Below are 57,671 nucleotides of genomic sequence, written 5' to 3'. Positions count from 1 at the left end.
TACTTTTTCACCGATATAGGAATAATTTTAACTATTTATATATTAATTTATAAAAAATAATTTATACCTTCGTTTTCACCAAAAAATATTTTATATGAAAAATTTAAAATTCTGCTTTTTAGCAGGAGCTGTTGCTGTATTATCACTTACAGCTTGTAACGATGACAAAATGGAAGACAATGTCTTACCAAATTCCCAAACTGAAAACGCTAAAATTGAACAGCCTGGAGACTTGCAAAAGAGTTGCTCTTATGTAGATCAATACTGGAGTTCAACAGCAGTGCTTTTAACAGGTTTGCAAACATCAGCTGACACTAACTTTATGAATGGTCAGATGACTAAGATTGCAAGCATGTGGGGAAGAAGTAATCCTACATTACGATTTGTAAATGATCCTTCCAATTTCAATTCTACTTACAATGCTATTTCCTATTCTAACGGAAAAATCTATTATGGTTATGCCATCTATGCTGACGCAAAAAATAAGGGCGGAGATATTGTAAATGCGATGATTCTTGCACACGAATACGGACATCAGTTACAGTATGCTTTTAATTTACCTTCTGTAAATGAATCTACAGCCAGACCAAACGAATTGGAAGCTGATGGTTTTGCCGGATATTATTTAAGAAGACCAAACGGGTATAATAAAACCCAATTCTCTGAAATTGCTTCTGCTTATGAGTTTGCACAAAGCATTGGAGATTATCAAACATCAAGCGCTAATCACCACGGAACTCCTCCGCAAAGAAGATCTGCTGTTCGTCTAGGTTTCTTATTAGGACAATACAGCCTTTCTGCAGCTGATTTTGATTACAACTTCTTCTATTACTATCAGGGAGTTTTAAATGGCACTTACAAAATGGGTAAAAATTCCAGAAATCCTGAAATTGATGCTTATATGAGTCAGTATATGGATGAATTAAGAAAAATTCAATCTGGAGAAATTTCTGCTGAAGAGTTCAAAAAACTGTAAACATTCATTTTTCACATATTTAGAAAAGGAGGTAAAGAATTGCTTTACCTCTTTTTTTATTATCAATAATTACCAAACTTTATTTATTTTTGAGGTTTATCACATATCATAATGAATAGAGATCTTTACATTGATTTTGCAAAAGGATTAGCAACGCTATCCATTATATTTATTCATACTGCTTTCTGGTCTGGTCAATTTTACATTTCTGCAGAAACCAGAGTGTTTTCATTGGTATTTGATGTAGCTCTCTTCTATGCTCTTAGTGGAATTACTTCCGGAGCTAATATTGAAAAAACACTTTATAGATTGCTGAAACTTCAGATAACCTATATGATCTTTGTAACATTTCTGTTTTTCTTAGATTACTTTTTTAAGGTTTTTGGATTGACCTTCTTCTCTATGGAATGGTTGCAAAATTTTTATTCGACATTTGGTTCCAAATATGCAACAACAAGTATCTCAGCAGTACCTCAATGGCAGAATCTAGGCAACTGGTATCTTCATCAGTATACCAATGCCGATACGTTCCCTGTAGTGATGGGAAGCTTTTGGTACCTTAAGGTATATTTTATATTAACTGTTTTTGGAGTTTTAATTTTAAGGTTTTTTCCGAAACATGTTCATTGGTTTATTGGAATATGCATCGCTTTAACCCTAATATTTAATTGCTTTCCGTGGCTTTATCCAACTGGGCAGGTCGGTTATGTTGCTTTTTATCTTGGTGTATTTCTTATTGCCAACAGAATGAAGGGTAAGAAAATCTCCCTCAAAATGATTCCGGTACTTTATGTAATGGTTGCAGCACTCCTATTATGGATGTTCTGGTATTATGGAAATGAAATATTTTATAAGATCAATAAAAATAAATTTCCTCCGCAAGCACCTTATATTATATGGACACTGTTCTCTTTAGTGACTTTATTTGTTTTTTACAACCGTTTAAAAATTACAAAAGAGAATTTCATTACTTACATTGGGAAGAATGCCATATTCTTCTATTTTGCACAAGGTATAAGCTCCTCTCTTGTTTATTTTCTTGTGGTTTATCTAAAGGAAAAAATGGTATGGTGGATCTTAATGATTTTAATCTATATCATAAATATTATATTAGCCACAATAATAGCAAAAGCTTTAAAGAAAGTAGACCATTTAGGTTGGGATGTTTTAGAATTTCTTCGAAGAAAGACGGCATCTTAAATAACTGAAATAAACAATATTTATTATTGTAATTTACTTTAAATTTACAGAAATTTTAAAACATGTTTAAGTTGAAACTTCCTACTGATCCAAGGTGGGCAAATATCGCAGAGGGAAACATAGAAGAAATTTTGACCGATCATGCTTGGTGCGAACAAAAAGCAGCAACCAACGCGATTGGATTGATCACCATGCTTCCTGAATATCCTGAAATTGTAACAGAACTTCTGGCTATCGCTCAGGAAGAACTTGACCATTTCAATCAGGTTCATGAGATTATTAAAAACAGAGGATATAAATTCGGAAGGGCACGAAAGGATGATTATGTCAATGAATTGATGAAATTTATTATCCAGGGAAGCAGAGAAGATCTTATTGTTGACAAAATGCTGTTCGCAGCAATGATTGAAGCGAGAAGTTGTGAGAGATTTAAAGTCTTGACAGAAAATATCAAAGATGAAGAGCTTAAAACGTTCTATAAAGAATTGATGATCTCTGAAGCTAATCATTATACGACCTTCATTGGTTTTGCAAGGCAATTGGGTAATCCCGAAAAAGTAAACAGTCGCTGGGAAGAGTGGCTTGAATATGAAGCCAGTATTATTAAGTCCTACGGAAATAAGGAAAGCATACACGGCTAAACCAATTATCATATACAAAAGTTGAAAAAACTAACATTCGAAAATATTGCTAATTTTTTCCTGAAGAATTTTTTTCAGGGATTGGTTATTATTGGACCTATCGGACTTACCATTTTTGTAATTTGGTATATTGTCACATCCATCGACAATATCATCCCATCTGTTGCAAAGGAAATTCCTGGGTTAGTCTTTGTATCTACCATTTTAATTACTGCTCTTTTAGGTTATTTAGGAAATAAATTCGTTGTGGGAAGATTCTTTTTTGACACGATGGACAGTTTGCTAGAAAAAACTCCTGGAGTAAAGCATATATATACACCCACAAAAGACGTCATGTCTTCCTTTGTAGGTGATAAAAAAAAATTTAATGATCCTGTATGGGTAAAAACCAATGAGAATCCTGAAATCTGGAGAATTGGGTTTTTAACTCAGAAGGAAATGGCTGATGTAGATAAACATAATTATGTAGCAGTTTATCTTCCTCATTCTTATGCTATTTCCGGATGGGTAATTGTTACCGAAGAAAAAAACATCAAACCTGTAGTGGGCATGTCTGCTGCTTCAGCAATGAAATTTGCTGTAAGTGGAGGAGTCGCTGGTTTCCACTCTGATGAAAATATATTTAAGGCACCTGAGTAGCATTCCACTACTTCTTTAAATATACTTGATGAATTGAAATTATTTTCAAACAAATTTTCTTTAAAAAACAATCAAATAAATACTTAACTCATGAATTTACCGTACGCGGAGCCTTTCCGCATTAAAATGGTTGAGGAGATCCGTCAATCAACAAGAGAAGAAAGAGAACAATGGCTTAAAGAAGCCAATTACAATTTATTTAACTTAAAATCTTCACAGGTCTTTATTGATCTATTAACTGATTCAGGAACCGGAGCGATGTCTGACAGACAATGGGGAGCATTGATGACAGGAGATGAAAGCTATGCCGGATCCCGTTCATTTGAAGAACTTCATAACACTGTAAAAAGCATTACGGGTTTCCAATATCTTTTACCAACTCACCAGGGAAGAGCCGCTGAAAACGTTTTGTTTTCCGTTCTTGTAAAAGATGGTGATGTCATTCCCGGAAATTCTCACTTCGATACGACCAAAGGTCACATTGAATTCCGTAAAGCTCATGCTATTGATTGCACGATTGATGAAGCTTTTGATATAAATGATCTGCACCCATTCAAGGGGAACATCAATCTTGAAAAACTGGAGGAAGTTTATAAAAGCCATCCTAAAGAAAAGATCCCTTTCTGTTTAATCACTATTACTTGTAATTCGTCAGGAGGTCAACCTGTTTCTTTAGAAAATATGAAGGCGGTAAAAGAGCTTTCCAACCAATATGGAATTCCTGTTTTCTTTGATTCAGCGAGATTTGCAGAAAATGCTTATTTCATTAAAAAAAGAGAAAAAGGTCAGGAAAACAGAAGTATTAAAGAAATCTGTAAGGAAATTTTCTCTTATGGAGATGGAATGACAATGAGCTCTAAAAAAGATGGATTGGTAAACATTGGAGGTTTCATCGCTTTAAACAGTGAAGAGATTTTCAGAAAGGCTTCCAGCTTTACTATTATTTATGAAGGGTTCATTACTTACGGAGGCATGGCAGGAAGAGATATGGCAGCATTGGCAGTAGGACTCAATGAAGCAACAGAATTTGCATATCTGGAGAGCAGAATTTCACAGGTTGAATATCTTGGAAACAAATTGATAGAATATGGAATTCCAGTTCAAAAGCCAATTGGTGGACATGCTGTTTTTATAGATTCTTTAAATTTCCTTCCTAAAGTTGCCCGTGAAGAGTATCCAGCGCAGACTCTAGGTCTTGAAATCTATAAAGAGGCAGGAATCAGAACTGTGGAAATTGGTACTTTATTAGCCGATAGAGATCCCGAGACAAGACAGAACCGTTATCCAAAACTAGAACTTGTTCGTCTGGCTATCCCTAGAAGAACCTACACCAATAACCATATGGAATATATCGCTGCAGCGATTAAGAACGTTTATGAAAGACGTGAAGAAATTGCTAAAGGATATAAAATTACATGGGAACCAGATCTTTTACGACACTTTACTGTACAGTTAGAAGAAGCATAAAATTAAAACCGGGATTTAGCTCCCGGTTTTTTATTTGATAATAACCAGCACATCGAATAATTAAAAATATTCGTCACAATTCAACATCTTATATATTTAGTATTGACATTTTTATATTTTAACTGATTTTTTGATTTTAATTAATTTTTTTCATTTAATTATGCTTAACATTTATTTTTCATAATACTTTTCAAACAATAGTGATTTTTTTTGTTGATTTAAAATCAAAAATCAATACTTTTGATCAAATTACCAATCACCGAAACTTGATATATATGAAAATTAAATACCTGAGTGCCTTATTTCTTGGCACGACTGCAGCTTTATATTCGCAGCAAACCAATGATACCATTTCAAAGGAAGCTAAAATTGAAGAAGTAGCGATTACCGGAAGCCGAAATAAAAAAAGAACTGTCATCGACACTCCTGTTCCTATTGACGTCATTGATATTAAGCAAGTAAGTCAATCCACAGGACAAATAGAGGTCAATCAACTTTTACAGTTTGCAGCTCCTTCTTTTAATTCAAATAAACAATCAGGCTCCGATGGTGCGGATGCAGTAGATCCCGCTACCTTAAGAGGGCTGGGACCAGACCAAACTTTACTTTTATTAAACGGCAAAAGATACCATCAGTCTTCTCTTATCAACCTTTTCGGTACTAAAGGAAGGGGAAATACGGGATACGATATGAATACAATTCCAATCGGGGCAATCAAAAGAATAGAGGTTCTTCGTGACGGAGCATCTGCCCAATATGGTTCTGATGCTATTGCTGGGGTTATCAATGTCATTTTAAATGACCGGGATAAAGGATTTGAAGGAAATGTTTTTTCCGGAATGAATTTATTTAAAAGCCCTGGCAACAATGATGTTGTTTCCGATCACAAAATAGATGGGCTTACATTCGATTTCAATGGTAATCTTGGAACAAAAATAGGTAATAAAGGAGGTTTTGGAAATTTCACAGCCGAATTCGTGAATAAAGAATACGCAATCAGAAATGCAAATCCTGCCATTTATGATGCTCCAAGACAAAGATTTGGAGACGCCAAATCACAGAATGTTTATTTCTTTGGTAATATACAACTTCCCTTATCAGATAATCTCACGTTCTATTCACGTCAAGGATTCTCCAATAGAAATACCCACGCTTATGCATGGACGAGAAAAGCTGATGACGATAAAAATATTCCGGAAATCTATCCAAACGGATTTAACCCCATTGAAAATACTAAAATAACAGATTTCACTTTTGATAATGGATTAAAGTTCAAAGTTCTGGATTGGGATGTTGATTTTTATAATGCTTTTGGAAGCAACCGATTCACCTACCAGATCGATAATACATTAAATGCAACTTTAGGAGTAAAATCCCCAACTAGTTTTAACGCAGGAGGACATTCTTTACTGCAAAACACAACTGGATTTAATGCCACAAAACAATTCAATGTTTTAGAAGGACTTAATATTGCTTTCGGTTCCGAATTCAGATATGAGAGATTTGAAATTATAAAGGGTGAAGAAGCATCTTATGCTGCATATGATATCAATGGAAATATTGTAACTAATGACACTCCTCAAAACTTATTGGTCCCAGTTCCCGGATCAGATCCAGTCCGATATAGACCAGGTGGCTCACAGGGATTTCCAGGATATTCGGTGAATTTAAATAAAAACAGAAATAATTTCGCTGCCTATGTGGATACTGAACTTGATATCACTAAAAAATGGATGGTTAGCGTTGCGGGGAGATTTGAAAATTACAACGATTTTGGAAGTACAATCAATGGAAAATTTGCGACAAGATATGCTATAACTCCTCAATTCGCTCTTCGAGGTTCTGTTTCTACAGGATTCAGAGCGCCTTCTTTAGCTCAAAAATACTTTGATTTACAATTCACCAATTTCCAAGGTAATAAACTGGTTACTATTCAGTTGGCACCCAACGACAGTGATTTAGCAGTAAGGACTGGAATCCCTCAGTTGAAGCAGGAAACCTCAGTAAATGGAAGTGTTGGATTTACCTTCAATACAGGAAAATTCACCGCAACAATTGATGGATACTACATTAATGTTAAAAATAGAATTGTATTGACAGGTAATTTTTCCAGAACCGATTTACCACCAGATGTTCAGGTAGATTATCCTTATATTGATCAGGCACAATTCTTCTCTAATGCCATAGATACAAGAACAAAAGGAGTAGACGTTATATTGAGTTATAACGAAACAATTGGAAATGGAAGGCTTTCTGCAACTTTAGCAGGAAACTATAATGATATGGAAATTACTTCTGTCAATGTTTCAGAAAAGCTGAAAGGAAAAGAAGATATTTATCTTAGTGCTCGTGAACGCGCGTTTATTTTAGCCTCAGCTCCTAAAACAAAAGTCAACTTGAGCTTAAATTATAAAATCTCAAAATTCAATGCCAATTTACAATTGGTGAGATTCCATAAACTGACCCTAATTGGATACAATGGGCCAGATGATTTTCAAACCTATAATGCAAAAATCACGACCGACTTATCTTTTGGATATGATTTTTCAAAAAATATTAGCTTAACAATTGGTAGTAAAAATCTATTTAACAGGTATCCTACACTTCAAAGAGAAGCCGTTTCGGCTGGAAATACTGAATCCGGGGGGATTTTTGATCCAGTACAAATGGGCTTTGCAGGAAGACAGGTTTTTGCCAGATTTAACTTCAGGTTTTAAGCGTAAAAAGGCTCCGAATATATCCGGAGCCTTTTTTACTTATTTTTTAGAAATTTTATATAGTTTCCCGCTATCAGTCACCGCATAAATATTACCATCCATTCCATCTAAAACATCCCGGAATCTTTCCTTCTGATCGGCCAAAAGTCGCTCTTCTCCAACTACTTTATTATCTTTCATCACGATTCGATTAATATGCTCACCACTTAAACAACCGATGAATAAATTCCCTTTCCATTCATCTATATTCCCGGTATAGAAAGTAACCCCGCTTGGAGAAATTACCGGATCCCAATAATACACAGGCTGTTCCGTTCCTTCTCTTTGGGTTATTCCTTCTCCTACTTTTGCACCAGAATATTCAATACCATACGTAACATCACCCCATCCATAATTTTTACCGGGTTGAATAAAATTAATTTCATCTCCTCCCCTTGGTCCCATCTCCACATCCCAAAGGTTACCTTTTGGATCAATAGCCAATCCCTGAGGGTTTCTTACACCATAAGCATAAATTTCAGGTTTAAATCCTGCTTTTCCAATAAATGGATTCCCGGGAGCAGGCTTACCATCTTTTGTTATTTTGAGTATTTTTCCTAAATAATTATCTGTTTTCTGAGCATACACTCTCGTTTCTTTATCTGACCTTTCTCCCGTACTTACGAATAAATTTCCATCTTTATCAAAAGCCAATCGGCTACCATAATGTTTATCTCCATTATAAGAAGGCTCTGCACGAAAAATAACCTTTACTTCATCTATTGTTTTTAAATCTTGTGAAAGCTTACCCTTTGCAACAGAAGTTAAATTCCCTTTTCCAAATGGTTCAGAAAAACTAAAATAGATTATATTATTAGTTTTAAAATCAGGATCAAGAGCAACATCCAACATTCCGCCCTGACCTTTTGAATCAACTTTTGGAAAGCCTGAAATTTTAGAAATTTGTTTTCCATCGGAAGAAACAACACTCATATAGCCTGATTTTTCGGTAATTAAAAATCTACCATCTGGTAAATTAATAATACCCCAAGGCCTATCGAAGTCTTTACTCAATACTTCTACTTTATAAGGAGTTGAAGTTTTTACTGCTTTAATTCTGGTTTGCCCTACAAATGCTGGTTTGTAATTAGAATTTGGTTTTTCAGTTTCTACTCCGCCATCACTGCTGACTCTTTGAGCACTTGCGTTATTTTTTTTACATGAGGTCAAAACTAAAAAAAGACTTAAAACTGGTACATAAAACTTATTGAATTTCATAGGATTGTGATTAGTGGTTGAAAAAAATAATGGAAAAATAGTGCCACAAAAATTTGTTAGATTAAATTTTTATTCTACATTTGTAGAACAAAGTATCAAAACGTAGAATATGAAAGAAATAAAACTAACAGATTCTGAAAAAGATCTTATGGAAATTCTTTGGGATAAAAAGAAGGTTTTCATGAAAGACATCCTGGATCTTTACCCAGACCCTAAACCAGCAGCAACAACTGTTGCCACACTTCTCAAAAGAATGCAGAATAAAGATCTGGTGGGCTATACATTATATGGAAATTCTCGCGAATACTATCCAAAGGTAGCTAAAGGAGAATATTTCAAGGAAGAAATGACTTCCATGATTGACCGTTTTTTCAACAGCTCGGTTACGCAATTTGCTTCATTTTTTACATCAAATACCAAATTGACTCAGAAGCAGTTGATAGAACTTCGCGAAATAATTGATCAACAAATAAAAGAATAAAAATGCTCTACATTTTTCTTAAAATAATTTTGTGCTCTTCATTACTTATTGTAGTCTATCATTTGTTATTGGAAAAAGAAAAGATGTATCGTTTCAACAGGTTTTTCTTACTTTTTTCATTAGCCTTTTCATATACAATCCCTTTTATATCAATTACAACAGAAAGACCTGCTTCGTCAATAGATTCACAATTAAGATTTGAAGAAACCACACAACAGATATTAACCATTCCTGCAAAACAGGAAACATTTGACTGGACAACTATTCTTTTGATCATCTATGCAATTATCACTTTATTGCTTTTAGTAAAAGCTATATTATCGATTGCAAAGATCCTGAATATCAAAGGAAAAACACTCTATCATGATCACTGTAAAATCGTGGTAACCCCAAATAATTTTTCACCATTTACTTTCTGGAAAACAATTTATCTGGGTGAAAATTATATAATCAATGGCCAAATAGATCCCAGAATATTTCTTCATGAGAAAAGCCATTTGGATCAAAAACACAGTTGGGATCTATTCCTGATTGAGTTTTTCAAAGTAATTACCTGGTTTAACCCTGCCCTTTATTTTTATAAAAGAGCAATGATCACCAATCATGAATTCCTTGCTGATGAGAATGTTTTGGAAAGCAACATTGATATTAAAGACTACCAGCATCTAATCCTTAATGAAATAGTCGATTCTCAAAAACTTGAATTCACCCACTCATTTAATTTTACAAATACCAAAAAACGATTTATTATGATGAATACTAAAAAATCCAAATTTATTGGACTAAAAAAGGCCGTAAGTATCCCAATATTAGTAACAGCATTCGGACTGTTTGTACAAAAAACTTATGCTAATAACCACAACCCGATTTCAGATATTTCAAAAGAATATACAAAAGCTTCTTCGGTTTTATTAAAAGAAATAGTTCATCAAGCTAAAAATACAGATAATAAGATAACAGCTTTTGATACAATTCGTCCAACGAAAAAAGCAGTCTCAAAGAAAGGGAAAATAAATAAAAATCTTGCACCTCCTCCGCCTTCTCCCCCTCGTGTAGAAAAAAATGTACCTAAGAAAGCAAACATGAGTGGAGATCATGACATTCCGCCACCTCCACCCCCAGCAAACAATTCTTTTGTTCAGGCAGAATTCCCAAAGGGAATTAATGAATTCCGAAACAAAGTAGCAAAAAATTTTAATGGCAGTGTATTTAAAGGAGATGAAGGCCGGCTTCAATCCAATGTATACATTTCAATAAATGCAGAAGGCACAGTAGAGAAAGTAGTAGCAGACGGAAATAACAAAGTTTTTAATGACGAGAGTGTAAGAGCCACCAAGGTCTCCACAGAAAATATCAATTGGAAACCTGCATTGGCAGATGGAAAACCTGCAGCGACGGTTTTTAAGCTTCCACTAGCCATGATATTTGAAGGTAAGAAAAAATGATAATAATTACGAGAGTCCTGAAAAGGACTCTTTTTTTTTATAAATTTGATGTATGAACTTCAATCTTCACTCAGAGTATAAACCAACCGGAGATCAACCTCAAGCCATTGAAAAGCTTACCGAAGGAATTGAAATCGGTGAGAAATATCAGACTTTATTAGGGGTTACAGGATCCGGAAAAACATTTACAATTGCAAACGTTGTCAATAATGTTCAGAAACCTACTTTAGTTTTAGCACATAATAAAACTTTAGCAGCACAGCTTTTTATGGAATTCAAAGAGTTTTTTCCAGATAATGCTGTTGAGTATTTTGTAAGTTATTACGATTATTATCAACCCGAAGCCTATATTGCTACTACAGGAACTTACATTGAAAAAGACCTAAGTATCAATGAAGAAGTAGAAAAATTACGTCTTTCGGCCACTGCAAGTTTACTATCTGGAAGAAGGGATGTATTAATTGTAGCTTCTGTTTCATGCATCTATGGTATTGGAAACCCAACTGAATTTCACAAATCGCTCATTTCTATTGGAATTGGAGAAAAAGTAACGAGAACAGCACTTCTCCATTCTTTAGTAAGTGCACTTTATGCAAGAACACTGAATGAGTTTCAAAGAGGAACGTTTCGGGTGAAAGGAGATGTCATTGATGTCTTTCCAGCTTATGCTGATGATGCGATAAGAATTCAGTTTTTTGGCGATGAGATTGAAAAAATTCAAAGTTTTGATCCGGTTACCGGAAATGTAACTTCGAGTTTTGAACAGATACAGATTTATCCTGCTAACCTCTTTGTTACCTCAAAAGAAACACTAAATGGGGCAATCAGAGATATCCAGGATGATATGGTAAAACAAGTGGATTTCTTCAGTTCGGTTGATAAGCCCCTTGAAGCTAAAAGACTACAGGAAAGAACGGAGCTCGATCTTGAAATGATTAAAGAGTTAGGATATTGTTCCGGAATCGAAAATTACTCAAGATATCTTGATGGAAGATTACCAGGCACAAGGCCTTTCTGTCTTATTGATTATTTCCCTAAGGACTTTCTTATGGTTATTGATGAAAGCCACGTAACCGTTCCTCAGGTCCATGCAATGTATGGCGGTGACAGAAGCCGAAAAGAAGCATTGGTGGAATATGGCTTCAGACTACCTGCTGCGATGGACAACAGACCATTAAAATTTGACGAGTTTGAGACCATGCAGAACCAGGTTATTTATGTTTCTGCAACACCAGCAGATTACGAATTAGAGAAAACAGGTGGAGCTTATATTGAACAAATTATCCGCCCGACAGGGCTTCTTGATCCTGTAATTGAAGTGAGACCATCTCTAAATCAAATTGATGATCTTATGGAAGAGATCCATAAGAGAGCAGCTGCGGATGAAAGAGTTCTGGTGACGACACTAACAAAAAAAATGGCCGAGGAGCTCACCAAATATTTTACAAAATTCGGTATCAGGACAAGGTATATCCACTCAGATGTTGAAACATTAGAACGTATTCAGATCATGCAGGATCTGAGATTAGGCGTTTTTGATGTTTTGATTGGAGTTAACTTACTCCGAGAAGGATTGGATTTACCGGAAGTTTCATTAGTTGCAATCCTGGATGCTGACAAAGAAGGAATGCTAAGAAGCAGAAGATCAATGATTCAGACAGTTGGACGAGCTGCAAGAAATGTCAACGGAAAAGCGATTATGTATGCCGATAAAATCACAAAGTCAATGCAGGCAACTTTGGACGAAACGGAGTACCGTCGTACAAAGCAGATGAAACACAATGAAGAAAACGGCTTGGTACCAACCGCTTTAAATAAAAAGATTTCAGAAAATCTTGTTGGTAGAAGCAAAGACTTTCCTGATTCAAAATATACCCAAAAGGAAATTATTCAGAAGGTTGCTGAAGCTAAGGCAAATTACGCCACTGAAGATATAGAGAAGATGATTGAGCAAAAGCAAAAGGAAATGGAAGCAGCGGCGAAAAACCTTGATTTTATAAAAGCAGCAAAACTTCGGGACGAAATTGCAGGTTTGAAAAACTAGCCAAAATAACAATGGAAACAATCATCACTATTTGCGGAATTTATTCTCTACTACTTGGTGTGTTTCATTTATTTTTCTGGATTTTTTTTAACTGGAAAAAAGATTTGTCAAAACTTTCTCAGGTTAATAGAGCCATTATGCAAATCTTAAATATCCAGCTCATTTTCGTTTTCTTCGCCACAGGATTACTATGTCTTTATTTTAATAAGGAAATATTAGAAACAGCCTTTGGCAGATATTTTCTATTAACGAATTCGGGATTTTGGGCTTTAAGAATAATCAATCAGTTTCTTTTTCTAAGAATCAACGATTATAGGGTTCATTTTTTGACTTTTGCCTTTTTTATTGGATGTGTTCTTTTCCTGATTCCTGTAATTTATTGAAATAAAAAATTGGCAGTCCCTTTTTAAAACTGCCAATGATTTTTTAGTTAAAGAAATAAATTAATCCAACCCTATAAACATCTCTTCGAGCTTGATAGTAGGTTAATGCTAAATCATCATATTGCCTTGTAAGTCCTTTAGAAAAACTTCCTTCTAAGAGAAAATGGTTTGAAAGTTTATAATCTACACCTAAGTCTACACTCAAGCCAAATCTTCTTCTAAAATAATAAGGTTGACTAATTTCATCATCTGGGATATAATTTAGTTTTGGGCCAGCAAAAAAAGAAAACTTCTTATAAAAATTATATTTATAATAGATTGGCAATTCTAAAAATGTGACACGATCTGTAAAAGACACAAGCAAAACTGATTGTAAATATGACTTTTCTAAAACCTGTTTTTCAAATGCAAACCCAACATATGCTTCATCAATAATATCACTTCTGTAACCAGAACGATCACCATTTTCATCTATAGCTCTTACATTTGAATAATTCCACCCTCCTTTCAACCCAAACTTTAAAGGATACTGTTGTGAATAAATAGCAATTGATAACAACAGAAACAAAGCATTGAGAACTTTATCTTCAATGCTTTTATGATTAATATTAATATACTTCATTTTGATATGAATTTCCTTCTTGTTTATGCACACTAAAAAATACATTCTTTTTTACTGATACATTTCCTATAATATAACTTCTTTCTTTTAATTTCTTTCTTCTTTTTTCTTTGCCTGTCAAAGGTTCATCTCCCACATCAGTACATTGAATAGGTTTAGCCGTTTTACCATAATAGCCTGTAAAAATAGTTGCTCTAAATTTTTTCCAGCCCCCATCTTTCTTTCTATATGATCTTGTATAGGTTTTCATTAATGTCGTTCCTGGAGTATTAGGAAAACGTGCGTCTTTTAATTTATGTTTCCAAACTATTCTTCTTTGAGCATTAAATACATGTTGCCCTTTATTTTTAACCTGTCCTCTACATTGACCTGTTTGTGAGTTTGTAGGATTAGTTGCAGTAATTGTATACTTTACCTCTCTGTATGGCTTTAATCCAGCTACAACCTGGTCTTGTGTTGCTCCATCAATATTAATTGGCTGCTGTGTAGGATTTGTAATATCATTTAAGATTGTCAGTACTTCGCTGGTAGTACCAATATCAGTTATAGGAAAACTGACATATCCCCAATCATATCTTTTATACAGGGTATACCCATTCTTACAATCTCCAACTATAAATTCAGAACCGAAACTTAACAATGTTCTTTCCGTATCATCATCAATGTAATACTCATCAGGCGAAGTGTTTAAATCCCAAGTATTATCTTTTTGCTGGCTCAGCCAATTATCATCTAACCCAGACAAATATTCTCTTAAAGAACATAAATTCAATTCCCTTTCGAAATCAATCAATGGTTTGTTCTCATCGAATGAGATAAGTTCAGCATAATCATCAGCTTTAACATCTGTCATGTTTCCAGTTTGTTGATCAAAACCATTATTATTCTCTTCAATCTTTTTGTCTAGTATGAGTATAGCTTCTTCATAACTCTTTAAAGTTGGAAAGATTAAAATATTATTCTTGCAGGTGCCCGCAATACCATTATCAAGATACACTGCCTTGACCCCAGAAAGCATTGAGCTTTCAACTGCTGAATTAAAGTAATCACAAGGAGAATCCTTAGAACCTCTTTTTGCTAAAGATACATCTTGTGATTTTACGTTCTCACTTTCCAGCTCTGAAGAACAGGAATAAAATAGTGAGCCTGCAATAAGGCCCATTACCATAAGTAAATAATTTTTTTTCATACAAAAAGTTTAAATGTTTCTGCCCAATGTATACACAAAAAACAATCTAAACAACACTAACATCTTAATTGACCGATAATTACAATCACAAAATTCCTTTTATACAATAATATATATTTGAGTTATAAAATATTAGAATAATATACTGCAAAACGAAAAAGAACGACATCGATAATGTCGTTCTTTTTTTAGTTTTTAAAACTTATGATTTATATCTTTTCCTTTTAAATGCCTCACAGACTTTGCCGATACAAACACCTAATTTAGCTATCCTCCAGCCTATTCAACTTTAATTGATAGATTTCTCAATGCGTAAACTCTTCAATCACTTCTTTTAAATCAGGATATTGTTGAAGTAGTACATTCCTTTCTGCAAGTTCAAAATCTAAAAAATCAAACCCCGGGGCAACTGTACAGCTAACTAATGAATAGCCTGTACCTTTTGAAATTTTTGCTGCAAACCACAAACCTGCTTCTATTCTTACTTGTGGAACTTCTCCGTTTTCTAAAGAATTTCCCAATATTACAGTATGCAATTTTCCATCTTTAATAAAAATAATTTCTAATGGTTCTCCCTGGTGAAAAAACCATAATTCATCAGACTTGATTCGATGAAAAGAAGATTTATTTTCATTTTCAAGCAAATAATAAATAGCGGTACTTACATTTCTTATATTCCCATCTTCAAGGGTTAATGTTTGCTCACTTCTGTATGTTTCTTTATAATATCCTCCTTCAGGATGTGGCTCTAATTTTAGAATATCAACCAGTTTTTTAGAATCCATCTGTTATAATTAAAATTTGTAAGTCTTATTTTTTATTTTGTCGTAGTTTACTGTTCCTCCCCGAAGTGGCGCAAGTAGATCCATCAAACCATTTAATTTTATTTCATAAATAGTAGATAGCTGCATACCAAGCTTTCCTTTAGGCATTCCTTGCCGATGAAACCATTCAAGGTAGCTTATTGGCAAGTCGGCGAGTATAGTTCCTTCATGCTTCCCAAAGGGCATTTTAACTACACATATTTCTTTTAATATTTCCGGGTTTATTCCTTCCACAATTATAGTATTAAATCAACTTTATTATCTGCATCATCATCTTTATCTGGCAGTTGAAGCTCCGGATGCGTTTCATTGTCTGAAAATTCATTTCTATACACCTGAATAAGCAAAAGGGTAAGAGAGATCAAAATAGGACCAAATATCAATCCCATAAAACCAAACAAGTTCATTCCCATAATAATTCCGAATACTGTATTTAGAGGATGAATATCTTCGAGCTTTTTCAGTAAGGTAAAGCGTAACAAATTATCCGTTAATCCAACGATAACAAGACAATAAACTGCAAGACCAAGACCTGGTCCGGTATCTCCTACTGCAATCATATAAACACAAACAGGAACATACACGATTGCTGCTCCAACCACAGGAATCATAGACCCGGCAGCCGTTAATGCAAATAACAATACAGGGCTTGGAGCACCAAAGATAAAATACCCTATTAAAGCAACTACCCCCTGCCCAATAGCTACAACAGGAATTCCAATTGCATTCGCTATGATCAGCTTTCTCATTTTATCTCCGATCAAAGAGACATTGGCTCTCTTTAAAGGAGCAGATGAAGTAAGTATTTTTTCAAATAACCTTGGCTTTTCCAACATGAAATAAAGAATAAAGTACATGGACATGATAACGGTAAGCGTGTTAAAAGTTCCACTAAGAGCCACAGTAGAGATCTTTCCTACTGAACCCTTTACTTTATCCATATTTTCTTTACTCAAAATATCAAACCCGAATTTATTATCGATATAAGTGTGTATCTTCTCCAGAAATATATTGAATTTAGCCATATAAGCCTGAGCATTCCCTAATTTATCAATTAAAAGGTCAGCAATAAAATAGATCGGCAAAATGAGGATAATCAAACTTGCTAGCATTAATACAAATGAAGCAAGCCAGGGCTTCCATTTTTTTTCCTCCTGAAGGTAAAAATTATATTTCCTACAGACAACATAAATGGTAATAGCCCCCAATACTGAAGGTATGAAGAGTGCAAGATTAAAACAAATCAGCCCCGCCAACACTAAAATAATAACAAGCAGGAATACCTGCTTTATGGCAATACCACTTATTTGTTTTTCCTTGTTAATCATATACTTATTTAAACATTATTTGTCTTGGTTTTCCTAGGAAAGCACAATACGCTGAATACATTACGACCATAATAAAAGGAGCAGTAATGATAACTCCTATAAAACAAAGCACGATGCCCGCAGCAGATATTAAAAGCCCTACAATAGTAGTGCCAAGGGAAGTTCCATAATTCTCTTTTGCAATATTGAATGATTTTCCTAAAGCCTCAGTAGCAGAAGCATTCTCAAACAATAAAATAGGATATCCTAATAACAACAAAGGATACACAAAAAAGAAAGGAATAACACAAATAGAAAGAGCTATACTGGATATAATTCCAGATAACAAACTATATATCAGTATATTCACGAAATTCTGACGATATCCAATGAATAGATCTGAAAATTCAATTGGATTCTTTGTATTGTATTTATTAACGATAAAAATTAGTCCTACATACAATGGAGCAAGAAGAATACCCAATAACCCTGATAAAGTAAGGTATAAAGGAAATCCCGGTGCATTCCAATAACTGAATGCAGAAAAATCATCCCCGGCATTTCTCATCTCTTCCATCATAGAAGCCGAGTTAACACCAGTAACCGTTTGAATAATAACCCCACCGATAAGATACACTATCATTGCGACAATAGCATAAAGAAAAACCCCTTTATACATTTCGAAAGCGTGCGAAATAATTGAACCCGTATCCCTATTAGGAACAGAGCCTTGCTGATCAAATTCGTCGAATCCAGACATTGTTTAGTTTTTTTAATGTTTTATCAAATTTAATTTTTTTTGATAAAAAAAGCATTAAACAATGCCAAAATTTAATTTTTTTCTGAAAAAACGGTCTTATATAGTGAATATATAATAGCATTCCAAAATGGAAAAGTAAATAACCCGCCTACAAGAAACAAGGCAAAACCAGCATATTTGAATATAAACGCAACAATAACGCAAACCATTATTTCCACAAAATACATTTTCAATGCTTTAAAGTTTAAACTAATTGCTTCAAAAATTCTCTTATCAGCAAAAAACATTAATGGAGCAACGAAAATGGTTACAAAAACCCATACAACTCCAAGGATAATTGTTTGTGCTGCCAACAGATAGACAAAAAACCAAAACAAAAAATAGCTGATATATTTAAAGAAATTAAGTCCATTGTATCCGGCAAACAAATCACCTAACACGATCTTCTCATTAAGATCCATTTTTCTGAAGATCTGAAAAAGACCAAGATTTAGAGGATAAAGAAAAACAATTGTTCCCAATATAGCGTAGCTGAAATTCTGATATTCTTTGGTTGCACTTATTGCTGCTGCTTTTTCCATATAAGCTTTAGTTCCCAGCTTAAAAGCTTCCGCCAACTCCTGGTTTTGTCCCCAAATCCCAAAGCGGGAAGCGAAAAAGAACATTCCCGTAAAAAATATCGCAAAGTAAATGATGGAAAACATCAGTTGGAAAATCAGAGTCTTATTCCAATAGAAAAATGCCTGCTTCAGTATAAAATCAATTCCCGGTTTCTGTGGATATTTGTTCTGCATGTAAAAATATTTTGTGCAAAAGTAAACATCAATAAGTACTTTTGTCGAATGTTTTCAGTGAATCATCAAAAATTTATGGAAATGGATGAGCTTTCTCGCCAGAAAACTCCCTATTTCTTTATCATAGACTTTCTAAGCGAGAATGTTGAAATCTATTTAGAGCATGAAATAGAAAAATCAGGTTTATTAGTTGATTTTCAATCATTTTCGACACCCAAACAAACCAAGGAACTCCATAAAAAAATCGAATGGAGATCCTATCCAGAAACCTTGGAAGACTTCAAAACAGGATTTGATCAAGTTCAGAAAAATATTCGTCTAGGAAACTCTTATCTAGTTAATTATACACGAAAAACAAGAATAGAAACAAATTTATCCTTAGAAGAGATATTTCTTCACTCAGATGCGAAATATAAAGTTTTTTATAAAGATTTTTTCGTATTTTTTTCTCCGGAAACTTTTGTAAAGATCATTGATGATAAAATTTTTACGTATCCGATGAAAGGAACAATTGATGCGTCAATAGAAAATGCAAAGGAAATCCTGAAGAATGATAAAAAGGAAAAGGCTGAACATTACACCGTGGTAGATTTGCTTAGAAATGATCTTAGTATGGTTTCAGATGAAGTTACTGTAAATCACTTTCAACACATTGATCTTATCAAAACACAGCAAAAAAACCTGTATGCGATGAGCTCTGAAATTGCAGGAAATATAAAGCCGGAATTTGTAGGAAAGATAGGAAGCATAATGAAAAAACTTCTACCAGCAGGTTCTATTTTAGGTGCCCCAAAGCCTAAAACCCTGGAAATTATTCAGCAAGCGGAAGGTTATGAAAGAGGATATTATACCGGAGTTTGTGGTTGGTTTGACGGCAAAAACGTTGATAGCTGTGTAATGATCCGCTTCATTGAAAAGGAGAATGACACATTATATTTTAAAAGTGGTGGCGGAATCACACACATGAGCAAATTAGAAGACGAGTATCAGGAAATGAAAAATAAAATTTATGTTCCAATTTATTGAAAGCATTAAGGTAGAGGATCAGGAAATCTTCTTATTGGACCTTCATCAGAAAAGAGTCAATGAAACATTTGCCCATTTTGGAAAAGAAGGGTCTATTGACCTGTCTAAATTATTTAAAAACCTTGATCATGATGAGGACGGCCTTTTCAAATTGAGAATCGCTTATGACCTGGACAAAAAGGTTAGAACACAAATGATTCCCTATGCTATTCCGGAAATTCTGGATTTTCAATTGGTAGAAAATAATACATTCGATTACTCTTTCAAATTTGAAGACCGTAAAGAATTGGAAAAAATGAAGATGAAATCAAAGGCTGAAGAGATTATTATCGTTAAAAACAATCATATTACCGACACTTCATTTTCAAACCTTTTGTTCTTAAAGGGTAAAGAATGGTTTACCCCAACTACTTATCTTTTAAACGGCGTTCAAAGACAAAATCTTTTAAAGAAAAAGAAAATAAAAGAAATGGAAATCACCTTACAAAACATTAAACAATTTTCACATTTCCAATTGATTAATGCTTTGAATGATTTCGATGATATGTTTATTTATCCCATTGCTAAAATCAACAACTTACCTGGTAGCGAAGAATATCTGGAGATTTAACCCTCATTCATAAACTCAAAATAACCTTTCAATACATCTGCACTATTTGTACCGTGCGTATTTATTTCAAGTATTTTAGGCTGGTTATCGGGTTTGAAAAAGTTATCCAAAACTCTGTCCAGGGTTCTGTCATCTTCTACTTTGATATATGAGAATCCAAAGTGCTTAGCTAAGTGCTCTGCGTTCTTATGATGCTTGGTTGCAATAAACTCATCTAACGTATTTGGATTAGCATTTCCAGGTCCTGGAATAATTTTAAAGATATTTCCTTCCCCGTTATTAAAAATAATAATTCTTACAAATGGAGGAATATATTGATTCCACAGACCATTGATATCATAGAAAAAACTTAGATCACCTGTGATCAGCAGAGTAGGATTAGAATTTTTGATTGCAAATCCCATCGCTGTAGAGGTAGATCCATCTATCCCACTTGTTCCGCGGTTACAATACATTTTTCGCTTTCCAAAATCAAACAATTGCGCATATCTGATTCCAGAACTATTACTGAAGTGGATATTGTAATTTTCAGGTACCGTTTGTGAAGCTTTATTGAAAAAATAGAAATCAGAGAACTCTACAAGGTTTAAAAACTTCTCATGCTTTGCATCTTTCTTATCCCTCAAAACATCCCAAAGGTTAAAATAAGCCCTTGGCTCCAGATTAATAAATTTCAATAGCTTGGAAAAGAATATTTCTGGCTTTACTTCAATTTTTTCGGTCAAAGAAAAATAAGTATCCGGCTGCCAGACTTCGTCCAGATGCCAATGCTGCTTAGGACGTGCTTTTCTTAAAAACTGTTTTACCTTTTTAGAAACTACATTCTGCCCTACTGTAATCAACAAATCGGGAGCATATTTTTTATAGTCTTCTTCAGTAAAATTAAAAATATAACGATCTATGAATCTGAAAAACTTTTCATGATACACATTCGAATTGGCTTCACTTAAAACCACTACAGAATGATTTTTAACCAGCTGAGATAATTGATTTTCCAATTCGGGAATATAATCTTTTGTTCCAACCAGGATCATGATTCTTTGTGAAGTATTCCAGTCCGCTACGAGATTAGATGGAATTTCATATTCTTTCTTTTTAATGGTTTTTTCAACCGTTGGAAAGGTTGGCAATTCAGAAACCAAATCATATAATGGTTCTTCTAAAGGAATATTAATATGAACAGGCCCTTGCTTTTCAAAACAAAGTTCGATCGCCTTTTTAATGGTTTCAAAATTAATATCTTCCGCATTCTCTTCTTTATCTTCTAAAAGCTGAAAGTCACCATAAGAATGTTGATGAAAAACATCCTTTTGTCTGATCGTCTGTCCGTCAAAAATATCCACAAAATCCACTGGTCTGTCAGCAGTTAACACTAAAAGCGGGACATTCTGATAAAAAGCTTCTGTTATAGCAGGATAGTAATTCACCGTCGCAGAACCACTGGTGCAGGTAATCGCAACCGGCTTCTTCTCACTTTTCGCCATTCCTAAAGCTACAAAAGCGGCACTCCTTTCATCTACAATACTAAAACAGTTAAAATGATCTATCTCTGAAAAATGAATTGCAATGGGTGCATTTCTCGATCCGGGAGAAATAACAACATCTGAAATCCCGTACTGCTGGAGAAGGTTTGCAAGTATCTGAATGCTTCTCTTAGAAGAATATTTTTTCATATCACAAATGTAGTTCATAAATCCTTAATTGTAAAATCATTTAATTTAAAAAAGCCGTAATTTAGCGCCACGTTAAATTTCTAAAAATGGACAAAATACCTAGTGTAGACCTGCGTGATTTCCTTTCGGACAACCCGGAACGCAAACAGAAATTTGTAAATGAAATCGGAAAAGCTTACGAAGAAATTGGTTTTGTGGCCTTAAAAGGGCACTTTCTTGACGACCAATTAGTAGGTGATCTTTATGGTGAGGTGAAAAACTTTTTTGAACTTCCTACGGAAACGAAACAGAAGTATGAGATTCCCGGAATTGGAGGACAAAGAGGTTATGTAGGATTCGGTAAAGAAACCGCAAAAGGTTTCAAAAAAGGAGACTTAAAAGAATTTTGGCATTTTGGACAGTATGTGTCTGATGATTCAAAATACAAATCAGAGTATCCGGACAATGTAATTGTCGAAGAGCTTCCTAAATTCAACGAAGTAGGTAAAGAAACTTACCAGATGTTGGAAAAAACAGGAAAGTATGTGTTAAGAGCCCTGGCATTGTATCTTGGTTTGGATGAATTTTATTTTGACGATAAAATCGCAGAAGGGAATTCTATTTTAAGACCTATTCATTATCCGCCAATTACTCAGGAACCGGATGATGCTGTAAGAGCTGCCGCTCATGGGGACATCAACTTAATTACACTTCTAATGGGTTCCCAGGGAAAAGGGCTGCAAGTGCAGAACCATAAAGGAGAATGGATTGATGCTATTGCAGAACCAGACGAGTTGATGATCAATGTTGGAGACATGCTTTCCAGACATACCAACAATAAATTGAAATCTACAATTCACAGAGTGGTAAATCCTCCTAGAGAATTGTGGGGAACTTCAAGATATTCAATTCCTTTTTTCATGCATCCAGTAAGTGGAATGTCATTGAACTGCCTTGAAAATTGTGTAAATGAAAACAATCCGAAATTGTATGAAGATACTACTGCAGGGGAGTTTTTACACGAGAGGCTTATTGAATTGGGATTAATTAAAAAATAATTTCAAAAGTTCGTTTTTCATTTCAATTTTTAATTATATATTTACTTTACTATCAAAATTTTAATTAAAACAATATGAAAAACTTAAAAAAACTAAACAATAGTCAGTTAAAGACTATTTCTGGAGCGGGAATCAAGCCAGTAGAAGACTTCTGTATGTATTACTGTAATGGTGTTGTGATTTGTGCGACATGCAGTGATGATTTCAAATGCCCGGATGATACAATGTAGAATAAAAAATTCTACAATACATTATAATAAACCGTTCCATTATGGAGCGGTTTTTATTTTTCATCCATTGTAAATCCGGATAAAAATAATTCAAAATCAATTGATTTAATAGATAAATGATTATCTTTATTTAATATCAAAATTTATTAAATCAATATGAAAAATTTAAAAAAACTAAGCAAGAGCAAATTGAAAACAACTTTTGGAGGAGAATCGCATCCATTTCCGGGTTATTGCTTTTACGTTTGCAGTAATGGACTTACTTATCAGGAATTGTGTCGATACGAATTTATCTGTCCTGAAGATCCTATTTAAAAATAATTAACTTCATAAGAAAAAGAAACTCATTCCTCTTAGGTTTGGGTTTTCTATTATATTGTCAAGATTCAAACAAAGCTCTAGAATTACCCAATCTATAGAACTAATCAAACAACCTCAGCTGTTGCTCTTTTGTTCCAGTGAAATTTTGCGTAGATAGCTTTGGAAAACCTCTCTTTTCATCAAAAAACTTTTTCCTTCCTATTTTAAAAGTATTGTGAATCATCTCTGCGATATTGCCCTCCCCTCTTTGTCTGTCAAAATATCTTTTTTCTCCTAATTTTCCGCCACGCATGGAACGAATCAGATTCAGCACTTTTTGAGCCCTGTCCGGAAAGTGAGTTTCAATCCATTTTACAAATACAGGTTCAACCGCATCATTCAATCTAACGAGAGTATATCCGAAACTTAATGCTCCTGCATCTGATATTGCTTTTAAAATCCCTAATGATTCATCACTGGTTAAACCAGGAATTACTGGAGCAACCATAATATGAACCGGAATTTTATTCTCTGATAAAATTTCAACTGCTTTTAATTTGTTTTTAGAAGAACTTGTTCTTGGCTCCATCTTTCTGCGTAAATCCTCATTCATGGTTGGAATACTTAAAGAAACAGAAACGAGATTTTGTTCGGCCATTGGTTTCAATATATCCAAATCTCTTAACACCAACGCATTCTTTGTCAATACATTGACAGGATGTCTGTAATCAAGACAAATTTGCAGTAATTGCCGGGTGATCTCAAATTGCCTCTCTGCCGGCTGATAACAATCGGTATTTCCGGAAAGCAAAATGGGCTCAGGTTTATATCCCTTTTTTTGAAAAAACTTCTCCAATAACTGAGGAGCATTCTTTTTCACCATAATCTTCCGTTCAAAATCAATTCCAGCACTATATCCCCAATATTCATGAGTAGGCCTGGCAAAGCAATAGGAACATCCATGCTCACATCCCTGATAAGGATTCATAGAATATTCCATGGGGAGATCTTCACTTTTTACCTGATTAACAATTGTTTTAGGAAAGACTTCTGTGAAGGAAGTTTTCATGGTTTCGAAATCTTCATCTTCAGGTTCAAAGGTATACTTGTCGAAACGATTAATTACGTTTCGCTGAGCTCCCTGACCTTTTATGATATTTTCGTTCTCCATCCTGATGTAAAATTAGAAAGGCTTGATTGAAAAATAATTAGTTTTAACACTAAAGTTTTCCACAAAAAAATCCAACACCTTTGATAGTGTTGGACTTAAAACATAATTAGATATATTGTTTTACTACTTCATTGCATAAAATTCGACACCATGATATTCATCTTCATGCTCCTTTCCATCAAAGTGTCTGTGATAATCTGAATAATAATCACTGTATTTTTTATCTTTTTTATTTAAAATCTTTTTTATTCCTAAGAAACTTAATACTGCCAAAAGTCCAACTCCTCCTGCCAATAAAACTCCAATTTCCTTTTTCATATTCTGTTCGATTTATTAATCTCTTTATTGCAAAAAATGTACCTTTTCTATTTTATTTAATTATAATTTTTGTTAACATTAAAAAATAAATTTCTGCTGTTAATATTTTATTCAGATAAGAATTCCATAATGATAATGGTTTAATTATTGTAGTACCAAAGAAAAGTATAACTATGGATAATTCAGAGAATATCGACAGAATGAGCACTTTAAGCCAAGTAATGAACACCCTGTCTGAAAGAGGAATAAAAAGAGAGTTCAGAATGAATGAAGCCTGTGAAATGAAGTTCGAAAATTCAGACAAAAACTATCAGCCATCAGATTTAACCATTATAAAAACCTATCGTTTTGAGGGAGAGAGCGACCCTGATGACAACGCTGTTCTTTACGTTCTTAAAGATTCTGCAGGAAATATAGGAATGATGATAGATTCTTATGGGGCAGACAGTAATTATCCTGGTGAAAAATTTGATGAATTCCTAAGAGATATTCCTGTTAAGGAAAGTGATGAATTCAATTTTTAATACATATATATAAACCCGAAATTATTCTTTTTCGGGTTTTTCTTTTTTCTTAAAGATCCCTTTTAGAAATCCTTTTTTCTGCTTTTCTTCTTCAACCTTTTGAATACTTACTTTATCCTCCTGTGTTGTTCCTTTAATTTCTTTAATAGATTCTTTTACATCTTTAACAGCAGAAACTGTTTTCTTAACCGCTTTTTTGGCTTTATCAGTATTAACTCCTATTAAAGTTTTCTTTAGGCCCTCCTGAATACCTTTCCAGAATAAATTGAAAAATGATTTTGTCGGATCTCTTTCTACATTTTCTACTGTTACAGAGTCTGGAAACTGACCTGAATCTGATTTTAAAAATAAGTTAGCAACAGCTGTTAATAAACCTTTCTTTTCTTCATTATTCTTATTTAAAATTGCAATTTTAAGGTCTTTATGTTTAAGATTAAAAGTCCCTCCCAATCCCTTCGGATTTCCTTTAAAATTGAAAAGCATCTCCTGAATGGTACCTGTTGCAGTAATATGAAGATAGGGTCTTATGAAAGGATTGATCCCCTGTGCCGGAAGATTAACAGCTTTACCGGAAATCGTAAAATTATCATGCTGATCTGCAACATTAAAATTCCAATTAACAGATAATGGTGCAAGGTTCATAAATGAGCAATCAATTTTTATTTGTACCTGGGTTGGTTTTCCTTTAAACTTTGCTGAGTTGAGATTTTTAACATTCATATTAAAATTGCTGAATGTCAATTTTCCCGGTCCGGAACTTTCGGGGGTATCTTCTTCGTATACCAGAATTGAATTCTTTAAATCAAGATTATTGATATACATCGGAATTTTTATAGATCGAAGAAGCCTGGAATACAAAGGCTTTTCTTTCGGATCATCATTGGGAATTTTACTTCTGAAAATATTAGCATCCGCTGATTGAATGACCACATCAGAAGCGTTAATGAACTTATTGTTAGAAAATAGGTCCCAACTTCCATTAATTGTAACCTGGCCAGCTTTCAGGTCGTACAAGTCTCGCTCTACCGGAATCATTTTAATAAATTGAGCTCTCGAAACGAGCGGCTTCATTGCAAAATTATTAACCTGAGCTGTATTCTTACCCACTTTCAATAACCCTACGGTCATGTTATAGAACTTTGTTTTGTAGGCGAAATTTCTCGTTGTCAGCTGATAATCTTTTACAATAGCTCCAAGCCCTGACTGATCTGCTTTTGGCTTAAGTTCTATATTATTTATGGTAGCATTGAGATCATTAAGAGTTAACGGTTGCTCTCCTTTATCATAAATAATATTTGAATTTTTTACAGTCACCTTCCTTATGACCAATGGGAACTGAATTCCTGTAAAATCACTTTTCTTTTTTTGTACAGCTTCACGGGCTTTAATCTTTCCATGTATCCCATCCACAAGAACATCTTTGACATCAAGATTAAGCTTTTTGTCAATAAATTCCCATTTATTAATATTAAAAGCAATATGATTAGCCTTAAGATCCATTGATGTGTTTGAGCCTGTTGGTAATGCTACAATATTTCTTATTTCCCCACTTTTAGGATTCAGCGCCAGGCTTCCAACAGTAATATTTTGCTTGTCTGTATAATGAATATTCTTCCCAGAAAAATTAAAATCTTTGTAGTTGACCGGGATTATATTTTCAGATGATTCTTTATTAAATGCAAACTTATTAATATTCAGATTTAAACTTTGTCCGTATAAAAGGTTATTTCCATCCGGCTTGATCACCTGAATCGTTCCATTACTTAATTTAATATCTTCAAGGTTCAATTCAAAGCTCATTGGTTTATCAGCCTTCTTTACGACAGCTCCTGTCGTATAAACAGTCAGTAATGGGTTTTGAAAATTCGCGTTGGCTAGAGAGATGTTATTCTTCTTTACAACAACATCTTTAAATTCCATTTTCTGGATATCAAACTTGAAGAGTTTGTTTTTTCCAGGGTAGAACTTTTTAAACTGATCAAAACTTAACAAGGGGATGAGTTTAAAATCTTCAATGAGCATCTTCCCGTTTGCCGTATTTATTTTTCTGATTGTCAAAGCATAAACAGCATCAGGGCGAAAGAAAAAATCTTTGCCTTTAATATCATATTTATCAAATACAATGGGTAATTTATCTTCTACTGACTCTTCTGTCATTTGAAGATTCTCAACAAATAAGTTGAACTGCTTTACCCCTAAAAATTTTTGTTTATTATATTTAAAAATATTAATGTTACCACTATTGATCCTGATGTTTTCAAACAGGACAGGATTCACTTTTTTTCCGGCCTTTTTATCAATAGGTTTTGCTAATGTAATATTCAGATTAGGATTTGCCAGCAACAAATCTTTAGAACTTATAGTCTTATTAAATACAGCATCATAAATCCCCAATCGACTGATCTTCAAAGTATCTATTGTTCCTTGAAGACCTATAACATTAGTGTTTTGTGGATTTTTGCTATTTACTGTAATTCCAGTTGCTAAAATATTTCCACTTCCCAGGTCTACATCCAACACTTTATAAGAAACTTTATAATCCGTATTGTTTTTAATATATTTCGGAAGCTGGGTCTTGAGCCAGATATTTAATCCAAAGTTAGCCAGCAAAAAAATAATTGCTAAAACTCCGAGACCGATTAATGACTTTTTAACCCATTTTTTCATATTTGTGATTTGGACTAATTATATTTAAATATAATATTAATTTTTTACATTTAGCTCGATCACATATCCCTCATGTCCCCTTACATTGATAAAGTTTCCTCCTTCAAATCCCAGATACTGCCCTTTAATCCCTGTTAATTTCCCAGTAAATTCCGGTTTTTTATCTAATGTGAAAGAACTCACTTTTTCAGGTGTATCAAAAGGATAATCAAATCTCCAAAGCTCTTCTCCTTCACTGTAGAATTTCTGGAAATCTTCCGGAAAGTATTGTTTTATTTTTTGCTGAAAATCTGCAAGGTCCATTTCACCTTCAAAATCATCCTGCAACATTTTTTTCCAATTGGTTTTATCTGGTAAGTGATCTTTTAGCGCAACTTCAATCATTCCAGCCTCGTAACGATTTTCTGTTCTCGCAATAGGTAAAGCAAAGGTTGCTCCCTGATCGATCCATCTTGTTGGAATCTGTGTATTTCTGGTTACCCCTACTTTCACATCTCCTGTATAAGCAAGATATACAGTGTGAGGCTGAAGCTGGATTGATTTCTCTATCTCTAAATCCCGTTCTGCAACTCCCAGGTGAGCCGTAGAAAGTTCCGGACGAATAATGGTATCACTTGCGTAAGGACTTTCAAAAAAACAGTTTTTGCAGAATCCCATCCTGTAGATTGGTTTATTTTCTCCGCAGTTTACACATTGAAATCCGGTATGTTTGATAGTAAGCTCCTTTCCAAACAATTCATTCATATGAATCAAATCTCCTGAAAGATTAAGATAGTACTGAATGGGTTGGGCATCATAGCTTGTCATTTTTAAAATTTGTCCTTGAAACTGCATATTATCTTTATATTACTTTTTTAAGTAAATTTAATGATTATATTTTCAAGAAGTAAATTTTATATTTTTGTGCTAATAAAAAAACGCGAATGACATATCTTATAACTGGAGGGAGTGGATTTATAGGTTCTCATTTAATAGAATACCTATTGAAAAATGGACAATCTGTCATAAACGTAGACAACTTTGATGACTTCTATAATTATCAGATAAAAATTAAAAATACATTAGAATCCTTAAGCAAAGATTCAAGTTTTGATTTTTCTGATAAAGAAGATGACATTAATAAGTTAATTTCAGACACAAAATCAGAAAATTACACCCTGTATTACGAAGATATCAGGCACAAAAATAAACTTGAAGAGATATTTAAGAGCCATAAAATAGATATGGTAATTCACCTTGCTGCCCTGGCAGGAGTACGTCCTTCCATCGAAAGACCATTGGAATATGAGGAAGTAAATGTTAGAGGAACAATGAATCTTTGGGAACTTTGTAATGCATTCAACATTAAAAAATTCATTTGTGCTTCTTCTTCAAGTGTTTATGGAAACAACACAAAAATCCCCTTCGCAGAAACAGACAGTGTAGACCATCCTATTTCCCCGTATGCAGCAACGAAAAAATGCGGAGAGATCCTTGGCCATGTCTACCACCACTTATATGGCATTGATATGATTCAACTCAGGTTTTTTACCGTTTACGGCCCCAGACAGAGACCTGACTTAGCCATACATAAGTTTACTAAATTAATTTCTGAAGATAAAGAAATCCCTTACTATGGGGATGGAAATACAGCAAGAGACTATACTTACATTGATGACATCGTGGATGGAATCATGAAGTCAATAGTTTACTTAGAAAATAATTCTGTGGTATACGAGATTATCAATCTGGGAGAAAGTGAAGTGATTTGTTTATCGGACATGCTTTCTGCCATCGAGGTGGCACTAGGGAAAACAGCTCAAAAGAAAATGCTGCCTATGCAGCCCGGAGACGTAGAAAAGACCAATGCAGACATTACAAAAGCACGGACTTTAATTGGCTACAAACCAGCCACAGACTTCCAAAATGGCATAAAAAAATTTATGGAATGGTTTTTGAGAAAATGACAACAAATGATTTGCTGGCAGTCGTTTTTTACAAGAATTACTGCACGCTATGAACAAAAGTTAACAAAAAGAATTGAAAATCAAGTATAAAAAAGTTTATTATATAAGCTATTTTTATACTTTTGCAAAAAAAATAGAAAATTATGTACTGGACATTAGAATTAGCTTCGTATTTAAGTGACGCACCTTGGCCAATGACAAAAGCTGAGCTTATTGATTATGCAATCAGAACTGGTGCACCTATGGAGGTCGTAGAAAATCTTCAGGCGATTGAGGATGAAGGAGAGATCTATGATGCTATAGATGAGATCTGGAGCGACTATCCAACGGATGAGGATTATCTTTGGAACGAAGACGAATACTAAAATCACAAAAGCTTTAAGCTCTACGTTTAAAGCTTTTTTAGATATACCATAAACACCGGTAAGGTGTAATAATTAAATGCTCAAGGCTTAAGTTTTGAGCCTAAATCAAAATTTTTATGAGTTTTTTAAATAAAGTTCTTAAGGGGTTTTTGGGAGACAAGAAAGCGCAGGACCTAAAAGAAGTAAAAAAAGTTGTAACAAAAATCAAATCTGTTGAATCTGGTATTCAGCAACTATCTGATGATGGTTTAAGAGAAAAAACTGCTGAGTTTAAAGAAAAAATCAAATCAGCAACCAGCAGCATTACCACACAGATAGAACAGATTAAAGAGCAGATAAAAAACTCAACAAACGTTGATGAAAAGGAAGCTCTTTTCACCAAAATTGAGTCTCTTAAAAAAGAATCATACGAAATTGAAGAAAAAGTTCTTGCTCAGGTTCTTCCTGAAGCCTTTGCATTAATAAAGGAAACCGCAAGAAGATGGGCAGAGAATGGAGAGATCCGAGTAACTGCTACACCAATGGATAGAGAATTAGCAGCGGCTAAAGATTTTGTAGAAATACAAGGAGATACAGCAGTTTGGAAAAACTCCTGGGATGCAGCCGGAACTCCTGTCGTTTGGGACATGGTTCATTATGATGTTCAGTTTATTGGAGGGGTTATTCTTCACAGTGGTAAGATTGCCGAAATGGCAACCGGTGAAGGTAAAACTTTAGTAGGAACATTACCTATTTACTTAAATGCACTTCCTGAAAGAGGAGTACACGTGGTTACAGTAAATGACTACCTTGCAAAAAGGGACTCCGCATGGATGGGACCATTGTATCAATTCCATGGGATGACTATTGATTGTATCGATAACCATCAGCCTAACTCGGACGGAAGAAGAAAAGCATATAACTCAGACATTACCTATGGAACTAATAACGAGTTTGGTTTCGATTATCTGAGAGACAACATGGTAACTTCACCTTCAGAGCTTGTACAAAGAGAATTGAATTTCGCAATCGTGGATGAGGTTGACTCTGTATTAGTAGATGATGCAAGAACACCATTGATCATTTCAGGTCCGGTTCCTCAGGGAGACAGACAGGAATTTGATGTTCTAAAACCTTCTATTGACAGAATTGTAGAAGTTCAAAAAAAAACAGTTTCAGTTATTTTTAACGAAGCTAAAAAATTAATTGCTGCCGGAAATACAAAAGAAGGAGGATTCAAATTACTTCAGGCTTACAGAGGTCTTCCAAAAAACAGACAATTAATCAAATTTTTATCAGAAAGCGGAAACAGAGCATTGCTTCAAAAAGTTGAAGGTCAGTATATGCAGGATAACAACCGCGATATGCCAATTGTAGATAAAGATCTATACTTTGTAATTGAGGAAAAAAACAATCAGGTTGACTTAACGGATAAGGGTGTAGAATACATGTCTCAAGGAAACTCTGATGCCAACTTCTTCGTTCTTCCCGATATCGGAACTGAAATTGCAGAATTAGAAGCTAAAAATTTATCTAAAGAAGAAGAATTTGAAGCTAAAGAAAGATTATTCTCTGATTTCGCTGAAAAATCTGAGCGAGTTCACACGATGAGCCAGCTATTGAAAGCATATACATTATTTGAAAAAGATGATGAATATGTAGTAATTGATGGTGAAGTGAAAATCGTTGATGAGCAGACAGGACGTATTATGGAGGGACGTCGTTATTCAGACGGTCTTCACCAAGCTATTGAAGCTAAAGAGAACGTAAAAATTGAAGCTGCAACTCAAACTTTTGCAACAGTAACGCTTCAGAACTACTTCCGTATGTACAACAAACTTGCGGGGATGACGGGTACTGCTGAAACGGAAGCGGGTGAGCTTTGGGAAATCTACAAATTAGATGTTGTGGTAATTCCCACAAACCGTCCTATTTTAAGACATGACAGACAAGATTTAGTTTTCAAAACTAACAGAGAAAAATATAATGCCGTAATCGAGGAAATTGAAAAATTAACTGCAGCTAAAAGACCTGTTCTTGTAGGTACAACTTCAGTTGAAATTTCTCAATTACTTTCAAAGGCACTTCAATTAAGAAAAATCCAACACCAGGTATTGAATGCTAAACTTCACAAGAAGGAAGCTGAAATTGTTGCCGGAGCAGGACAGCCAGGAGTGGTAACTATTGCAACCAACATGGCAGGCCGTGGTACGGATATTAAACTTTCTAAAGATGTAAAAGAAGCAGGAGGTTTAGCAATTATCGGTACAGAAAGACATGATTCAAGACGTGTTGACAGACAGTTAAGAGGTAGAGCAGGACGTCAGGGAGATCCAGGTAGTTCACAGTTCTATGTATCTCTTGAAGATAATCTTATGCGTCTATTCGGTTCTGAAAGAATCGCTAAAATGATGGACAGAATGGGTCATAAAGAAGGAGAAGTTATTCAACACTCTATGATCAGTAAGTCTATTGAGAGAGCACAGAAAAAAGTAGAGGAAAATAACTTCGGAATCAGAAAGAGACTTCTTGAGTATGATGACGTAATGAATAAGCAGCGTGATGTAATCTATAAAAGAAGAAAGAACGCTCTATTCGGAGATCACCTGAAGTATGATATCACGAATATGATCTTCGATGTTTCTAATTCTATTGCTGCAAGAGGTAAAGCGAACGGAAACTTTAAAGATTTCGAATTTGAAGTAATTAAACATTTCACAATGGGATCTCCTGTTTCTGAGAGTGACTTTGGTAATAAATCTGTTCAGGATCTTACCAATATCCTTTTCAAAGCAGCTCAGGAGGATTATCAAATGAAATTGAATCTACTGAAAGAGAAATCATTCCCAATCATTGAGAATGTGTATCAAAACCAGGGATCGATGTTCAAAATGATTCAGGTTCCTTTTTCTGATGGACATAAAACTCTTACCATCGTTACTGATCTTAAAGAAGCTTATGAAAGTCAGTGTGACACATTGATCAACGATTTCGAAAAGAATATTACTTTATCAATCATCGATGAGAACTGGAAACTTCACTTACGTGAAATGGATGATCTGAGAAGATCTTCACAGGGAGCTGTTTACGAACAAAAAGATCCGCTTGTTATTTATAAGCAAGAGTCTTTCCACCTGTTCAGTGAAATGGTAGATAAAATGAACAAAGAAATTATTTCATTCTTATACAAAGGAGAGATTCCAGCATAAGAAAGAATTAACATCATATAAAAGCCGCATCAAGAGTACTTGATGCGGCTTTTTGGTTATTCGGTACATATTATAATGTGATAAAGATCAATTGAATATTTTATTTAGAACAATTAAAAACAATATATTTGCAAAAAATCTACTCTTTGTTTTCATGGAACTAAAAACAGCCAAACGTTGGTTTAATTGGCATAAATGGACCAGCCTGATTTGTACCATTTTTTTACTGTATCTCTGCTTAACAGGGCTACCATTAATTTTTCATGAAGAAATTGAACACCTTCTAGAAGATCAAAAAGAGGTAATTGCAAGAGATCAGCAAAAATTAGACCTTGACCATCTTGCAAAAATAGCTGAATCTAAATATCCCGGTGAAAAGGTTAGATATGCTTTTTGGGACGAAAACGACAAGAACAAAGTGCTTTTCGACGTCGTAGATAAACCTGATGCTCCCTACGAAAAAAGTAAGTACCTGGTTTTAAATGAATACACTGGCGAAGTACTGGGAGCTCCAAAAACTGATGGTTTAATGGGTATAATTCTTAAGCTCCACACGGATATGTTTTTAGGAATTCCCGGAAAGCTGTTTCTTGGATTAATGGGAATCCTATTTATGATATCAATTATCTCAGGTATTGTTTTGTACGGTCCAATTATGAAAAAATTTGATTTTGGGATGGTACGTAAAAATAAATCCAAAAGATTAAAATGGCTTGATACTCACAACTTACTGGGTATTGCCATTACGGCATGGATGGTTGTTGTCGGTTTTACAGGAATTATCAATACATTATCAGATGTTATTCTAGGATTATGGCAGCAAGGGCAATTAGCTGAAATGACCGCTCCCTATAAAAATCAAAAACCTCTTACAGGAAACTTCAGCTCATTGGAAGAAGCAAAGAAATCAGCTGAAAATACCATAAAAGATATGAAAGTTTCGGTAATAGCCTTCCCTGGAACACCTTTTACCAGTAAGCACCATTATGCTGTTTTTATGCGTGGAAACACAGAACTTACGGCTAAACTTCTAAAACCTGTATTAATCGATGCTAAAAATGGAAAAGTCACTGACACCCGAGATATGCCTTGGTATGTGAATACTCTTTTCCTATCAGAGCCTTTACACTTTGGAAATTATGGAGGTATGGTATTAAAAATTATTTGGACTGTTTTTGATGTATTTACCATCCTTGTACTGATTACTGGCTTGTACTTATGGATTGCAAGAAGAAAAGCAGAAAGACAATGGAAACCTTTATCCAAAAAAGCCTTATCATGAAAAATACATTTCTAAAACTGTGGGGAATGCCTCTATTCCTTTTTATATTAACAATATTTGGACTTGTTTCAGCTCTTCTTGGCGATGGCATATGGAATTTTTTAGGATGGATTTCTTTGTTAATCCCTTTATTTCTGATTATTAAACACTATTATAAATAATTTTATCAATGAAAAAGATAATACTAACTGCATCTATACTTTCAAGCATAGTTGTTCTAGCTCAGCAAAAAGATACCGTAAATACTAAAACCAAAAGTATTGATGAAGTAATTATTAACACTTATATCAAAAAAGATAGCGAATATTCCAATAAAATGCCATTAAAAGCTATAGAGGACCCACAGGTATATTCTTCAATTGATAAAGGAATATTGGAAAACCAGCTATTATTTACTGTTGACGATGCCTTTAGAAATGTAGCAGGAGCACAAAAAATGTGGAGTGCTACTAACAGAGCTGGAGATGGAGGGGTCTATCTGAACCTAAGAGGTTTTGTAGCAGGAAACTCAATTAGAAACGGGATGGTTGCTCCAATTACCACTTCAATGGATGCTATCAATGTAGAGAGAATAGAAGTACTGAAAGGCCCTTCTGCTACACTTTTTGGTAGTAATGTTACGTCATATGGAGGGGTCGTAAACAGAGTCACTAAAAAACCATTTGAAGAATTTGCAGGAGCTGTTTCTCTGGCTGGAGGAAGCTATAATTATTATAGAGTACAGGCTGATGTAAATGCACCACTCACAAATGATAAAAAATTATTATTCAGATTAAACACTGCTTACACAAATCAGGGAACTTTTCAGAGAACAAACGCCAAGAATTCTTTTTATGCATTTACTCCTTCCCTTACATATCGCCCAACTGATAATTTAGAGATTAATGCTGAATTGGAAATGTTTGAAACAAATGCTTATCCTGAAACAGCATTCTTCTTTTACGTTCCAAGCGAAAAACTAGGTGCAGACAATATGAACCAACTTGAAAAATTTGGTTATAATTATAAGCAAACTTATGCAGGTGATGGACTTAAAACTATTGGTAAAGCAAGAAACTTCTTCGGACAGGTTAACTATAAAATCAATGAACATATTAAATCATCTACAAATGTAAGCACAGCCTATTCTTTTTCTAATGGCTTTAATCCCTATTTCTATTTTGCCCCCAAAGCATTTGTAACTCAAAATCCAAATGACACAGAATTAGGAGTGGTTAGGGCAGACCAATCGACTAAAGATAGTAAAAGGACCTATTTTCAAGTTCAGCAAAATTTCAATTTTGACTTTAACATAGGAAGTGTAAGAAACAGAACTGTGGCAGGTTTTGATTACATGAGATCGAATGACAATCAATATTTTATGTTCACTAACTTCGATTGGGTTCCTTTTAATGGTGCTGACTACTCTAACATGAATGGACAAACATTGGGAGCAATGTATTCTAATTTACAAAGCATGCCGAATTTTGAAAAAAATAACACATATGTGAGTACGGGTAAAAAAGATATCTACAGTGGATATATTTCCAATGTTATTACACCAATAGCTGGCCTAAATATCCTGACTTCTCTAAGATATGAATCTGTGAATTATAAAGGTGGTCAAGTTGGACCAAACAAGACAGCAGCTTATAGTCAGGCTGCATGGTCACCGAAATTTGGGATTGTTTATCAAATTGTTCAGGATAAGGTGTCGGTATTTGGAAATTATCAAAACAGTTTCACTGTAAACGGATATTATACTTCAGATAAAACAGGAAATGTTAATCTGGCTACTCCTGAAAGAGCTAATCAATTTGAAGGAGGATTTAAGACGAACCTCATAAAAGGAAAAGTTACCACTACTTTAAGCTATTACAACATTAAAGTAAAAAACACGCTTCTGAATACTGGCGAGATGACCGGAACAGGACAGGCGGTACAAAACCAGGCCGGGTCATTAACAAGTCAGGGTGTAGAACTTGAAGCTAATGCTTATTTGGTTAAAGGGTTCTCGGTAATCGCCGGGGTAAGCTATAACGACATGAAATACACTGACGCCGATAATACGGTCATTGGAAGAAGACCTGCTACAGCATCCTCTCCCTGGTTAGTAAACTTTAATGCCAGTTACCAATTCCTGGATGGTAATTTAAAAGGTCTGGGCTTTGGTGTAGGAGGAAATTATGCTAGCGACAATAAAATCGTAAATTCTACGAGTATGGGAACCTTTATCCTTCCAAAATATTTAGTCTTAAATGCTAACGCATTCTATGACACGAAAAAGTTCAGAATAGGAGTAAAAGTGGATAATTTCACAAATGAACATTACTGGAATGGCTTTACAACATCGAATGCACAACCCTTAGCTAATGTTATAGGAAGCGTAACCTACAAATTTTAATTTCTTTCATAAAAGGAACCATCTAGTAAATAATAATCAGCATTGCAATAAAAGCCATTTCAGTAATACTGAAGTGGCTTTTATTATTTTCTAAATAGCTTTTACATGATAAATATCAAGGTGCTAATTTATTTAGAATAATTAAAAACAATATATTTGCAAAAAATTTGCGCTCATGAATAAAGTACTGATTGGTGTTTCAATGTTAGGTTCTATGTTGACTTTTGCACAAGAGAAAGATTCTACTAAAGTAAAAAAGATTGATGAAGTTATTATGAATACTTACATCAAGAAAGATAGTGATTACTCTAATAAAATGTCTTTAAAGGCCATCGAAAACCCTCAGGTATATTCAAGTATTGACAAAGCAATTTTAGAAAATCAGGTTATTTATACTGTTGATGCAGCATTTCGAAATATCCCAGGATTACAAACCATGTGGACGGCAAATGGAAGAGCTGGTGATGGAGGTGCTTATGTAAATCTTAGAGGATTTGTTGCTTCAAACTCTTTAAGAAATGGTGTGCTGGGATCAATTACCGGAACTATAGATGCTGTTAACCTTGAAAAAGTAGAAGTACTTAAAGGTCCATCAGGAACACTATTCGGAAGTCTATTGACAAGCTATGGTGGTGTTATCAACAGGGTAACTAAAAAGCCATTTGATACATTTGGTGGGAACGTGAGCTTATCTGGAGGTAATTATGACACTTACAGAGCTTCAGTGGACATCAACACTCCCCTTACAAAAGATAAAAAATTATTATTCAGATTAAATTCTGCCTATACCAACGAAGGAACTTTCCAAACTGAAGGTTACAGAAGAAATTTTGCTGTAGCACCAAGTCTTACTTATAACCCAACAGATCGATTGAATATTAATTTCGAGATGGAATTGTTCAATATGAAAAGTATGAGTGACCAGACCTTCTTCTTTTATTCCGGAGATTACTTAAAAAAAGTGAACAATGTCAAAGATCTTAATCTGGATTACAAAAACTCTTATCTAGGAAAAGACCTTAACAACACAGGAAGAAGCATCAACTTTTTCGGACAGGTGAATTATAAAATATCCAACACAATCAAATCATCAACGAATATCAGTACATCTTCCAGTTACTCCGATGGATTTATGCCTTATTTATATTTTATGGGGGATGATCCTACAAAAATGTACAGAAGTGATCAATCTACGAGAGACAGTAGAAAGAAAGCGATTAATTTCCAACAAAACTTTAATGGTGATTTCCGTATTGGAAATTTAAGAAACCGTGTGGTTTTAGGGTTTGATTATTTAAGAATCAACAATGATCAGAATTTTTATGATGTAAATGGGTTCGATAAAGTGAATGGAGTCTCTGTACCTGTTCCACTACATCAGCCTGGATTTGATTATACTAATTTCAATGGTACTGCACTACAAGCACAATATGATGCAATGGCAGGAAATGAAACTCCTTACTTGATAAAAAGCATACAAAATAATTATGCTGTATATCTTTCCAATGTATTAAATGTTACAGATAACTTAAGTGTTTTAATGGCTTTAAGAGTTGACCATTTTTCCAATAAACCAGGAGTTGTGGATTCTCAAACTTTACAAACTGGAGAAAAACTAAATCAAACCTTTTTCTCTCCAAAGCTTGGAATTGTATACGAAGTAATAAAAGATAAGGTTTCATTCTTTGGAAATTACCAAAATAGCTTTAAAAATCTTGATTATTATACCAATAATGAAGGTTTAACAGCTATTCCGGTTCCTGAACAAGCTAATCAAATGGAAGGTGGTATTAAAACCAGTTTATTCAATGGAAAAATTTCGTCCACATTAAGTTATTATAACATAAAAGTAAAAGATGTTTTAAGAAGCACACCACGAGATGGTAATTCACGTGCACAAACACAAGATGGTACTATTGTAAGCAAAGGGGTAGAACTTGAAATCAATGCTTATTTAGTAAAAGGCTTTACAGCGATTGCAGGTTTCACTTATAATGATTCAACTTTCACACAAGCAGATGCTTCTGTTCTCAATAGAAGACCAAATACTTCTGGGTCTCCTTATTTAGCAAATTTATATGCCAGCTACCAATTTTTAGATGGGAAACTTAAAGGTTTAGGTTTCGGGATTGGTGGAAATTATGCGAGTGAAAATAAGGTAGTAAATATGCTGGACATTAACCCTGAAACAGGGGTAGGAACAAACAACGTATTCACTCTACCTTCTTACATCGTATTAAATGCTAATGCATTTTATGACACTAAGAAATTCAGAATAGGTGTGAAAGTAGACAACTTTACGAATCAACATTACTGGATCGGCTATACTACTGCTAACCCACAAAGATTACTTAATGCTTTAGGAAGCGTGACTTATAAATTCTAATTAAATAATTCAACACACATAAGGATAATATAAACAATGAAAAAGGTAATAATAGGAGTTGCTTTACTATCATCAATGATGGCATTCGCTCAGGAAAAAAAAGATACGATCAAATCAAATGATATTGAAGAAGTTGTAGTGAGCGGAAAATACTACAAAAAATATGTAGAAAAAGAAGGTTCTTCTTCGATGCGTTTAGATGAAGCGCTTATTAAAATTCCTCAAAACATTTCTATTATTACGAATAGAGCTTTAGAAGATCAACAAGTAACGACTTTAAGTGATGGAGTTCTAAGAAACGTTGCCGGAGCACAAAGATTGGAGCACTGGGGTGATATGTATACAAGAGTTAACATGAGAGGTTCAAGAGCAGCCGCTTTCATGAACGGAGTAAATGTTACTTCTAACTGGGGACCTCTTAGTGAGGATATGAGCTTTGTCGATCACATCGAGTTCATCAAAGGACCATCAGGGTTCCTGATGTCAAACGGTGAACCAAGTGGTATTTACAACATCGTAACCAAAAAGCCAACCGGACAGTCATTAAACGGATCTGCAAGAGTAACTCTTGGAAGCTTTAATATGTACAGAGGAGAAACCGATATTGATACTAAGATTACTGATAAAGTTGCTTTCAGATTAAACTTAATGGCTCAGAATAAAAACAGTTTCAGAGACTATGAGTTTAATGACAGATACATTATCAACCCTTCATTAAAAGTTAATCTTTCTGATAAAACGACTTTAACTGCAGAGTATATCTATCAAAAAGCAAAAATGTCTGAAGTAGGTTCTGCTTATGTCTTCTCTTTTGAAGGTTATAGAGCGAAGCCTGTTGGATACACCGTTACCGATCCAAGCATTGACCCGACTAAAGTAGATAATAATACTGTTAATATCAACTTACAGCATAAGTTCAATAATAACTGGAAATTAACTTCTCAGCTAACTTATGTAAATGAGTATACTATGGGTAGTGACATTTGGCCAAGTAATTTCGAAAATGGCTACATGATCCGTCGTGTAAACTATTGGGAAGCTGATAACACGATGAAATTTGGACAGGTTTTCTTAAATGGTTATGTAAAAACAGGATCTGTTTCTCACAAAATTCTAGCTGGTCTTGATTTAGGAAGTAAAAAATATATGGCAGACTGGTCTCAGGGATATAACTTAGATAAGTTTAATGCTAATGGAGATGCCTCTGCTACCAATACAGTTGCTGACCATAACTATTGGTACAATACCAATACTAGTAATTATGATATCAATGGAATAAATGGGTATTCCGGACCTAATAATACGGAGAATTACAAAGCCTTTAATAAAAGTACTCCTCTTTCAACAAGAGCAGGTGCTGGAAGTACCATAGATCAAAATTATACAGGTTTGTATTTACAGGATGAATTAGGGTTCTTCAATGATGCTCTAAGACTTACTCTTGCTGCACGTTACACTAATGTAAAAGAGATAAACTATGGAACCAAATCTGAAGCTAACAGAATTACTCCTCGTATTGGATTAAGTTATTCAGTAAATGAAAGCTTAGCAGCTTATGCTTTGTATGATCAGACTTTCGTACCACAGGCTGGTCTATTTAGAGACGGAACAACCGCTACTCCATTAACTGGTAGTAATATAGAAGTTGGTGTTAAAAAAGACTGGTTCGCGGGAAAATGGAATACTACTTTATCATTATATAACATCAACAAAAATAATGAGATTACAGGAGATCCTGACCAAACAAATAATCCAAACGGAAGATATTCAATTCTTCTTGGAAAGACAAGAGTGCAAGGGGTAGAGTTTGATCTTAAAGGTGAAATTGTAAAAGGGTTCAATGCGATCTTTAATTATGCCTTTACAGAAAATAAATTCACTGAAACTACAGCAAAAGCAAAAAAAGGAGATAAAGTTCCAGGATATGCAAAACACACAGCAAATGGTTGGTTAAATTATACATTTACTAATGGCATATTAGAAGGTTTTGGATTAAGTTTTGGGGGTACATACCTAGCAGGCAGAAGCAGCTGGGATTGGGGAGCTACCAACTCTTTACAAATGGGAGATTATGTAAAGTTTGACGCGGGTGCTTCTTGGGAAAACACCAAGTTTAGAGTAGGAATAAATGTATTCAATGTATTTAACAGATACTTGTACTCAGGTTCTCCTTACGGAAATTACTACTATTACCAAGCAGATGCTCCAAGAAACTTCAGACTATCAATAGGATACAAATTCTAAATAAAACAAAAGTTAGCCGACTGCTCGGCTAACTTTTTACTATGCATAAAAAACATCATCATAAAAAGAAACCATCTGCTACAAAGAAATGGTCTTCCAAATTACATTTGTGGTTTGGTTTATCTGTAGGTCTTATTGTATTTATTGTTTCTTTATCTGGGACTTTGTATGTTTTTAAAGATGAGATTCAAAATGTACTTCGAAAAGATGCAATTGAAATCAAAAAAGAAACTATAAAAGATCAGCCATTATCTGTTGAGCTTCTTCGTGAAAAAATAACATTGGAACTTAATGAAAAGTATCCCATCAACTCAGTTGAAATTCCATTAGACAAAAGCAAGTCTTATAGCTTCTTATATTATAAAAAAAGTAAGGAGGAATGGAATTATTTTCAAGGAATTCTTATTAATAAACAGGTATATGTTAATCAATACACCGGTGAAATTTTAGGAGTCTATAACGAAAAATATGACATCTTTCCGATTCTAAAATCACTTCACTGGAGTCTCCTTCTGAAATCTGAATGGGGTCCTTATGTTGTTGGAATACCTGTCGTTCTTTTTATTATCATGTTGATTACCGGAATTATTCTTTGGTGGCCTCAAAATAAAAAAGCCAGAAAAGGACGTTTTTGGTTCAACTGGAAAAATGTAAAAACCTGGAAAAGGAAAAACTATGACCTTCACAATGTTTTAGGTTTCTACGCCTCATTTATTGCCTTGCTAATGAGCATTACGGGTATTTACTTTACCTATCCTTATGTAAAAAATGCTTTCAACTTTGCACTATCCGGTTCCATTAATCTTCCAAAGGAAAAAGAACTGGCTTCTCCGGACTCTTTACTACAAAAAAATAAGGCTGTTTTCGATCTGGCTATCTACGAAACAAGAAAATTATATTCGACTTCTTCAAGCTTCAGAATGCCATTGAATGGAAAAAATAAAAAAGGAAAAGATCTGAAAAATATTCCTGTCACCATTTACCAAAAAGACGGTAGGTTCAGTGACAGAAATGTTCTCATATTCGATAAACACTCAGGAAAACTATTAGCAAACAGACCTCATCAGAAGTTAAATACTGCTGAAAAATATTCCAATGCCAATTATGATATCCATACAGGATCTTATTTTGGTCTGGCAGGTAAAATCATCTGGTTTATAGCAGGCCTTATTTGCACTTCATTACCCGTAACCGGCTTTTTGGTTTGGTGGGGAAAAAGAAAGAAACAAGGGAAAAAAATATAATGAAAAAGGTACTTTTATCGGTAGCATGTCTGGGAACAGTTGCTGCTTTCGCTCAAGTCAAAGACACATTACAAACCAAGAATGTTGAAGAGGTAGTACTGACTGCCTCCAGAAAAAAAGAAAGTATCAAAGAGGTACCAAGCTCTATTACGATTGTTGGAGAAAAACAGGTTCAATCTCAATTAACTGTTAATTCAGATATCACAAGTATCCTCCAATACACCGTTCCAAGTTTGGGAACAAGTTCAGGACAAACTTCCAATTCTGGACAAACATTAAGAGGACGTCAGGTTTTAGTGCTTATCGACGGAATTCCACAATCAACTCCATTGAGAAACGGAGCCAGAGATATAAGATCAATCGATCCATCGGTTATTGAAAGAATTGAAGTGATCAAAGGAGCTTCATCTATTTATGGAAATGGTGCAGATGGAGGTATCATCAACTACATCACCAAAAGAAGTAAATCTGATCAAAAAATATCAGGGGTCTCTCAAATTGGTATTACAGGCCAACCATACGGCGGGACGTTAGGCTTCAGAGCAAGTCAGCTTTTATCTGGAAAGATCACAAACAAGTTCGACTACGTAGCCTCTCTAGCTTATGAAAGAACAGGTTACATGAAAGACGGTGATGGAGTAAGTCTAAGTCCTACATATAGCACGGCAAAAATGGACAATTATAATGGAATGCTTAAATTGGGTTATGATCTTAATCAAAATCAAAGAATTGAGGCTTCATATATTGGCTATGCATCAAAATCTGATCTGGATTTAGGTTTAAAAACCGGGAAGTACGGAATTACTCCCACCATTGGTGAGGGAAGAGGAAAGAATCTGGAAACGACTCCACAGGGAACTCCAAGAAACCACAACTATAAATTAAGCTACGATAACAAAAATCTTTTCAACGGAACATCATTAAATGTAAACCTTTATTATCAGGATTTCAGGACAGTATACGGATATAGTGACACTTTCCTGAATGGAGGTCAATCTAATGTTATTTCAAAGAAAAAAGGAGCCAGAGTAAATCTGGATACCCAATTATGGAATGCTCAAAATTCACAGGCAGAAATTATTTATGGAATGGATGTACTAAATGACCAAACTGTTCAGAAGCTGGAAGATGGTCGTTATTGGACTCCAGATATGGACATGACCAATATTGCTCCTTTTGCTTTAATTAAAATTGATTTACTTAAAAAGCTAACCATCAAAGGAGGAGTTCGATACGAAAATATAAAAGTAAAAGCCGGAGACTTCAATACATTATCATCCATCAAAAGTGATGGAACGTTCACACAAAGTATTTTCGTAACCGGAGGAACATTAAAATACAATGCCTTCGTAGGAAATATCGGAGTACGTTATAATATTGAGAATTATCTGAATTTATTCGGAAGCTTCTCACAAGCCTACTCTATTAATGAACTGGGAAGGATTTTAAGGACTTCAACACAAGGAACCATACAAAACCTTGAAACAAAGCCTATCATCGTCAACAATTATGAATTCGGGGCAACAGGACAGATTTCAAAATGGATCAATTATGAGATTACATCATATGTAAGTACCTCAAAACTTGGGGCATCATTTGTTCAAAGTCCAGATCGTGCCTTAACTATTCAACGGTCTCCTGAGATTGTATATGGTGTAGAAGGATTTTTACATTTTACGCCTGCAAAATGGATCAATTTCGGAGGAAGTTACAGTTGGATGGAAGGAATTACTTCTATAAAAAATGACGGAGATTATTCAGTGAAAATTAATAACAGCCGTATTTCAGCCCCAAAAGTTTTAGCTTATGTTCAGGTAAGACCAACTAGAACTTTATCATTAGGTGTGGATATGCTGCATTCTTTTGCTCAGGATAGATTTGAACCTAATGCAAAGACCGGACAGTATGCTTATGGAGAAGGAAAAGTCGCTGAATATACTGTTTTCAACTTCAGATCAAGCTACGAAGTCAGCAACAACTGGAAAGTTTCTTTAGGAATTGAAAACCTGTTTAATAAATTATACCAGCCTTCCATTGCGTGGTGGTCTGCACGAGACAGTGAGTTCATCAATTCTTTAGGGATGAGAGGAACTTTCATGATTGAATATAAATTTTAATTAAACTAAATAAAAGTTAAGCGTTATCTTTGCCAGACGTTCTGTTACGATATGAAGAAAAAACATCATAAGAAAAAGCCGGGATTCTTTAAAAAATGGTCAGCCAAACTGCATTTGTGGTTCGGGCTGGGGATTGGATTTTTAATTTTCATTATCTCCATCACAGGAGCACTATATGTTTTTAAAGATGAAATTGAAAACATTACCCGAAAAGATGTTATCTACCACAATGAGCAAAATATTGATCAAAAACAGATATTACCAATCAGAGTTCTGGAAAGATCTGTCACAGAAGAGGTAAAGGAGAAATATCCTGTGCATTGGGTGAATATTCCTATCGATAAAAAGATGTCATATATCTTCTACTGGTATGAGCATAACAATAATGCATGGAATTATTTTGATGAATTTCCTGTCTACAAAGCAGCCTATGTAAACCCTTATACCGGAAAAGTTCTAAGAACGTATGATGAGAAAAATGGATTCTTCCAGATTGTAAAGATGATCCACTGGAGCTATCTTCTAAAACAAGACTGGGGAACTTATGTAGTAGGTATTCCTGTTATTATTTTCGTCATCATGCTGATCACAGGAATTATCTTATGGTGGCCTAAAAATAAGGCTGCAAGAAAACAGCGCTTTTCTTTTAAATGGAAAAATATCAAAAGCTGGAAAAGAAAGAACTACGATCTTCATAATATACTTGGTTTCTATGCTTCTATTTTTGCTTTAATATTTTCTATTACAGGATTATTTTATGCATTCTTTGTAGTACAGGCCGCTATTTATGTTATATTCTCAGGTGGAAATACCGTTTATCCGGACTTCTCGAGCATCAAAACAAAAGCTCCTATAGAACAAAGAGCAGAAGGCACTTTAGATAAGATCAGCAATACTGTTAAAGCAAAATATCCTGATTCTTTTGGTTTTGCCATCGATCTTGGGCATGAACATATGGATGATCACGAACATCCGAATTTTGAAGTCTATGTAAAGCACCTTTCTTATTCTTATCACAAAAGCAGCAGCTTAATCTTTGATGAAAATTCTGGTGAACTTCTTCATACTCACGATCCTAAAGACAAAAATTTTGGAGAAAAAACGGTTGGAGCCAATTATGATATCCATGTAGGATCTATTTTAGGACTTCCAACAAAGATCATTGCCTTTATTGTGAGTCTCATATGTGCCTCATTACCAGTAACTGGATTCCTGGTTTGGTGGGGAAGAAGAAAAAAGAAAACACCCAAAACAGCTTAAAAACTTTTTTTAATAAATTCTTCGTTAATAATTCATTAATACAATCTTTTTTATAATTTTAACCCTTTAGAATTATAAGAATAGAAATGTCATTAATAGATTTATCAAAACATGTTGCCCTAGGAATTGATATTGGAGGAACCAATACAAAGTTTGGAGTGGTTAATCATAGAGGTGAGGTCCTTGAAAAAGGAAACCTGAGAACGGACGAATATGAGAAGGTAGAAGATTTTATCGATGCTTTATATGGGAAAGTTCATCCTTTAATTGAAAAATATGGCAATGAAATCAACTTCGATGGAATTGGAGTAGGTGCGCCTAATGGAAACTATTATACTGGAACTATAGAACAAGCCCCTAATTTACCATGGAAAGGAGTTGTTCCCTTTGCGGAGCTAATGACAGCCAAATTCAATATGCCATGCACGATCACCAATGATGCCAATGCTGCAGCTTATGGAGAAATGCTTTTCGGTGCGGCACGTGGTATGAAAGATTTCATTATGATTACTCTGGGAACAGGTGTAGGAAGTGGTATCGTAGCCAGTGGAAAATTAATTTACGGACACGATGGGTTTGCTGGAGAGCTTGGACATACTATTGTAAAACCTGGTGGAAGAAAACACTGGAGTACAGGTTCAGAAGGAAGTTTAGAAGCATACGCATCTGCAACAGGAATTGCGATCACCGCTAAAAAAATGAGAGCAGAATTTCCAGAGTCTATGTTAAATCAATATCCTGAAGAGGCAATTAATTCTAAAACAGTGCACGAATGTGCTTTAAAAGGAGATCCTATAGCTATTGAAGTATTCAGATATACCGGACAGAAATTAGGAGAAGCTTTAGCTAATTTTGTAATGTTTTCTTCTCCGGAAGCAATACTTCTATTTGGAGGTGTTATCAAGGCGGGAGACTTTATCTTAAAGCCTGCTAAACTTCATATGGAAAGAAACCTTCTTTCTATTTTCAGGAATAAAGTAAAACTGGTTTTCAGTGAACTTGATGAGGCGGATGCTGCTATTCTTGGGGCAAGTGCTTTAGTTTGGGAGAAATAATTGAGATTTTATTTATAATATGATATAAGCATCCTTATGGGATGCTTTTTCTATCCCACAGATTTCACGGATTTACACAGATTTTTATTCTTTTTTTATTTGTGTTCATTTGTGAAAAACATTTGTGCGATTCGTGTTTAAATAAGCTCTCGCGGATTTCGGAGATTACGCAGATGTTTGTGTTTTTATTTGTGCTTATTCGTGAAAAACATTTGTGATATTTGTGTTTAAATATGCTCAATACTCTGTTGAGATTCCACACTACGCTTCTCTCCGTTCTGAATGACAAACTTTGTGTGTTTATATTTTTATTTGTGCTCATTTGTGAAAAACATTTGTGCTATTTGTGTTTAAATAAGCTCAACACTCTGTTGAGATTCCACACTACGCTTCGCTTCGTTTTGAATGACAAACTATGTGTGTTGGTGTTTTTATTCGTGTTTATTTGTAGAAAGCATTTGTGTTATTTGTGGTTAAACTGAAAAAGTTTTTCTTATTTTTGATTAGATTTTTCTACTATCCTATCATGGATAAATAAAGAAAAATGTAACTTAAACAATCAACCTAAAATGGATAACAATAATTTAGAGCAGATCACTTTCGGTGGCGGATGCTTCTGGTGTGTGGAGAGTTGTTTCAATATGCTGAAGGGTGTTAAATCTGCAATTTCTGGATATTCCGGCGGTCACAAAGATAATCCGACTTATGAAGAAGTATGCACGGGAGAAACAGGTCATGCAGAGGTGGTACAAATCACTTATGATCCAAGCATAATATCTTATGAACAATTAATGGATGTTTTCTTCTTCCTTCATGATCCAACTCAACTCAACAGACAAGGAAATGACATCGGTACACAATATCGTTCTGTTATTTACTATAAAGATGATGCTGAAAAACAAAAGGCAGAGGAAGCTATCAAAACATCACAAGCATCAGGAAGATGGGCAGGAGAATATGTTACAGAATTAACGAAGTTCGACAAGTTCTGGCCAGCTGAGCAATACCACCAGGGATATTATAATGAAAACCCTACACAACCTTATTGCAGTGCAGTCGTAGGTCCTAAAATTCAAAAATTTAAAAAATATTTCGGGGAACTGGGAATGTTGAATGAGGAATAATTTTAAGATTGGTTAAAATCTATTCTTATTGGTAGAAACCTCATCACCAGGTTTGAGTTTCTATGGAGTAATAGCCTTTATGAATAAAATAATAAAAGCGAGGAGATCAATCTCTTCGCTTTTATTTGCAAAAATAATCGTTGTATATGAAAAAACTAGTAGCCAGGATTCTGTTTAAAATCAGGAGATGCATCAAGCGTTGCCTGAGGAATCGGGAAGATTCTTTTGTAAGGTTGAGAAGCTGGTTTAGCTGTTCCCGGAAGATCAAATTTGTTGAATCTGATCATTGCCTTTCTTCGGTACATTTCCCAATATAACTCGTATCCTGATTCCTTAAATAAAGTATTGGCATCCACAGAAGCAATCGCAACACCAGGAGCATTATTATATAAAGATTCGCGGGTTCTGCTTGTTCTTAACTTATTTACGTCTGCCAGAGCCGCTCCTGTATTTCCATTTCTGAAATAAGCTTCTGCTCTCATTGTATAGATCGTTCCTAATCTGTACAATGGCACATCCATTCCACTTGTTCCGTTATTTCCATAACCCGGATCAAATTCAAATTTGAAGTTTCTTACCCCTCTGTTGATCTGAGCCTGTGTAAATACAGATTCTGAAGGATTATCAAAATTCAGCTCAGGAGTAAAGTCCGCAGCAAGCGTTGTATTCTTTTCTGTAAATAATTTATATACTTTAATTCTGCCATCTGCAGTCATATCAAAGTTTCCATTCTGAAGAATTTTAGGACCATACTGCTGGCCAACCTGCAATCCTCTGTTGAAATGGAACCAAGGCTTCCCTGTTCCCTCTACTTTACTTGTTGACGGTACACTTACGTCTGTTCCGTCATTTTTAAACCATGTTCCGTCTTCATATTGATAGGTTCTCTGGAAACGTGGATCATCATGATTTCCATTCCATGAATAATAGAATTCCGGAGTGATACAAGATGCATTCGTTCCTCTGTTATCCGGTGAAGGTTTTTGAATTCTTTCCATTGACATATAAGCTAAGTCATTATCCGAGCCTTTATCTGAATTCGCAATTTTCTTCTGAACGATCGTAAAGATCATTTCCTTACTCGTATCATTATTAATGTCAAAATTGTGGAAATAATTAGATTCCAAACTGAAATTTGGATTGTTAATCAACAAATTAGAATATTGAATTACTTTATCCATATCATTTCCTCCTCCATTCACAGCAGGTTCCAAAAAGTTGAAATTACTTGTCGCTTTATTCTTTAAAACAGTTCTGTTCAGATACATATCTGCTAAAAGAGCGTATGCTGCCTGTTTTGTGAATCTTCCGGCATGTGTATTTTGAGTTTTGATCTCTGCCAAATCAGGAATAAGTCCTTCAACCTCAGTGATTAAAGCATCAATTGTAGTTTCCGCTTTTCGGATCTCAATCGGTGCATTGATATTATTAGGATCTCTATAAGGAGCTTGTCCGAACAGGTCAATCGTTGTATAAGTATAAAAAGCAAGTAGTCCTTTTGCTTCTGCTAAAAACAAAGCCTTATTGTTTCCGTTACTTTTGCTCGCACTAGATATTGCGGTTAGTGACTTTGTGATCCCGAAGTTCAATTGATTCCATGTTGTTTTTACAACATCACTGTTCGCATCCCAGGAAAACTCGTGCATTGCTCTCCATTTTCCACCATCACCCCAGTCACTTCCTCTTGTTGGTAGCAAGGCCTCATCCGTAGAATATTCCTGTAAAGCAAAAACACTCCCATGATCTACAAAAGTTCCTTCTCCAAGCTGGCTATAAGCTGCGGCCAGGGCAGCTTCAGGGTCTGCAACTTCAGAACCTAAAACCTCATCGATTACTTTTTCATCCAGATTTGTACATCCTACTAATGCCAGTACAGAAACGGATAAAAGGATTGTATTAATATTTAAAAATTTAGATTTCATGATTTCTTTTAACTTAAATTAAAATTTAACAGTTGCCCCCAAAAGGAAAGTTTTAGCAGACGGATATGTGGTATAATCAATTCCCAAAGACTGATTTCCTCCCACTTGCTTGTTGGTATCGACAAGTGGATCATAACCTGTATAGCTGGTAATTGTAAATAAATTCTGTGCACTTACATAAAGATTGATGCTTTTCAAGAATTTCAATTGATTGATATCGAAAGTATATCCCAATCTTACGTTGTTCAAACGAAGAAAGTCTGATTTTTCCAGATATAAAGAAGACAATTGAGGCTGATTGGTAAAGCTTGCCCCTGAATCATAGAAGTTTTTCAAAACGTTCCTGTCTGAAGCTAAGTTGTTGATATTTAAATCTAAAGCAGTATTATTTACTAAATAACCACCTGTCTGTCCGATGAAAGAGAATGAAAAATCAAACTTTTTGTATTTCATGTACGAATTGATACCAAAAGTGAAGTTTGGAATAGCTCCTTCAAAGATCTTTCTATCATTCTGATCGATCCGTCCATCACCATTTACGTCTTCATAAATATATTTTCCATTCGCATCCACTCCCAGATAATTATACATATAGAAAGATCCTGCTTCATATCCGTTTTTATAAATATTGGCAGTAACACCGGAAAGTCCAGGTCCTGAAACCTCACCGGAATAAATAGCTGAAACCGGAAGATTCTTCACCTCATTATTCACTGTCGCTCCGTTTACATCCATCGTCCATGTAAAATTCTCATTTTTAATAATTTCTGAACCTAGAGAAAATTCAAATCCTTTATTAACAATTTCAGCATCAACATTTTTCCAAACCGTACTTGTCGGACTTAATGGTCTTGAAGGGATATTCAGGATAGGATCTTTGGTTATTTTATTATAATATTCCAATGATCCATACAATTTGTTTTTCCACAGACTGAAATCAGCACCAATGTTAGTTTGCTCTACAACCTCCCATTTCAAATCAGGATTGACCGTTCTGTTGATTGCAACTCCATTGATCAAATCTAAATTTGGATATAAATAATATCCTGAAGCCTGTGTCAATGAAGAACTCGCTTGCGTAATTTTATTCGGAACTTCCTGGTTACCGGTTTGTCCCCAACTTCCTCTCAATTTTAATTCATTAACGATTTGAGAATCTTTCAGGAAATTTTCATTGGAAATCGTCCAACCTACTGCAACAGAAGGAAAATATCCATATTTGTTGTTCTTTCCAAAACGGGTAGAACCGTCTGCTCTTAATGAAGCTGTTAGTAAATATTTTTTATCAAAATTGTAATTTACTCTCCCAAAATAGGACTGCAATTCATTTTCCTGAGCATAACCAGCACCCGGAACAAAGGCCGTTCCAGAATATCCTGGATTAATTTCCGGAGCAATTCCCGCTCCCTGCGCTGCAATATCTTTTACTCCGAAATATGTTCCTGTAGATTTGAATTTCTGATAAGAGAAACCACCTAACGCACTAAAGTTATGTTTGTTGAAGCTAAAGTCATACGTTAAGTAATGTTCCAAAAGTATATTATAAGAATCAAGATTTGCCTGAACGTATACTCCTTTCGGCGTTCTGTCCGTAATGTTCGGATACATCGTTGTATTTCTCTCAGACGTTGTTTTATCGATTCCTAAATTGAATTTATAATTTAATCCCGGTAAAATTCTTAACGTTGCTTCCGTATTCCCCAACACCCTGAATGTATTGGTTTTATCATTATAAACACTCAATAAGTACAAAGGATTGTAATGAGCATTCATATTGAAATTCGTATAATTTCCATTCTGGTCATATACAGAACGTGTAGGATTCGCCATCAAGGCATGAATAATGACCTGACCATCAGATCCTGCATTTCCTCCATTAGGAATTCCTGTTTCCTTAATATCACTCGCCGTAAGATTTAGTTTAATCTTTAATCTCTTATTATCAAAGAAAGATTCTTCCGCATTTAAACGAGCTGTTGTTCTTTTGAAACCACTATTCAGAACGATACCATCCTGATCCATATGGGAAATTGAAGCAAAATAATTCCCTGTATCTGTAGATTTTGAGAAAGATACTGAATGATTCTGAGAAACTGCATTTCTGTAGATCTCATCCTGCCAGTCTGTATTTCCGCCATGATCGTAGGATTTATCTATTCCTGCTGCCCTGTATTGATCCGCTGACATTAAATCGAGCTTTCTAATAACTGAAGAAAATCCAAGATATGTATCATAAGTAAACATCGGATCTCCTTTTTTTCCTCTCTTCGTTGTTACCAAAACAACTCCATTTGATCCTCTTGCCCCGTAAATGGCCGCTGCAGAAGCATCTTTTAAAACAGTAATGGATTCAATGTCACTGGTATTTAAAAAATTAAGTGGATTTTTTGCCCCTGCATTCCCTAAACCAACGTTGGGTCCTGACGCACTTACCGCATCATTACTCAAAGGAACTCCATCTACAACGAACAAAGGGGTACTTCCACTTCTGATAGATCCAATCCCCCTAATCGAAACGTTCACTCCTGCTCCAGGTTCCCCACTCGACTGTACAATACGAACACCGGCAATTTTTCCCTGCATTAAGTTGTCTACAGAAATATTCATTCCCTCCTTGAAATTTTCAGCCTTCAACTGGCTTACGGCTCCCGTCAGGTCAGATTTCTTCTGTGAACCATACCCTACTAAAGTTACCTCCTCAATAGAAGTAGCTTCTTTCTTAGATTTTAAATTAATCGAAATGGTAGTGCTTGAAATTTTCACTTTTTGAACCTCATATCCATCATAAGAAATGGATAATGTCTGGCCAATGGAAGCGGAGATCGTAAAGTTTCCGGAAGCATCAGAAGTAGCAGTCACTCCAGTTTCTGCAACTGTGATTTTTGCACCTTCTATTGGTGTTCCCTCTTGATCCAGAACGACTCCGGAAATGGTCTCATTTACCTGTGAGAAAACAGGGCTAATTCTGGTAAATCCTTCTGCATGAGCCTGATTGGCAACCAAAAAGATTAACGCTATTGGAATTAGCTTTTTAAATTTAAAAAAATTAATTTTGTGGTACATATCATTAAGTAAATTGTAATAAACATTGCTTAATAAAAAGCCGCTGTTGTTCCCGCAACAGTGGTTTTTTTTCAACTCCTACACAGTATATTTTCGGCATACAAAGTAAATTGATTTCCCTAAAAAGCATTTTAACATAATATTATCTTAAAGTGAATAAAATATAAATATCCCAAAATGAGAAAATAATATCAAACTAACTATCAATAGATTACAAACACCAAATTTTATCCTATTCACATAATCTTAAAAAATTATTAACATAATATGTAAATCTCCTCATGTTAAGACTCGTTAATTTCGCTTCAATAAAAAATGACTCGAAATGAAAAAGACAGGGGCTCTACTTCTTTCAATAACTCCACTTTATTTACTATGGTCTCAAAAGCAGAATTTAGATCATCTGAAGATCAATGAAATTCAGGTCATCGGTTCACACAACAGCTACAAAAAAGCAATTCTTCCCGAAGTATATTCTTATTTAGCTAAGAAAGATTCTTTACATGCCCTGCCTAGAATTCAATATGAACATATTGCAATACCTAAACAATTAGATTTAGGATTGCGTAATCTTGAAATTGATGTATATGCAGACAGTAAGGGTGGAAAATATGCGCATCCTAAAATTTTAGATCTCGTGAAAACAGTGCAGCCTTTCGATCCGGAAGGAAAAATGAAAAAACCGGGGTACAAAATGATTCATATTACAGATATTGATTACCAGACATGGTATTATACTTTACAGGATTGTTTAAAAGATTTAAAAAAATGGTCTGATGCTCACCCTGATCATGATCCTGTATTTATAACTCTGGAGCCTAAAGACGGACAACCCAACAGATTTGGAACAGAACCTGAACATTACACCACAAAACTGTTTGATGATCTTGATAATGAATTGACAAAGTATTTAGGTAAAGAAAAGATCATAGCCCCAGACGATATTCGTGGTTCTTACAACACCTTAAATGATGCTGTTCTTCATAAAAACTGGCCGAAAGTAAAAGATGCTAAAGGAAAATTTCTTTTTGTTCTCGACAATGATGGAGAAAACCGGGATGTATATATGAAAGGGCATCCTTCATTAAAGGGAAGAATGGTATTTACCAATTCAGCACCAGGAACGCCGGAATCCGCAGTCTTATTTATGAATGACCCAAGTCCGAAAATCAATGAGCTGGTACAACAAGGTTACATCATTCGTACGAGAGCAGATGCTGACACCATGGAAGCAAGAAGCGAAGATTATTCAAGATTTGAAAAAGCAAAAAAAAGCGGTGCTCAAATAATCTCTACTGATTATTACCTGCCAAGTAAGCTCTTCAAATCCAATTATAAAATCAGTTTCGAAAACAATACCTATGAGAGAAAAAACCCGATAAACACACAATAATTACACACGTTTTCATTCATATCAAATGGGAAAGGCAGTCTTATTATAAGGTTGCTTTTCTTTTTTCTCCCGGATCCCAAAAATTTGACACAAGATTAAACATAAAAGATCTGCGTCATCTGCTAAATCTGCGAGACAGAAAATATATAATCTGTTAACTTTTCTTTTTTTTCACTTGCAGATCATGCAAATTTCGCAGATGATTGCGTATAAAAGAAATCTGTATCATCTGATAAATCTGTGGGATATAAAAAACTATAATCTTTTAATCTTCCGGTTTTTCAGGTCAATTTCAAAATGATCTGCTGGATCTCCATTCGATAAAAGCGATAAAATCCTGAAAACAGATTGTATTTGTAAAACAAAATGATCCTGAGATTTATTTTGTTCAAATGATTGTATAAGAACCTGATACTGTTTCCATCTTTCTTTCGATATATCCTTCCTTGCCAATTCATCCGCAGATTGAAATTTGTACAGATCAAATAACAGATCTTCAAAATTCCATTGCTGAAATGAATCCATATCAATTCCGTTTACTTTCTGTTGAGATTTTAAATTTCGAGAAAGTAAAAGCAGATCTTTTCCGGTTATAGATTTTGTCTTTTCTATAAATTCTTTTGGCCAGTCATCTGGAATCATTCGTAACCGAACAAGCTCTTTCAAATGAAACAACATGAAGTCATGATAAGATTTTGTCTTTAGGATATCTTTATTCCACAAAATTTTATCATGGTTTTGCTGCAAAGTTCCATATTCCTTTTCATACAAAGGAAACAGTTCATCAAAACGGGGAACATTATTTAGAACTTCTGTCTGAACTTCCATGACATCCTGAGAATGAATCGTAAGTATTTTATAACTTGGTAAATAAGCAGCTAACGAAGGAACCTGAACATTAACAAGCATTTTATCTCCTAACTTCTTAACTCCTGTATCATTGATGTGCATGTGCCCAGCAAAATGGATCTGTAGTCCGGCATCTAGAAATTCTTTCGCAACTTCCTCTTCAGGCACTCTTTCCAACTGCCATTTCTTTTCGCCCAAAAGATTTTTAATCTCATTCGTTGCTCCATCATTAAAATCGATCATGGGATAATGAGTAAACGCAATTAAAGTTTTTCCATTACTTTTCGCTTCTTTCGCAATCTTCTTTACCCATTGAATCAAATGTTGCTTATGGGTCAGAACATTATTATATCCAATACTTGCTCCGTTATAATTAGTCGCATCCTCAGAACTACGATGAAGATCTTTAGGAATATAAGTGTTTCCATCAATCGCAATCATCCAAACCCCTTTCACAGGCTCTACCACATAGCTAAGGTCAGGAACTGAAAACCCTTTGGAAACCTCATACATTCTATTCGAATAATCTGCATAATGCAACGCATTACTATAGGAATAATTGGAATAAGAATGATCATCAAAAGGAGTACTCCAATACAGGTTTTCTTTTCTAGGATAAAAGCCAAAGTCTTTCAGTTCATCAAGAATTTCAATATACCCTGACTCTGCAATATCTTTTGTAATAACATGCTGCTTTTTCTTTGCAAGATTTTCTTTACTGTAGATTTCTAATGGAGATCCATCCTTTCCCATGAAATCTTCTTTTCCTGCATCCTGATGAAAAGGGCCAACCGGATCATGATTACCTGTTGTCATATAAAAATTGATCCCATATTTTTTATGATACGCTTCCAGAATCCGGTGCAGTCCACGTAAATTATAAGCCTGCCCATCATCAGAAAAATCTCCGGGCATCGCTACGATCTTAATTCCTTTTGCAGCAATATCATCCAGCGCTTTCAGAAAAGCAAAATAGTTCTCATTAAAAACTCGTGTGGAATGCAATTGAGAATCCATTGTCCTCAAAATGGTCGCTTTTCCTGTTTTAGGATTAACAATTCCATTAAAATCATTATCTGAAAAATTCCCATACAAATCCTGAAAATGAACATCTGAAAGAAAAGCAATTTGGACAGGCTTTTGTTGGGCAGATAAGCAAGTAAAAGCAATAAGTAAGGTAGAGAAAATTCCTTTTTTTAGCATGGTAAAAATAACCTGAAAAATATGGGATTATTTTAGGAAGTGGTTTAAGAGAATTTTAAATAATTGTGAAGGTAGTTATTCTTCGACTTGTATTGAGTCCTCTGGCTTTCCAGCATATTTAAAAATAATAAAAGGAGTCGACTTCCTAAGTTCCCTTCCATTATTGGGATCTGTCCCATCACCCGTAAAAAATTCTACATTCCCATTATACTTTGAGTACCATGTCGTTCCTAGAGCATTTTCTTCTGTCAAAGTATCTTTACGGGTAATTCTTTTAAAGTACTTCATATCAACAGTATCAATAGGTTTTACATTGATATGAGGGTTTTTATTCTTGCAATCAGT

45 protein-coding genes (1 of these 45 only partly in view) are annotated in these 57,671 nt (G+C 34.6%); 28 read left to right on the top strand and 17 right to left on the bottom strand.

Going from position 1 to position 57,671, the window contains the following annotated elements; translation table 11 throughout:
- Positions 1 to 94: 94 nt before the first annotated feature.
- The 6 genes from JHL15_RS04000 (at position 95) to JHL15_RS03975 (ending at position 7,640) form a co-directional block, all read left to right on the top strand.
- Positions 95 to 976: a neutral zinc metallopeptidase gene (locus JHL15_RS04000; protein WP_200243079.1), complete on the top strand. Its 882-nt coding sequence runs from the start codon at positions 95 to 97 to the stop codon at positions 974 to 976.
- Positions 977 to 1,087: 111 nt separating this feature from the next.
- Complete coding sequence (locus tag JHL15_RS03995) at positions 1,088 to 2,176, top strand: acyltransferase family protein (RefSeq protein WP_200243077.1); 1,089 nt, start codon at positions 1,088 to 1,090, stop codon at positions 2,174 to 2,176.
- A gap of 62 nt (positions 2,177 to 2,238) precedes the next feature.
- Positions 2,239 to 2,817 (top strand): tRNA-(ms[2]io[6]A)-hydroxylase, encoded by a 579-nt coding sequence (miaE, locus tag JHL15_RS03990; protein ID WP_200243075.1) that lies wholly within the window; start codon positions 2,239 to 2,241, stop codon positions 2,815 to 2,817.
- 21 nt (positions 2,818 to 2,838) lie between these two features.
- Positions 2,839 to 3,456 carry a DUF502 domain-containing protein gene (locus JHL15_RS03985; RefSeq protein WP_200243073.1) on the top strand — a complete coding sequence of 206 codons (618 nt, stop codon included), beginning with the start codon at positions 2,839 to 2,841 and terminating at the stop codon, positions 3,454 to 3,456.
- Between the two features lie 90 nt (positions 3,457 to 3,546).
- Positions 3,547 to 4,923, top strand: a complete 1,377-nt coding sequence (locus JHL15_RS03980) for a tryptophanase (protein ID WP_200243071.1) — start codon at positions 3,547 to 3,549, stop codon at positions 4,921 to 4,923.
- Between the two features lie 275 nt (positions 4,924 to 5,198).
- The gene (locus JHL15_RS03975; protein WP_200243069.1) at positions 5,199 to 7,640 is read left to right on the top strand and encodes a TonB-dependent receptor plug domain-containing protein; all 2,442 of its coding nucleotides are present in this window, start codon (positions 5,199 to 5,201) and stop codon (positions 7,638 to 7,640) included.
- 39 nt (positions 7,641 to 7,679) lie between these two features.
- On the opposite strand, the gene JHL15_RS03970 is transcribed toward JHL15_RS03975, so the two are convergent.
- Positions 7,680 to 8,897 carry a PQQ-dependent sugar dehydrogenase gene (locus tag JHL15_RS03970; RefSeq protein WP_200243068.1) on the bottom strand — a complete coding sequence of 406 codons (1,218 nt, stop codon included), beginning with the start codon at positions 8,895 to 8,897 and terminating at the stop codon, positions 7,680 to 7,682.
- A 109-nt stretch (positions 8,898 to 9,006) separates the two neighbouring features.
- Between JHL15_RS03970 and JHL15_RS03965 the strand changes: the two genes are divergently transcribed.
- Genes JHL15_RS03965 through uvrB form a run of 3 tightly spaced genes read left to right on the top strand, consistent with a single transcriptional unit; the run spans position 9,007 to position 12,867 of the window.
- Positions 9,007 to 9,378 carry a BlaI/MecI/CopY family transcriptional regulator gene (locus JHL15_RS03965; RefSeq protein WP_200243066.1) on the top strand — a complete coding sequence of 124 codons (372 nt, stop codon included), beginning with the start codon at positions 9,007 to 9,009 and terminating at the stop codon, positions 9,376 to 9,378.
- A gap of 2 nt (positions 9,379 to 9,380) precedes the next feature.
- Positions 9,381 to 10,823 carry a M56 family metallopeptidase gene (locus tag JHL15_RS03960; protein ID WP_200243064.1) on the top strand — a complete coding sequence of 481 codons (1,443 nt, stop codon included), beginning with the start codon at positions 9,381 to 9,383 and terminating at the stop codon, positions 10,821 to 10,823.
- 52 nt (positions 10,824 to 10,875) lie between these two features.
- Positions 10,876 to 12,867 (top strand): excinuclease ABC subunit UvrB, encoded by a 1,992-nt coding sequence (gene uvrB, locus JHL15_RS03955; protein ID WP_200243061.1) that lies wholly within the window; start codon positions 10,876 to 10,878, stop codon positions 12,865 to 12,867.
- Positions 12,868 to 13,293: 426 nt separating this feature from the next.
- Here the strand turns inward: uvrB and JHL15_RS03950 are convergent, their stop codons facing one another.
- The 7 genes from JHL15_RS03950 to JHL15_RS03920 form a co-directional block, all read right to left on the bottom strand.
- Positions 13,294 to 13,872, bottom strand: coding sequence for an outer membrane beta-barrel protein (locus JHL15_RS03950; RefSeq protein WP_200243059.1), 579 nt, complete (start codon positions 13,870 to 13,872; stop codon positions 13,294 to 13,296).
- The gene (locus JHL15_RS03945; protein ID WP_200243056.1) at positions 13,859 to 15,061 is read right to left on the bottom strand and encodes a hypothetical protein; all 1,203 of its coding nucleotides are present in this window, start codon (positions 15,059 to 15,061) and stop codon (positions 13,859 to 13,861) included. Before JHL15_RS03945 ends, JHL15_RS03950 begins: the two co-directional genes overlap by 14 nt.
- A 305-nt stretch (positions 15,062 to 15,366) precedes the next feature.
- Positions 15,367 to 15,846 carry a cupin domain-containing protein gene (locus JHL15_RS03940; protein ID WP_200243054.1) on the bottom strand — a complete coding sequence of 160 codons (480 nt, stop codon included), beginning with the start codon at positions 15,844 to 15,846 and terminating at the stop codon, positions 15,367 to 15,369.
- Between the two features lie 9 nt (positions 15,847 to 15,855).
- A complete protein-coding gene (locus JHL15_RS03935; protein ID WP_200243765.1) occupies positions 15,856 to 16,110 on the bottom strand; it encodes a DUF3820 family protein in 255 nt (84 codons plus the stop codon).
- An 11-nt stretch (positions 16,111 to 16,121) separates the two neighbouring features.
- Positions 16,122 to 17,213 carry an AI-2E family transporter gene (locus JHL15_RS03930; protein ID WP_200243052.1) on the bottom strand — a complete coding sequence of 364 codons (1,092 nt, stop codon included), beginning with the start codon at positions 17,211 to 17,213 and terminating at the stop codon, positions 16,122 to 16,124.
- 4 nt (positions 17,214 to 17,217) lie between these two features.
- Complete coding sequence (locus JHL15_RS03925; protein ID WP_200243050.1) at positions 17,218 to 17,952, bottom strand: beta-carotene 15,15'-monooxygenase; 735 nt, start codon at positions 17,950 to 17,952, stop codon at positions 17,218 to 17,220.
- A gap of 71 nt (positions 17,953 to 18,023) precedes the next feature.
- A complete protein-coding gene (locus JHL15_RS03920; RefSeq protein WP_200243047.1) occupies positions 18,024 to 18,746 on the bottom strand; it encodes a hypothetical protein in 723 nt (240 codons plus the stop codon).
- 48 nt (positions 18,747 to 18,794) lie between these two features.
- On the opposite strand from JHL15_RS03920, the gene JHL15_RS03915 reads away from it, so the two are divergent.
- Both JHL15_RS03915 and JHL15_RS03910 read left to right on the top strand, forming a co-directional pair.
- Positions 18,795 to 19,772 (top strand): aminodeoxychorismate synthase component I, encoded by a 978-nt coding sequence (locus JHL15_RS03915; protein ID WP_200243045.1) that lies wholly within the window; start codon positions 18,795 to 18,797, stop codon positions 19,770 to 19,772.
- Complete coding sequence (locus tag JHL15_RS03910) at positions 19,756 to 20,382, top strand: aminotransferase class IV (protein ID WP_200243042.1); 627 nt, start codon at positions 19,756 to 19,758, stop codon at positions 20,380 to 20,382. The genes JHL15_RS03915 and JHL15_RS03910 overlap by 17 nt, the downstream gene beginning before the upstream one ends.
- On the opposite strand, the gene menD is transcribed toward JHL15_RS03910, so the two are convergent.
- Complete coding sequence (gene menD, locus JHL15_RS03905) at positions 20,379 to 22,055, bottom strand: 2-succinyl-5-enolpyruvyl-6-hydroxy-3-cyclohexene-1-carboxylic-acid synthase (RefSeq protein WP_200243764.1); 1,677 nt, start codon at positions 22,053 to 22,055, stop codon at positions 20,379 to 20,381. The genes JHL15_RS03910 and menD overlap by 4 nt on opposite strands.
- An 86-nt stretch (positions 22,056 to 22,141) precedes the next feature.
- Between menD and JHL15_RS03900 the strand changes: the two genes are divergently transcribed.
- From JHL15_RS03900 to JHL15_RS03890, 3 genes are all read left to right on the top strand, one after another.
- Positions 22,142 to 23,092: an isopenicillin N synthase family dioxygenase gene (locus JHL15_RS03900; protein WP_200243039.1), complete on the top strand. Its 951-nt coding sequence runs from the start codon at positions 22,142 to 22,144 to the stop codon at positions 23,090 to 23,092.
- Positions 23,093 to 23,166: 74 nt separating this feature from the next.
- A complete protein-coding gene (locus JHL15_RS03895; protein ID WP_200243036.1) occupies positions 23,167 to 23,322 on the top strand; it encodes a bacteriocin-like protein in 156 nt (51 codons plus the stop codon).
- Between the two features lie 156 nt (positions 23,323 to 23,478).
- Complete coding sequence (locus tag JHL15_RS03890; protein WP_200243034.1) at positions 23,479 to 23,637, top strand: bacteriocin-like protein; 159 nt, start codon at positions 23,479 to 23,481, stop codon at positions 23,635 to 23,637.
- 106 nt (positions 23,638 to 23,743) lie between these two features.
- On the opposite strand, the gene JHL15_RS03885 is transcribed toward JHL15_RS03890, so the two are convergent.
- Entirely contained in the window at positions 23,744 to 24,793 is a 1,050-nt protein-coding gene (locus JHL15_RS03885; RefSeq protein ID WP_200243033.1) for a PA0069 family radical SAM protein, read from the bottom strand.
- A gap of 123 nt (positions 24,794 to 24,916) precedes the next feature.
- Positions 24,917 to 25,111 (bottom strand): hypothetical protein, encoded by a 195-nt coding sequence (locus JHL15_RS03880; protein WP_200243031.1) that lies wholly within the window; start codon positions 25,109 to 25,111, stop codon positions 24,917 to 24,919.
- 173 nt (positions 25,112 to 25,284) lie between these two features.
- Here JHL15_RS03880 and JHL15_RS03875 point away from each other — a divergent pair, with 173 nt between their 5' ends.
- Positions 25,285 to 25,635, top strand: coding sequence for a hypothetical protein (locus JHL15_RS03875; protein WP_200243030.1), 351 nt, complete (start codon positions 25,285 to 25,287; stop codon positions 25,633 to 25,635).
- 21 nt (positions 25,636 to 25,656) lie between these two features.
- On the opposite strand, the gene JHL15_RS03870 is transcribed toward JHL15_RS03875, so the two are convergent.
- Together JHL15_RS03870 and JHL15_RS03865 are read right to left on the bottom strand one after the other, a co-directional pair.
- On the bottom strand, positions 25,657 to 28,302 hold the full coding sequence (locus tag JHL15_RS03870) for a hypothetical protein (protein WP_200243029.1): 2,646 nt from the start codon (positions 28,300 to 28,302) through the stop codon (positions 25,657 to 25,659).
- 36 nt (positions 28,303 to 28,338) lie between these two features.
- Positions 28,339 to 29,136 carry a DUF2797 domain-containing protein gene (locus JHL15_RS03865; RefSeq protein ID WP_200243028.1) on the bottom strand — a complete coding sequence of 266 codons (798 nt, stop codon included), beginning with the start codon at positions 29,134 to 29,136 and terminating at the stop codon, positions 28,339 to 28,341.
- Positions 29,137 to 29,225: 89 nt separating this feature from the next.
- Here JHL15_RS03865 and JHL15_RS03860 point away from each other — a divergent pair, with 89 nt between their 5' ends.
- The 12 genes from JHL15_RS03860 to msrA all read left to right on the top strand — a co-directional run bounded on the left by JHL15_RS03860 (position 29,226) and on the right by msrA (position 48,896).
- Positions 29,226 to 30,248: a GDP-mannose 4,6-dehydratase gene (locus JHL15_RS03860; RefSeq protein ID WP_200243027.1), complete on the top strand. Its 1,023-nt coding sequence runs from the start codon at positions 29,226 to 29,228 to the stop codon at positions 30,246 to 30,248.
- A 143-nt stretch (positions 30,249 to 30,391) separates the two neighbouring features.
- Positions 30,392 to 30,613, top strand: a complete 222-nt coding sequence (locus JHL15_RS03855; protein ID WP_027382805.1) for a DUF2795 domain-containing protein — start codon at positions 30,392 to 30,394, stop codon at positions 30,611 to 30,613.
- Between the two features lie 116 nt (positions 30,614 to 30,729).
- Positions 30,730 to 33,801, top strand: coding sequence for a preprotein translocase subunit SecA (gene secA, locus JHL15_RS03850; protein WP_200243025.1), 3,072 nt, complete (start codon positions 30,730 to 30,732; stop codon positions 33,799 to 33,801).
- 154 nt (positions 33,802 to 33,955) lie between these two features.
- The gene (locus JHL15_RS03845; RefSeq protein WP_200243023.1) at positions 33,956 to 35,083 is read left to right on the top strand and encodes a PepSY-associated TM helix domain-containing protein; all 1,128 of its coding nucleotides are present in this window, start codon (positions 33,956 to 33,958) and stop codon (positions 35,081 to 35,083) included.
- 169 nt (positions 35,084 to 35,252) lie between these two features.
- Entirely contained in the window at positions 35,253 to 37,466 is a 2,214-nt protein-coding gene (locus JHL15_RS03840) for a TonB-dependent siderophore receptor (protein ID WP_200243022.1), read from the top strand.
- A 175-nt stretch (positions 37,467 to 37,641) separates the two neighbouring features.
- Positions 37,642 to 39,852: a TonB-dependent siderophore receptor gene (locus JHL15_RS03835; RefSeq protein ID WP_200243019.1), complete on the top strand. Its 2,211-nt coding sequence runs from the start codon at positions 37,642 to 37,644 to the stop codon at positions 39,850 to 39,852.
- Between the two features lie 36 nt (positions 39,853 to 39,888).
- On the top strand, positions 39,889 to 42,096 hold the full coding sequence (locus JHL15_RS03830) for a TonB-dependent siderophore receptor (protein ID WP_200243016.1): 2,208 nt from the start codon (positions 39,889 to 39,891) through the stop codon (positions 42,094 to 42,096).
- A gap of 41 nt (positions 42,097 to 42,137) precedes the next feature.
- Entirely contained in the window at positions 42,138 to 43,340 is a 1,203-nt protein-coding gene (locus tag JHL15_RS03825) for a PepSY-associated TM helix domain-containing protein (RefSeq protein WP_200243013.1), read from the top strand.
- Positions 43,340 to 45,457 (top strand): TonB-dependent receptor, encoded by a 2,118-nt coding sequence (locus JHL15_RS03820; RefSeq protein ID WP_200243010.1) that lies wholly within the window; start codon positions 43,340 to 43,342, stop codon positions 45,455 to 45,457. Before JHL15_RS03825 ends, JHL15_RS03820 begins: the two co-directional genes overlap by 1 nt.
- A gap of 51 nt (positions 45,458 to 45,508) precedes the next feature.
- On the top strand, positions 45,509 to 46,717 hold the full coding sequence (locus tag JHL15_RS03815) for a PepSY-associated TM helix domain-containing protein (protein WP_200243007.1): 1,209 nt from the start codon (positions 45,509 to 45,511) through the stop codon (positions 46,715 to 46,717).
- A gap of 86 nt (positions 46,718 to 46,803) precedes the next feature.
- Entirely contained in the window at positions 46,804 to 47,772 is a 969-nt protein-coding gene (locus tag JHL15_RS03810) for an ROK family protein (RefSeq protein ID WP_200243004.1), read from the top strand.
- A gap of 569 nt (positions 47,773 to 48,341) precedes the next feature.
- A complete protein-coding gene (gene msrA, locus JHL15_RS03805; RefSeq protein ID WP_200243001.1) occupies positions 48,342 to 48,896 on the top strand; it encodes a peptide-methionine (S)-S-oxide reductase MsrA in 555 nt (184 codons plus the stop codon).
- 155 nt (positions 48,897 to 49,051) lie between these two features.
- Here the strand turns inward: msrA and JHL15_RS03800 are convergent, their stop codons facing one another.
- Positions 49,052 to 50,818, bottom strand: a complete 1,767-nt coding sequence (locus JHL15_RS03800) for a RagB/SusD family nutrient uptake outer membrane protein (RefSeq protein ID WP_200242998.1) — start codon at positions 50,816 to 50,818, stop codon at positions 49,052 to 49,054.
- 18 nt (positions 50,819 to 50,836) lie between these two features.
- Positions 50,837 to 53,881 (bottom strand): SusC/RagA family TonB-linked outer membrane protein, encoded by a 3,045-nt coding sequence (locus JHL15_RS03795; RefSeq protein ID WP_200242992.1) that lies wholly within the window; start codon positions 53,879 to 53,881, stop codon positions 50,837 to 50,839.
- Between the two features lie 325 nt (positions 53,882 to 54,206).
- On the opposite strand from JHL15_RS03795, the gene JHL15_RS03790 reads away from it, so the two are divergent.
- Positions 54,207 to 55,274 carry a phosphatidylinositol-specific phospholipase C1-like protein gene (locus JHL15_RS03790; protein ID WP_200242990.1) on the top strand — a complete coding sequence of 356 codons (1,068 nt, stop codon included), beginning with the start codon at positions 54,207 to 54,209 and terminating at the stop codon, positions 55,272 to 55,274.
- A gap of 255 nt (positions 55,275 to 55,529) precedes the next feature.
- Here JHL15_RS03790 and JHL15_RS03785 read toward each other — a convergent pair whose 3' ends face one another.
- Both JHL15_RS03785 and JHL15_RS03780 read right to left on the bottom strand, forming a co-directional pair.
- Positions 55,530 to 57,326 carry a metallophosphoesterase family protein gene (locus tag JHL15_RS03785; RefSeq protein ID WP_200242988.1) on the bottom strand — a complete coding sequence of 599 codons (1,797 nt, stop codon included), beginning with the start codon at positions 57,324 to 57,326 and terminating at the stop codon, positions 55,530 to 55,532.
- 75 nt (positions 57,327 to 57,401) lie between these two features.
- A protein-coding gene (locus JHL15_RS03780) for a hypothetical protein (RefSeq protein WP_200242987.1) crosses the window boundary here: on the bottom strand, positions 57,402 to 57,671 show its 3' end. 564 nt of this gene lie beyond the right edge of the window; the window shows 270 of its 834 coding nt (coding positions 565-834); the start codon falls outside the window, past its right edge; the stop codon is at positions 57,402 to 57,404.

Origin of the sequence: Chryseobacterium paridis, assembly GCF_016595215.1 — a bacterium.
Taxonomy (GTDB): Bacteria; Bacteroidota; Bacteroidia; order Flavobacteriales; family Weeksellaceae; genus Chryseobacterium; species Chryseobacterium paridis.
Note: the sequence above shows the minus strand (reverse complement) of the source record. Positions and strands in the feature narration are given on the sequence as shown.

Bases quoted from the DNA above. Each gene is read 5' to 3' on its own strand.
- JHL15_RS03835 (WP_200243019.1), top strand. From the start codon at position 37,642: ATGAATAAAGTACTGATTGGTGTTTCAATGTTAGGTTCTATGTTGACT.
- JHL15_RS03830 (WP_200243016.1), top strand. From the start codon at position 39,889: ATGAAAAAGGTAATAATAGGAGTTGCTTTACTATCATCAATGATGGCA.
- JHL15_RS03945 (WP_200243056.1), bottom strand. From the start codon at position 15,061: ATGAAAAAAAATTATTTACTTATGGTAATGGGCCTTATTGCAGGCTCA.
- uvrB (WP_200243061.1), top strand. From the start codon at position 10,876: ATGAACTTCAATCTTCACTCAGAGTATAAACCAACCGGAGATCAACCT.
- JHL15_RS03940 (WP_200243054.1), bottom strand. From the start codon at position 15,846: ATGGATTCTAAAAAACTGGTTGATATTCTAAAATTAGAGCCACATCCT.
- secA (WP_200243025.1), top strand. From the start codon at position 30,730: ATGAGTTTTTTAAATAAAGTTCTTAAGGGGTTTTTGGGAGACAAGAAA.
- JHL15_RS03960 (WP_200243064.1), top strand. From the start codon at position 9,381: ATGCTCTACATTTTTCTTAAAATAATTTTGTGCTCTTCATTACTTATT.
- JHL15_RS03790 (WP_200242990.1), top strand. From the start codon at position 54,207: ATGAAAAAGACAGGGGCTCTACTTCTTTCAATAACTCCACTTTATTTA.
- JHL15_RS03840 (WP_200243022.1), top strand. From the start codon at position 35,253: ATGAAAAAGATAATACTAACTGCATCTATACTTTCAAGCATAGTTGTT.
- JHL15_RS03785 (WP_200242988.1), bottom strand. From the start codon at position 57,326: ATGCTAAAAAAAGGAATTTTCTCTACCTTACTTATTGCTTTTACTTGC.
- JHL15_RS03880 (WP_200243031.1), bottom strand. From the start codon at position 25,111: ATGAAAAAGGAAATTGGAGTTTTATTGGCAGGAGGAGTTGGACTTTTG.
- JHL15_RS03910 (WP_200243042.1), top strand. From the start codon at position 19,756: ATGTTCCAATTTATTGAAAGCATTAAGGTAGAGGATCAGGAAATCTTC.
- JHL15_RS04000 (WP_200243079.1), top strand. From the start codon at position 95: ATGAAAAATTTAAAATTCTGCTTTTTAGCAGGAGCTGTTGCTGTATTA.
- JHL15_RS03855 (WP_027382805.1), top strand. From the start codon at position 30,392: ATGTACTGGACATTAGAATTAGCTTCGTATTTAAGTGACGCACCTTGG.
- JHL15_RS03865 (WP_200243028.1), bottom strand. From the start codon at position 29,136: ATGCAGTTTCAAGGACAAATTTTAAAAATGACAAGCTATGATGCCCAA.
- JHL15_RS03845 (WP_200243023.1), top strand. From the start codon at position 33,956: ATGGAACTAAAAACAGCCAAACGTTGGTTTAATTGGCATAAATGGACC.
- JHL15_RS03885 (WP_200243033.1), bottom strand. From the start codon at position 24,793: ATGGAGAACGAAAATATCATAAAAGGTCAGGGAGCTCAGCGAAACGTA.
- JHL15_RS03860 (WP_200243027.1), top strand. From the start codon at position 29,226: ATGACATATCTTATAACTGGAGGGAGTGGATTTATAGGTTCTCATTTA.
- JHL15_RS03930 (WP_200243052.1), bottom strand. From the start codon at position 17,213: ATGATTAACAAGGAAAAACAAATAAGTGGTATTGCCATAAAGCAGGTA.
- JHL15_RS03895 (WP_200243036.1), top strand. From the start codon at position 23,167: ATGAAAAACTTAAAAAAACTAAACAATAGTCAGTTAAAGACTATTTCT.
- JHL15_RS03965 (WP_200243066.1), top strand. From the start codon at position 9,007: ATGAAAGAAATAAAACTAACAGATTCTGAAAAAGATCTTATGGAAATT.
- JHL15_RS03995 (WP_200243077.1), top strand. From the start codon at position 1,088: ATGAATAGAGATCTTTACATTGATTTTGCAAAAGGATTAGCAACGCTA.
- JHL15_RS03875 (WP_200243030.1), top strand. From the start codon at position 25,285: ATGGATAATTCAGAGAATATCGACAGAATGAGCACTTTAAGCCAAGTA.
- JHL15_RS03970 (WP_200243068.1), bottom strand. From the start codon at position 8,897: ATGAAATTCAATAAGTTTTATGTACCAGTTTTAAGTCTTTTTTTAGTT.
- JHL15_RS03890 (WP_200243034.1), top strand. From the start codon at position 23,479: ATGAAAAATTTAAAAAAACTAAGCAAGAGCAAATTGAAAACAACTTTT.
- JHL15_RS03815 (WP_200243007.1), top strand. From the start codon at position 45,509: ATGAAGAAAAAACATCATAAGAAAAAGCCGGGATTCTTTAAAAAATGG.
- menD (WP_200243764.1), bottom strand. From the start codon at position 22,055: ATGAAAAAATATTCTTCTAAGAGAAGCATTCAGATACTTGCAAACCTT.
- JHL15_RS03810 (WP_200243004.1), top strand. From the start codon at position 46,804: ATGTCATTAATAGATTTATCAAAACATGTTGCCCTAGGAATTGATATT.
- JHL15_RS03870 (WP_200243029.1), bottom strand. From the start codon at position 28,302: ATGAAAAAATGGGTTAAAAAGTCATTAATCGGTCTCGGAGTTTTAGCA.
- JHL15_RS03915 (WP_200243045.1), top strand. From the start codon at position 18,795: ATGTTTTCAGTGAATCATCAAAAATTTATGGAAATGGATGAGCTTTCT.
- JHL15_RS03900 (WP_200243039.1), top strand. From the start codon at position 22,142: ATGGACAAAATACCTAGTGTAGACCTGCGTGATTTCCTTTCGGACAAC.
- JHL15_RS03950 (WP_200243059.1), bottom strand. From the start codon at position 13,872: ATGAAGTATATTAATATTAATCATAAAAGCATTGAAGATAAAGTTCTC.
- JHL15_RS03820 (WP_200243010.1), top strand. From the start codon at position 43,340: ATGAAAAAGGTACTTTTATCGGTAGCATGTCTGGGAACAGTTGCTGCT.
- JHL15_RS03975 (WP_200243069.1), top strand. From the start codon at position 5,199: ATGAAAATTAAATACCTGAGTGCCTTATTTCTTGGCACGACTGCAGCT.
- JHL15_RS03825 (WP_200243013.1), top strand. From the start codon at position 42,138: ATGCATAAAAAACATCATCATAAAAAGAAACCATCTGCTACAAAGAAA.
- JHL15_RS03980 (WP_200243071.1), top strand. From the start codon at position 3,547: ATGAATTTACCGTACGCGGAGCCTTTCCGCATTAAAATGGTTGAGGAG.
- JHL15_RS03925 (WP_200243050.1), bottom strand. From the start codon at position 17,952: ATGTCTGGATTCGACGAATTTGATCAGCAAGGCTCTGTTCCTAATAGG.
- JHL15_RS03800 (WP_200242998.1), bottom strand. From the start codon at position 50,818: ATGAAATCTAAATTTTTAAATATTAATACAATCCTTTTATCCGTTTCT.
- miaE (WP_200243075.1), top strand. From the start codon at position 2,239: ATGTTTAAGTTGAAACTTCCTACTGATCCAAGGTGGGCAAATATCGCA.
- JHL15_RS03920 (WP_200243047.1), bottom strand. From the start codon at position 18,746: ATGCAGAACAAATATCCACAGAAACCGGGAATTGATTTTATACTGAAG.
- JHL15_RS03795 (WP_200242992.1), bottom strand. From the start codon at position 53,881: ATGTACCACAAAATTAATTTTTTTAAATTTAAAAAGCTAATTCCAATA.
- msrA (WP_200243001.1), top strand. From the start codon at position 48,342: ATGGATAACAATAATTTAGAGCAGATCACTTTCGGTGGCGGATGCTTC.